The organism is Actinotignum timonense (assembly GCF_030216305.1).
Lineage (GTDB): Bacteria > Actinomycetota > Actinomycetes > Actinomycetales > Actinomycetaceae > Actinotignum > Actinotignum timonense_A.
Window position 1 is genome coordinate 115,344 of sequence record NZ_JASOKT010000003.1, and the last position, 57,671, is coordinate 173,014.

The following is a 57,671-nucleotide window of genomic DNA, read 5'->3' on the forward strand; positions in this document are numbered from 1 at the left end:
TGTGCGTGATCACGATCCGGACCTCTACCGTGCCCTGGCCTCCTTCGAGGGGCGGGTGCGCCAATACTGGCTGGTGGCCACGCTTTTCGGGTTGCTGGTCTCCACCCTCAATTATTTCGTAATGATGTGGCTGGGCATTCCGCTGGCGCTGGCCTGGGCGCTGTGGACCTTCGTCACCAATTACATTCCGAATATTGGTTTTATCCTCGGCGTGATCCCGCCGGCGCTTATGGGGCTGGTGGATAGCGGGCCGGCTACCGCGCTGTGGATTCTGGTGATTTTCACTTTCCTCAACGTCACGATTCAGGGCGTGCTGCAGCCGAAGATCGTGGGAGATGCGGTGGGCTTGTCCACCACCGTCACGTTCCTATCGCTGCTGTTCTGGGCGGTGGTGCTCGGGCCGCTCGGAACTATTCTTGCTGTTCCGCTCACCCTGTTTGTCAAGGCGATTTTCGTGGATTCGTCGTCGCGTTCGCGCTGGGTGGAGGCTTTCCTGGTGCCCGAATCGAATGCGAAAACCCGGGCGGAACGCGGCATTTACGATCTTGATGAGCCGGTGCGGGAGATCTACCGGGATTTCACCTCGCGGGATTCCGAGGTGCGGACCAAGATGCGTGACCTGCGGAAGATTTCGCGGCGTCGTAAGAAAGGGATCCGCGGGTAGCTGCGGCTCCGGCGCCGCGCAACTGCGCTTCGGCGCGGGGCGGCGCGGTTCGCCGCAGGGGCGGCGGGCCGCAAGCGCCGCGGGTAGCTTGGACCACGCGGGTTAGCCACGAGCGCGTGACCTGAGGCAGACTAGATACGCGGCGCGACCACGCGCCGGTAGGGAGTAACGATGGCTGGAACGCGAACGGGTCGGACACAGAAAGGGCGCGCACGCACGCAAGCGGGGCGCAACGCCGCTCCCGCGGGGCGCGCCGGCGCGCGTCAGACCGAGGCACGCCGGGGCGGAACGCGGCAGGGCGGAACGCGGCAGGGCGGAACGCGCCGCAAGCGCTCGATATGGAATTACCCGCGCCGCGGCAAAGGGCCGATTCACCGCTGGATTCCCTCGTGGCGTTTCGTGCTCGGGCTCTTCTTCACCCTGGGCTTCGGCGGGTTGGTTGCCCTGGTGACCCTCTACATTTTCCTGCCCGTGCCCAGCCCCGATGACGTTGCGACCGCGGAAAAAACCACTCTCTACTACCGCGATGGCAGCACCGAATTGGGCAGCATGTACGAGGTGAACCGCACTCCGGTCCCCCTGGAAACCCTGCCGGATTACGTGGGGAATGCGGTGGTTGCTTCCGAAGACCGCACGTTCTACTCCAATTCCGGGATTGACCTGGGTGGCATCGCGCGCGCCGTCGTTAATAATATTCGCGGCGGGGCGCGGCAGGGCGGCTCCACCCTCACCCAGCAGTACGTCGAAAATTACTACCTGGGCACCACCACCGATTACATCGGCAAGGTGAAAGAAGCCGTGCTCGCGGTCAAGGTGGACCGCAACTCCTCCAAACAGGACATTCTGGAAAACTACCTCAATACCATTTACTTCGGGCGCGGGGCCTACGGGATTGAAAGCGCGGCCCAGAACTACTTCGGGATTCCCGCCGCGCAACTGAGCCTGGACCAGGCCGCGCTGCTCACCGCGGTTATTCCGGCGCCTTCCGCCTGGGATCCGGCGGTGGATCCGGAGCGGGCCGCGCAGCGCTTCGACCGGGTTATTAACCGCATGCTTGAGGACGGCTATATCACCGCCGAGCAGGCCGCGGCCGCCACCATGCCCGCAACCATCGAGTACGTTGCCGCCAAACAATTCAGCGGCACGAACGGGTATCTTTTGGCCGCTGCCCAGCAGGAGCTTATCGCCACGGAGAAGTTTACCGAGGACAGCCTCAACCGGGGCGGCTATACGATTGTCACCACAATTGACCCGACCATGCAGCAGGCCGCGGTCGACGTCGTCAATGCGCTCCCCAAGGACCGCCCGGAGAATAATTACGTGGGCATGCTGTCCGCGGATCCTTCCACCGGCGGTATTTACGCGATGTACGCCGGCGCGGACTACCAGGAACGCCAGCGCAATACCGTCACGCAGGATCGCGCCCAGGCCGGATCAACCTTCAAACCCTTCGGCGCGCTCGCGGCCCTCAAGCAGGGCAAATCCATCGACGGCACCTACTACAATTCCCCCGCGGAACTAAAAATTGGCGATATCACCATCAGTAATTTCGACGACGCCAATATGGGCACGATCAATATGCGTACCGCTACCGCGAACTCGGTGAATACTTACTATGCGCAGCTCAACGAGGAAGTGGGGCCGCGCAATACCCGCGCCGCCGCGATTGAGGCCGGGATCCCGGAAACTACGCCGGGCCTGGATAATTCCCTCACGAATGTGCTCGGTTCGGCTTCGCCTACCAATAAGGAGCTCACCCAGGCCTTCGCCGGTTTCGCCAACCGCGGGGTGAGTGTGCCCCTGCATCTGGTCAGCGAGGTGCGCGACGCGCAGGGCACCGTGGTGTACCGCGCGGATACCGCCGGCAAGCGGGTGCTCGATCAGCGCGTTGCCGATAACCTCAACGAGCTGCTCCAGGAGCCCACCGGCCCGCGCGGGACCGCGGATCGGGCCGGGCGGCTCGGCTTCCAGGTGGCCGGGAAAACCGGCACCTCCACGGACCTGAAATCCGCGTGGTTCGTGGGCTACAACCCGAAGATTATTACCACGGTGAATATGTTCCAGATCGGGCCGAACGGTGAGGAAGAATCGCTGGGCGGCTGGGGTGCCTACCCGTGGGGTATCGGCGGAAACGGCTACCCGGTGGATATGTGGGTGGACTTCATGAAGGCCGTGACGGGCGAGATGGATCTGCCGAAGTTCCCCGAACCGGAACTAATTGGGGACAAGCGCCCCAGCTACCGCCCCACGCGCCCCGAACCGGTGGAAGAAGTAACGACGACGCCAGAACCGAGCGCGGAGCCTACCGAGCAGCCAGCGCCGGCCACCCAGGAGCCGGAGCCCGAACCGAGCGCAACAGTGCCCCCGGAGCTGCAGCCCACCCGGATGCCCGCCCCGCCCACGGAAACCATCCCGCTGCCCACCGAGCCGGCCGAACGCGAGCGCGTTCCCGGTGCTGTTGGTTAGGAGCGGGCTAGTGGGCTAGGTTGCTCCGCACTCTCGAAGTGTGAGCCACCCGCGTTTTAGACTGGATCCATGAAGATCTATCCCTTCTGGGCGCGGGAAAGCGCCCCGGTATCTACCACCTCGGGGCCGGCCACGGTGGCGCAATGGGGCTGGTCCGCGAACTCGGAAGAGGAAGCGCACAAAGTCGCGCGGGCGCGGCTGCATCGCCTTGTCGATCGCATTGCCGAACTCGGTCATTTTCCGCGCGAACGCCAAGCCCGCGCGGAATACTACCCGGGCACCCCGCTGCGCGAAGAAATCCTCGCCGTGCTCAGCGAAACGAACGGCACTCCCACCTGCGCTATCACCCGGAACCGCTACGGAGCCGAAGTCCTCAACACCGCCGATATCCTCATCGCGGACGTGGACGTTCCCGAATTAGAAGAAGCGGCCCGCGCGGGAGGCTCCCGTAAGCCCGGCTCCGGCAAGCCCGGTTTTTTCGCTCGACTTTTCGGTTTCGGCGCGAAGAAGCAGGAGCGGCCCGCCGGCTCCGCTTTCGATCCCGCACCGGCACCGGCCCGCACACCGGAACCCGCGTCGCCCGCCGCACCCGCACCGGCACCGGATCCTGCCTCCATCCCGGGGCTCATCACCGAAACGGCGCCGGTGCGCCAGTACATGATCGAAGCCGAGCTCATCGCCTTTGACCGCATCGAACACTTCGCGCGTCTCAATGCGGCCTGGCCGATTTTCGTTTACCGCACCTTCAAAGGCTTCCGCGTTATCGTGGCGGTCGAGGGCATCGCCGCGGACTCCGGGGAAGCGCAGATGATCCTCAACCAGCTCGGTTCCGACCCGCTCTATATGCGCCTGTGCCGGGTGTACGAATCCTACCGGGCGCGCCTCACCGCCAAACCCTGGCGAGTCGGGATGGCGGCGCCGACCGTGCGCTGGCCCGAGTACGATGCGTCGTCGGCGCTATGCGATCCGGTTGCGCGCGAGAAAATGCAACAGTGGTTGGCGCAGTACTACGACGCTCGCGCCGGCCACGCCACCACGCGCTTCCTTGCTGCGTTCGGGCCCGCTCCTACCGGGCGTGCCGCCCAGGTGGTGGAGCTGCACGCGCGCGTGACCGGAGCGGAGTCCGGCCTGCCGCTTGCCTAAGTTGGGCTCGTGCTGCCTGGCCTCTGCCACTTGCGTAAGACGGTGACCTAGAGCTGGAGGGTGCCCGCCCACTGGTTGGCGACGGTATCGAGGTAGCCGAGGTGGTCGTCGAAGAGGCCGGCGTACCTTTCGGTCATCTCCAGGGTGATGGTTCCCACCAGTTCCGTCCACGCGCGGATCACGGAGACGATGAGGCCGTCGGGCAGTTCGCCCAGTTCCGCGTCGAGGGAACCGAAGGTCATGCGGATCCGCCACAGGTCCACCCCGAGCGCGCGGGTTTCCGGGCCGGTCAGGGCTTTATTGCGCCCGCCTTTGGCGATGCGAGCCAATTCGAGGGGCACGCGCAGGGCGGCGGCCGTGGTCATTTCCGGATTGGAAAAATCAATGGCGCTGGCACCGTAAATAAGCGAGAAGCGATTCGGGTAATCGAGGGCCCAGGTGTGGGCGGCGCGCCAGGCCGCCACCCAGCGTTCCCGCCCCGATATTTTCTGGTCTGCTGCCCGGCGCATTGCCCCGGCCAGGTCACGGTAGGATTCGGCCGCCAGCGCGGTGAGGAGTTCTTCGCGGGAGCGCACGTGGCGGTAGGGAGCACCCGGGGAAAGCTCAAGGGAGCGAGCAATCGCGCGCATAGAAAGCTGTTCGGCACCGGCGCGGTCAAGCTGCGCGCGGGCCGCATCCAGCAGCTTTTCCCGCGTGGTGGGTGCTTCACCTTCACTCATAGCCCGCTCCTATGCTTGTGCCCGGTAGGCCGCCTCAATCGCGGTGGAGCGACCTGGGGAGCGACCTAGAGAAAGTCTACCGGCCACCTCCCGGTTTCGGCCGGGATTCTCACGGAAATACGGGCGAAAAGGCGTGGGCCGCTCCATATTTAACCATCTGGAAAACAGTGCCAGCACCGGCTAGACTGAGGGACTGACCTATCTGTTCGCGGGCGCAAGCATGCGAACGGGCGGGTCAACGCATAACCCTTCTGCCGCGGACGGACCGCGGCCGTTTAGACCAGAGGAGGTGGGTAGACATGCGTGAATACGAGATGATGATCATCCTTTCTCCGAACGTTGACGAACGTAATCTGTCGACCAACGTTCAGAAGCTGCTCCAGGTTGTCCCCAATGAGGGCGGCGAACTGGAAAAGGTCGATATTTGGGGCCGCCGGAAGCTTGCTTATGACATTAACAAGCACTCGGAAGGCATTTACGTCGTCGTCGATATGAAGGCGACTCCCGCAACCGCCAGCGAACTTGACCGCCAGCTCAGCCTCAATGAGGATGTGCTCCGCATCAAGCTCCTGCGTCGCGACGAAAAGTAAACGTACCACCAGCGTAAGAACCGAATCTGAGAAAACAACGGGGTAAAAGGAGCGATTATGGCAAACGAACCGGTCATTACGATCGTCGGCAACCTCACCGCCGATCCGGAAATGCGTTTCACGTCAGGTGGTGTGGCGGTCGCGAGCTTCACGGTTGCTTCCACCCCGCGCAAGCGCAATGCCCAAACTGACCAGTGGGAAGATGGCGAGCCAATGTTCGTGCGGTGCTCGGCGTGGCGTGACTACGCGGAGAATGTCGCCGAATCGCTGTCCAAGGGCATGCGCGTGCTGGTAACGGGCCGGCTCACGGTCAATCGTTACCAGACCCAGAACGGGGAACAGCGCGAAGGTCTGGAACTTCAGGTTGATGAAATTGGGCCCTCGCTGCGTTACGCGAAGGCTCAGGTTACGAAAACCAGCGGCGGCGGTAATTACAACCGCGGCAACCAGGGTGGCTACGGCCAGAACCCGGGCGGCCAGGGCGCGCCAGGCGGCCAGGGCGGGCAGGGCTCCTACGGGGGTCAGGCCAGCTACAACGCTCCGCAGGGCGGCTCGGCTTACGATCCGTGGAGCCAGCAGCCGCAAGCCCCGCAGGGCGGTTCCGCTTTCGACGATATGCCCCCGTTCTAAATTTTCATCTAGATTTGCGTTCTAGATTTTCGGGACTACGCACACACCCATAAGTGACATTTTGACTCGGGCAACCGCCCCGCACCGCACCGCGCACTGTAACGCGCGGTATTCGCGGGAATTGCGCTAGGCACGAGTCGCAGCAACATTAGGAGAAAACTATGGCGAAGGGACATCTTCGCAAGCCGTTGAAGCGGAAGACCGCTCCGGTGAAGGCCATCAAGGTCGGCAATATTGACTACAAGGACACCGCTACGCTGCGCAAGTTCATTTCGGACCGCGGCAAGATCCGCGCCCGCCGCGTGACCGGTGTCAACGTTCAGGAGCAGCGCAAGATCGCCAAGGCGATTAAGAACGCCCGTGAGATGGCTCTGCTTCCCTACTCGAGCAACGCTCGCTAAGGAGGCACATAATGAAGCTCATTCTTACGCACGACGTCGAACGCCTCGGCACCGCCGGTGATGTTGTCACCGTCAAGGACGGCTACGGCCGTAACTACCTGCTGCCGCGCGGCTACGCCACTCCGTGGACCAAGGGCGCCCAGAAGCAGATCGACCAGATGGCCGAAGCGCGCCGCAAGCGCTCCATCACCGATCTGGAAGCCGCGCACGCGCTGCGCGATGCCCTCAACGAAGCCGTGGTGCAGGTGAAGAAGGCCGCCGGTGAAAACGGCCGCCTCTTCGGCGCGGTGACCTCCAAGGACATCGCCGAAGCCGCCACCGAAACCGTGGGCAAGCCGGTGGACAAGCGTTGGATCACGCTTGCCTCCCCGATCAAGTCCCTGGGCAGCTACACCGCTAAGGTGCGGGTGCATGAGGATGTCACGGCATCCCTCCAGGTGGATGTGCTGCGCGCACCCAAGAAGTAATAGCTGATAGCTAGTTCATCAGCACGCGAAGGCGGGGGAGAACCTTTATGGTCTCCCCCGCCTTTGTGCTGCCCGCGTTAGCTGCGGGGGCGCCGCACTAGCTCCCCAGCTGCACCCACTTTTCCCCGCGTACCCGCAGGTACGTGGGCAGCGCGCGGGCGCTCATACACACCCCGGCATAGCCGATCCACAGCCAGATGAATCCCGTCTGCCCGGACGTCCATTCCAGCAGCCCGAGCACCATGGGCCCGTACAGGGCGAGGGGGATAAACATCATCCACGCGAGGGTTTTAAGATCGCCCGCGCCAATGAGCACGCCGTCGAGAATAAATGCCACCGAGGCGATGGGGAAAAATACCGCAATGACGAGGAGGCCCCAGAAAGCCAGCCAGCGCACGTCCCCCGCGGTGCTCATGATCCGCACGATCAGCGGTGAGGTGAGAACAGTAGCCGCGCCCAGCACCGCGCCGACGCTCATGCCGCGGCTCAGGCAGCGCCCGAGCACTGTTCGCAGGCGCGATTCGTCGCCGGCCCCGGAAGCTTGGCCCACGAGGATTTGCGCGGCCATGGCGAGGGCGTCCAGCCCGTAGGAGGCGAAATTCCAGATGGTCATGGTGATTTGGTTCGCGGCCAGCGCTTCAGTGCCGAGTTGGGTCGCCCCGGTTATTTGCAGCAGGATCAGCACGCGCAGCACCGCGGAACGCACGATGAGGGGAACGGAATCGTGGAGGGCGCGTAGCACCCCCACTCCACGCGGAGCGAGCGGCGCGTGGTGCTCGCGCGCATGATGTACGACGACGCCGGTAAGGACCACACCCATGACCGTTTGCGCCGCCGCCGTACCTATTCCGGCTCCCGCCAGGCCCAGCCCGGCCGGGTAGATGAAAACGAAGTTGAGGGGGATATTGACGAGTGCCCCGAGCACCGAAACTTTGAAGGGTGTGGTGGTGTTCCCGAGCCCGCGCAGGGTTCCGGTGGCGGCCAGGACGACGAGCATGCCGGGCAGTCCCGCGGCGGAAAAACGCAGGTAGCGTGCACCTTCGGTGATAACGACTCCCTCCGCGCCGAAAAGCGCGAGGATGTGGGGTGCCCAGATAGCCAAGATCGCACCGAGTAGCAAGCCCAGCGTTCCGGCCAACCACAGGCCGTCCATGCCCTGGGAGAGGGCGGCTTTCATGCGCCCGGCTCCCACGTAGCGGGCGGTGGCGGAGGTGGTGGCGTAGGCGAGGAAAATGCACAGCCCCACGAGGGTGGTGATGATGGTGGAAGCGAGGGCGAGGCCGGCGAGCGGCCCCGTGCCTAGGTGGCCCACCATCACGGTATCCGTGGCGACAAGGAGAGGCTCGGCCAGCAGGGAGCCGAGGGAGGGCAGGGCCAGGCGCGCGATCTCACGGTCAATGGCGTGCTTGGTAGTGGGGGTGTTGCGGTCTCCAGCGGGGCCGTCATGATGCTTCTCGGGTGTCGTCACGTCCGCTAGCTTAGCTGAGCCCGGGTGAGGTCGCCGGGCGCGGCGGTGCCAGGCAATGACGTCCGGCCCCGGCGGCCCGTAGCGGCCCCTCAACCCACGGCCACAACTACTTGAGGAAAGCCTCAACGTGAGTGACGTCACGTAGTTAAGATGTGGAGAACTTTCCCGCAGAATATCCACAGTTGTGGACAAACTTGGGGACGGGATGGCGGGGATTTCCCCCACTCCATCCACAGCTGTGGATGAATCTGGGCATAAATGGTAAACAATCCCCAAGCTATCCACAGCTTGTCCACCGGTTATGCACGGATCCACCGGCGTGTTTACACATCCGCACAGGAGAATTAACTTGAAATTCACCTCGTAAACGCGTTACGAAAGCCAGTGGAGATCCATCGCCGAGAAAGGGAAACTATGTCCGTCGTCAATAACGGTGCAAAGATGCAGGGGTCATCTTTCGAACGTACCCCTCCCCAAAACCTCTCGGCGGAACAATCTGTGTTGGGCGGGATGCTGCTCTCCAAAGATGCCATTGCTGATGTGGTGACCGTGCTGACCGCCGATGATTTTTACCATCCCTCAAATGCCACGGTCTTCACGGTTATCCTGGAGCTTTTCGGGCGCGGGGAGCCGGCCGATGCCATTACCGTGGGTGCGGAGCTGAAGAAACGCGGGGATCTTGAGCGGATCGGCGGGCTGCCGTATCTGCACACCCTGGTTGCCTCGGTGCCCACGGCTGCGAATGCCGGTTATTACGCGAATATTGTGCGTGAACAATCGCAGCTGCGCGGCTTGGTGGAAGTGGGTACTCGCATCGCCCAGCTCGGCTACACCACGGACGGTGCGGATGTTATGGGCCTCATTAATATGGCCCAATCGGAGGTGTTTTCCCTCGGGCAATCGCGCGAGGCCACGGATTACGCCACGATGGCGGAAATCGTTCCCGGGCTTTTGGATGAGCTGGAGAAGAACGCGGAACGTGCGGGCAAATTAGAGGGGGTGGCCACCGGGTTCATTGACCTGGACGCCAAGCTCAACGGCCTGCGTGCCGGCCAGATGATTATTGTGGCGGCCCGCCCGGGCGCTGGTAAGTCCACTCTGGCCATGGATTTTTGCCGGCAGGCAGCCATCCATGATCACCAACCGGTGGTCTACTTCTCCCTGGAAATGAACCGCACGGAACTGTCCATGCGTTTGCTCGCTGCCGAAGCGGGAGTTTTCCAAGATCGCATGATTAAAGGTGAGATGACGCAGCAGGATTGGGATAGGGTCGCTGGCGCCGTCGAACGTATTTCTACCGCGCCGCTTATTGTGGATGACTCGCCGAATCTCACCCTGCCGGAAATCCGCGCGAAATCGCGGCGTCTCAAGCAGCAGCACGATATTCAGATGATTGTGATCGACTACCTCCAGCTCTTGGCTTCGGCCGGGAAGGTTCCCGAATCGCGCCAGCAGGAAGTCTCAGAGTTTTCGCGTTCGATTAAGTTGCTCGCTAAGGAATTGGAAATTCCTATTATTGCGGTGGCGCAGCTCAACCGTGATTCGGAAAAGCGTAATGATAAGCGCCCCCAGGTGGCGGACCTGCGTGAATCGGGTTCGCTGGAGCAGGATGCCGACGTCGTCCTTCTTATCCACCGCGATGATATGTACCATCAGGATTCGGAGAAGGCCGGTCTGGCGGAAGTCATTATTGGCAAGCAGCGTTCCGGGCCTACCGGCACCGTGGAAGTGGCTTTCCAGGGTCATTACGCGCGTTTCGCGAACCTCGCGGACAATAACTAAACGCCAAAGAACTGCGGGGGTGGGCTGAACTGCGGGGGTGGGCTGAACCGCGGGGGTGCGCTGCCGATATGCAACGCACCCCCGCGCAAAAATACTATTTTCTACCGCCGGTACTTTACTGCCGGTAATTTACCGCCGGGCCCTACAGCCAGGCTCTAACGCCGGCGCTCTACCATCAGCACTCCGCCGTGGCTTTACGCCAACTCAAGGCTGTCCCGCACCGCGGCTAGCAGCCGGCAGACGCGCGCCTGCGGGAGCGGCTCGGAGGAGAGCTGGTTCTCCACGTAGGAGAAGGAGATGCCGGTGCTCGGGTCCGCGAAGGAAAGGCAGCCGCCGCGCCCGTTGTGCCCGAAGCTGCCGCGGGAGAGCATGGGTTCGCGCTGGCTGCCCAGCTGGAAGACCAGCCCGTAGCGGGAGGTCGAATCGCACAGCACTTCGTCGAAGCCTTCGGCGCGGGTGGCCGAGACCGCGGTAATAAGCTCGGCGTCGTAGCGCGCATAGCGCCCGTCGCAGAACATCGCGTAAAGGGTCGCCAAGGAGAGCGCATCGGCATGCCCGTTAATGGAGGGCATTTCCGCATCGAGGAAATGCGGGTCGGTGATGGCCGAATCGGTATCCTTCGGGGATTGGTAGGCGTAGGAGGTTGTGGAGTTCGGGTCGGCCTGGGCCTGGCGCAGCGCCCCGCCCCAGCCTTGGGTGCGCGGGCCCCAGAAATGCTTGGCGATGCGCGAGCGCTCGGATTCGGGGCAGCCGATCCACACGGAAAGATTGAGGGGCGCGCGGAAGTTTTCTTCCAGGTAGTGCTTGGGGGTGAGGCCGGAAACCCGCCGCACCAGCTCCCCGGCCAGATAGCCCATGGAGAGCGCGTGGTAGCCGTGTTTGGTGCCCGGCTCCCAGCGCGGGGCCTGGGCGGCGAGCTCAGAGGTAATAAGATCCCAATCGAAGAGCGCGCTCGCGGGCAGAATATGGTCAAAACCGGGCAGGCCGGCGGAGTGGCTGGCCAGCTGGCTCACCCGAATATCTTGCTTGCCATTGGCGGCAAATTCCGGCCAGTAATCTGCCACCCGCGCATCCGGATCAATGAGCCCGCGCGCCACGCAGTCCGCGAAGCAAATCCCGGTCAGGCCCTTCGTTTGCGAGAAAATAAGCTGCACCGCGTTATCCGGGTAGGGCGTACGCTCGTTAATAGGATCTTCAACGACGGCGCCATCGGCCACGCCGCCCCCGGTATTCGCACCGGCGGGCGGGTTCCAGCCCCCGTAAATATTGACCACGGGTTCGCCGTGCCAGAGCACCGCGATTTGCCCGCCGCGATCCTGGTTGGTGGCGATAGAGGCGGCGAAAGCGTCCACCACCCGTGCGAATTCCGGGGCGTAGGAGCCGCGGATGGAATCGCGCGCCTGCGTGAATGTTGTCATGGATTCCTCCTTGAGTGCGCCGAGGGTACGGACTCTCCCTCGGCAAGGTCCATATACGGGTGCGCGCTCGCTAGCTGCTCACGCATCCGGGAAAAGTAATACTCCTGAAATTCCAGCGCTTCAATCCACAGGCGTTGCGCACTGCGGGTGGCGCAGCGGTAGTGGCGTTCGCGCCCCAGGCGCGCCAGGTATCGGTCAATAAAATCGAGTTGTTCGGGCAGCGGCATGGCGTCCATATTGTGATACAGCAGGGTGTCGTGGATGCGGTAGACGCTGAAACGATCCACGTTATCGCAGTCCCCGACCGAGCGCGCGAGCACGCTGGCTGCTTCCGGATATTCGCGCTGGCCGCGATATTCGGGGGAATCTTCCGGATATTCGCTGCGGCCATCGGTATGCATGGCGATGCCTTGGCAGATCTCCACAACTTTCGGTTCCGGCATGCCCAGGCTTTCCAAAAAGGGGCGCACGAGCCGCGCACCGGCCCGCCCGTGATCTACCGGCCGCGCGGAATCAAATTTCCCGATGTCGTGCAAGAGGCAGGCAATTTCGAGGGTATCTACCGCCAGACCTTCGGACATCGCGACCCCGCGCCCGATGGCCGCGACCCGTAAACAGTGTTCATAGCGGTAGCGGCGGGCGCGCGCGCTGGCCGGGGCGCCTTCCAGGTGCTCGCGCAGGAACGCGAGGGCTGGGCGCAGGTACGGATTCGTTGTCACGTTTCTATTGTGGCACGCCACGCGGACTCCCTTCCGTACTTAAGTGTTACGACGACGCCGCTTACGCACCCGGCGCGCCACCACCCGCGCCAGGTAAATCCCCACCGCGCCTAATTCCCAGACGAGGGCTTTCGGGGTGGTGGCCGGCGCAAGGCTGGCCCCGCGCATGACGGGCGTGAACCCGAATTTCACCGCGAAGTACCTGGCCCGCGGTACGTGCTGCCAGGAGGTCACGATAACCGCGGCGATGGTGCCATCCGGGAGCAAGCCGGGAATCGGGTCCCGCCCGCGGAGCAGCGCGGCGCAATCTCCCATATTTTCTTCGGTGGTGCGCGAGTGGCTTTCCGCGATAAGTGCACCGCGCGGCACCCCGCGGGCGGCGAGCCATGCGGCCATGACTTGGGCTTCGCTGGGCACGCCGGGTGAGGCCCGCCCACCCGAGCAGATGAGGGCGGGGTGTGCCCCGCGTGAGCGCGCGTAGCGGTATTCGGCCAGGGCCCGCGCGAGGCGGCGTTTCAAACTCCCGCTGGGCAGGTAACCCAGGCGGGTGTGCACGATCCGGCCGCCCAGCACAATAATGACCGGGACGGCCGGATCGATGCCGGGCATGGCCTAGTCCTGATCCCGGTAAGCGCCCTGCCACACGGTGGCGAAGGGGGTATTGGCTTCCACGCGGGCCTTGATGCCGGCGGTCACCATATCCTTGGCGCGCTGCACGGCTTCGTGGATCTCCACGCCCTTGGCCAGTTCTGCGGTGATGGCGGCGGCCAGGGTGCAGCCGGCCCCCGAGACGCGTTCTTCACCGATCTTCGGGGCGCGGTAAACAGTGGCCTTTTCGCCATCCCAGAGCACATCCACGGCATCCGGGCCGGGGAAATCAATCCCGCCCTTGACCACCACGTTCTTCGGGCCGAGCTCACCGATACGCTTGGCGGCTTCGATGAGGTCCTCTTCGGTTTCCAGCGCATCCAGGCCCGAAAGGGTGCGGGCCTCAAAATTATTCGGGGTGGTGACGGTGGCGAAGGGGAGGATCTTGGTGCGTAGCGCATTATCGGTATCCAGCGCCTGGCCGGGTTCCTGACCCTTGCAGATAAGAACTGGATCGACCACCACATTGTCCCATTCCTGGGAAGCGAGCCCGGCGCGCACCGCCTCAATGGTATCCGGGTGGCCGAGCATACCGACCTTTGCGGTGCGAATATTCTGGGAGCGCAGCGCGGCTTCCATCTGGGCGCTAATCACTTCCGGAGGGACGGGCACGAAGCGATGGTTCCAGTTATTCTTCGGGTCGAAGGACACGATACACGTGAGCGTGCCCATGCCGTACACCCCGAGCTGCTGGAAGGTTTTCAAATCAACTTGGAATCCAGCACCGCCGGTAGCTTCAGACCCGGCGATGGTGTATGCAAAATACATTCCGCTCCTTTTCCTTACGGGTTCCTGGCACGGTGACGTTCACCTGATATTGCGCCCCGATCCACCGGGGCGTGACCTGCCTTTCACCACCTATATGCTAGCGAAGGGCTACGACATATTTTTTGGACGTTTTATGCGCTGGACACCAGCACCCCGGCATTAGCCCAGTTCAGTGCATGCGTCCGGGCCGCCGCACGGTTCAGACCATCCCGGTGCGGCCCAGTGCAGCCTAGCTCAACCACTATTCCCCGTTGCGCCGGAAGGTATCGGGATGGCGCCCGGTGCGCCCGGCTTCGAAACGATCCATATTGTCGATCTCCTCGGCTTCTTCTTTGAGGAGAGTGAAATCGAGGCAGGCCAGGTTTTCAGCCAGGTGCGCGGTGGAGGACGCCCCGGGGAAGATGATCCGCCCGCGCGAGAGGTGCCAGAGCAATACCAGTTGGGCAACGGTGCATCCTTTAGCGGCCGCCAGCTCGGCAAGCACGGCGTCGTCGTTCACAGCGCCGCGCGCCAGCGGCGCCCACGCTTCCACGCGAATCCCGGCGTCGGTGCAGTACTGCGTGACCTCGGCGTTCTGGAAATAGGGGTGCGCTTCGATTTGATTGACGGCGGGCTGGATCTGCGCGGCGAAACGCAGCGCCTCGAGGTGGTGACGCTCGAAATTGGACACGCCAATTGCGCGGGCGCGCCCGTCGGCCACGAATTCCTCCATGACCTGGTACGCCTCCACGTAATCGCCGCTGAGCATGGGCCAGTGGATGAGGAAAAGATCAACGTAATCGGTGCCGAGCTCCGCGAGCGAACGTGCGAATGTTTCCCGCACGGCGCGCGGGGCATGGTTGGGATTATCGAGTTTCGTGACGAGGAAAATATCCTCGCGATCCACGCCGGATTCCGCGATTGCCCGGCCCACCGCGGCTTCGTTGCCGTACATTTGCGCGGTGTCAATATGCCGGTAGCCCATGGCGAGCGCCTCGCGCACGGCCCGCCGCGCGGTGGCATCGTCCATGCGGTAGGTGCCGATGCCCAGTTGCGGAATCCAGTGGCCGGAATTGAGGGGAAGAAGCGGGATTGTTGCCATGGCTCTATTCTTGCAGAAGGTACGACGGCGCAGCTGTGGCACGTGCGAACGTGGCCATGCAGGTGGCTCTACAGTAGTTCCCAGGTAGCGTGTGGGTCACGCGGGGATTTGCCATTCCAGCGGAGCACACCAGCATCGCGCAACAGGTTGAGGCGGCGGAGCACGGTGGGGCGGGCAAGGTCCACAAGCTCGGTGATTTGCCCGGTTCCCAGCGGCTGTTGGGCCAGGCGCAGGGCGTCGAGAATCGCGCGGCCGCTCGGCCCGATCTGCCGCATGATTTCTTCCGGAATCGCGTTGCTGGCCAGCAGGGTGAGGTGTACGGCCTCGGATAATTGCACGTAAAGTGGTTCGGCCAGCCCGGCCCGGCGGGTTTCTTCGAAAATACGCCGGATGCCTTCGCCCAGCTCCTGAGTGATACCCATATCGAAGAAAACTCGGGCAATACGCGGATTGCGGGCCTTGCGGCCAATTTTTTCCGGATGGGAAATATCAACCAGACCGGGAAAACGCCCGGGGCTGGTGAATTCAATCCGGTTCGGAAAAATCTCCACTCGAATATGGTCGCCCGCGATGCCATAGGAGCGGTGGACCACGGCATTGACCAGGCCTTCCAGCCATGCCTCACGCGGAATAATCGGCACATCGGCAAATGTGCCCGCATCCGTGAGGCGGCGGTGCCCCGGCAGGAATTCTTCAATAATGCGGCTGGCTTCCGTAATTTGCTGCGGGAGGGAGCCGCCTATCCGAATATCTTTCCCGGCTTCTACGTTCTGGAAACGCCCGGCGCCGCGCTCGTTATCGGAATATTTGACCACCCGCACGTAGGCGTTCGGAAAAACCTGCTGCGGATTTTTTGCGAAAAGAAGGTAGCCGGCTACTCGCAGTTGACCATCACGATCAATGAGGTCGCGGGCGTGTAGCGCATTGGTTCCCGAGGATGAGCTGAGGAGGGCGCGGTAAGTTTCCAATTGTTCTTCGTCGAGATCATCCAGCTCTCCGCCGGGAACGGGAGCGCCATCAAAGCCAACGAAACCGCGATCCCATTCAAGTTCTTGGCGTTGCCGGAAAGTGAGTTTTCGTGTCTCGTCCCCGATTCGTTGGAAACAATCACCCTTATTAGTTTCGTGAACATCGCGGCTAGGAGGAACGCTCAGGAGCATTATTCGGCCGCCCTCGATAGCTATGTCATCAATAACAATCCGGACCCGCGGATTAGTAAAGTCGATGGCTACCTGCCGGATCGCATTAGCGGCTTTATCGGAAACCGGTGCCAGAGATCCGTTGTGGAGGCCGACGGCGATAACGCCGCCTTCCGCATTCGCCATGCCAACGATGGTTTCCGCAAGATCCTTCGGCTGAATGGCCCCGCTTTTTTGTTCGTACCATTGGTCTTCTGGCAAACGAAGGAGCTCTTCCACGGCTTCATGAACCGGAAGAGTGAGGAGGCTTTCCACGCTACGCTGCAGCATGCGTCTACTCTAACATTGTTAGAGTAGCTTTAGAGTAGCTTCGGGAGACCCCGAGAAAACGTTGCTATGGCGCTGATTTCTACTCTCACACCGGATGTTAGAGTACTTTAGAGTAGATGTGAGAGTAGCGCGAATAGTTACTGGGAAGCCGCCCGGCGCCGGATGGCTCAGAGCGAGTCGATGGCATTTTTGGCGGTGACCAAATCCGCGCCGGTGCGCTCGCGGTAAGCCTTGATGGCCTCGACCGTGCGCCCGATGGCGGCCAAAGCACGTTCTTCAGCGCTGACCCCGTAGTCAGCTGCGGCGTCGTCGCCCGAAACAGTGCCCAACCGCGCCCGCAACTGCGCGATAACCGCGTGCAGGCGTTTATTTTCCTTCCGTAAGCGCTCAATTTCCGCAGCTTGATCGAACCACTTACCCACAGTTCCTCCTCGAACGTGACGCCTTCGCATTAACCGTACGTATTTATTATTCTATCTTCGCGCCCGTCGCGGCCCCGCAGAAATGAGAGCTACCGTACAGCCGGCGAGAACGGCCCCTCGCTCGGGTAATCTTCACGGTATGAGCGCGGTTACCTATCGTTTTCAGGGTTATACATTCATCGAGCACCGCATCCAGGTGCCCCTTGATTACTTTGGTGCGTTCACTCAGCTGGCCCCGGACGATACCATCGCCCACGTTCCCGCTACCATCACGGTGTTCGCGCGGGAAATTGTGCGGGCCGGCCGCGAGGATGCGCCGCGGCTGGTGTATCTGGAAGGCGGGCCAGGCCACGCGGCACCGCGCCCGGCGGGGCTGAGCGGCTGGCAGGATCTGCTGCTCAACCACTATCGCCTCGTCCTGCTCGACGAACGCGGCACTGGAAATTCGTATCCGCTCGATTCGCTCACCATTACCGCGGCCGGCAGCCCCGCCGCCCAGGCCGCGCTGCTGTCCTGTTTCCGCCAGGATTCTATTGTGAACGACGCCGAACACCTGCGCCGCCACCTCCAAGGCGATGAACCGTGGAGCGTGCTGGGGCAAAGTTTCGGGGGTTTCGCCGCGGTATCCTATCTCTCCCACGCGCCCGCCGGGCTGCGCGAAGTCATGATCACCGGCGGGCTGCCCAGTTTGGATAGCGGCCCGCAAGCCGTATACCGGCAGACCTTCCCGCGCCTGGCCGCCCGGCATCGCGCCTATTTCGAACGCTACCCGAATGATGAAGACACCGCCTGGTATATCGCCACCCACCTGGCGGACGTGGAAGAAATCCTGCCCACCGGGGAGCGCCTCACCCCGGCGCGGTTCCGCCAGCTCGGCCAGCGCCTCGGCTTCACCTACGGCTTCGAGCAGCTCCACTACCTGCTCGAAGACCCGGTCTGGTCCTTCCGCGGGCAACGCCGGCTGCGCCCCGCCTTCCTCCAGCGGGTGGGCGAAGCGGTATCCGCCGCGCACGTCCCGCTCTATTTCGCGCTCCAGGAAGCCATTTATGCCCAATCGGGCACCGGCCCGCTGGCCTGGGCCGCGCACCGGGTGCGCGGGGAATTCCCCGAATTTGCTATCCCCGCGCTCGCGATGGGCGGGGTCGGTGAAACTGATCTGCGCAAGGAGGGGCTGGGCTTCCGCTTTTCCGGGGAAAGCGTTTTCCCCTGGCAATTCGAGCAGGATCCGGCGTTGCTCCCGCTGCGCGGGGCCGCCAATGAGCTGGCCTTCCGCACCTCCTGGCATGATCTGTATCGCCCGGATGTGCTGGGTGGTAACCAGGTGCCGGTGGCCGCGTGGATTTTCCGCGAGGATATGTACGTGCCGGCCGATCTTTCCCTGGAAACCGCCGGGTGCATCCGCGGCCTGACCGCGCTGGTCAGCGATGACTACCAGCACGATGCGCTGGGCCGCGATCCGCATACAGTGATTAACGCGCTGCTCGAGGCCGTGCACCGGGAGCGGTAGGCGGTAGCGCTGGTAGCGCCGGCAGCTACTCGGTAATCCCCACCCCGCCGGTTTCCCGATTCATCCGAATCGCAAAAGCGCGCGCTTCTTCCAGGTCGATGCCGTTGAGGAGGTGGGCGCGGGCGGCGGCGTCGTCCTCAGCGCGCAAACGCGGCACCGAGCGCTTCGATCCGTTCCTCCCCACAAAATCGCGGTAAAACTCGCGCAGAATATCCATATCCGCCTCGACGTCGCCGGAAAGGTAGAGGTGCTTCCACCACCCGTACGTTTTAGTGCGCGAATCGATAAAGCCGAGGGTAATGGGCAGGCGTCCGGCCAGGCCCATGCGGTAAAAACCGGATTTCCAGTACTGAACGTCCTTCCGGGTGCCTTCCGGGGCGAGCGCCACGCAGAATTCCTCGCTGCGTTCGGCCTGCTCCAGCAGCGACCCCACGATTCCGCTGGGATGGTTGCGATCCACCGAAATTCCGCCGACGGCGCGCACGATCGCCCCCAGCACCGGGGCCTGCACTAGCGAATTTTTGACCAAGAATTTCATGGAGCGCCCGTAGCTCCAAAACGCGACAATATCGTAAATACCATCCCAATTAGAGGAATGCGGGGCGCCGATGAGGATCGTTTTTGGCGCGATGGGTTCGTGCACAAAGGTCCAACGGGAGCAGGCGCGGAAAATGCGCGCGGCGGCGCTACGGAATGCCATGGGGGTCCTTTCGCGGAGGGTGGCGTCTGGCCGGTATTCTACCCGCTTCTTGCGCGGGGCTTTTAAGTACGACGGCGCAGCACCGGCCCGCGTGCCATCTGGCAGCGCGGGCGCGGTGGCCACGCGCTGGTACAGAAACCGCCCGCAGGATCGGCGCGGGCCACGCGCCGTGCCCTAGATAAAGAAACGGAATTCGGGCGAGCCGGGTTCGACCTTGTGAATATCAATCCCGGAGCGGTCCATGCGATCTAGCAGGTCAGCCAGGTTTTCCGGGTGTTGAATATCGATGCCCACCAGCGCCGGGCCGGTCTCGCGGTTGGTTTTCTTCGTGTATTCGAAGTACACGATGTCTTCGTCGGCCACGAGCACGCGGTCGAGGAATTCTTTGAGTGCGCCGGGTTTCTGGGCGAAGGTCACCAGGAAGTAGTGGCGCAGCCCCTCGTAGACCATGGAGCGTTCCAAAATATCGGCGTAGCGGGAGACGTCATTATTCCCACCCGAAATTACCGCGACGAGCGGGCGCGGTGTGGTGGCGGGAGCGGCGCCACTGCCGGAGAGTGCGGCATCGTCGTTCCCATTAACGCGGGTTTCGACCAGGGTGTTCAGGCGCCCCACCGCGGCCGGGGCGAGCGCGCCGGAGGGCTCGGCAATAATGCCGTCCACCTGGTAGAGCTCAAGCATTTCGGTACACAGCGCACCTTCGGGCACGGTGATGAAGCCGTCCACCAGGTCGCGCGCCGTGGCGTAGGTGAGGTCCCCCACGCGCGCCACCGCGGTGCCGTCCGCGAAATTATCAACGGAATCCAGCGTGACCGGCCCGCCCGCTGCCAGTGCGGCCTGCATAGACGCAGCGCCGGTGGGCTCCACCCCGATCACGCGGGTGTGCGGGTGGGTATTTTTCACCCAGATCGCGGTGCCGGCCAGCAGCCCGCCGCCGCCCACCGGCACCAGCACCGCTTCGGGTTCCAGCCCGCTTTGCTCCACGCACTGCTCAAAAGCTTCGGCGATCACGGTGCCCTGCCCGGCGATAATCGGGGCGGCGTCGAAAGGATGCACAAAGGTCGCACCGTGCTCAGAGGCGTAAGCCAAGGCGGCGCCGGCTGCGGCGTCGAACGTAGGCCCGCCAATAATCTGTTCCACCCACGCGCCCCCGATATCGCGGATCCGTTCGCGTTTCTGGCGCGGCGTGGTGGCGGGCAGGAAAATCTTGCCGTGAATCCGCAGGTGATTGCAGGCGTAAGCCACGCCCTGCGCGTGATTGCCGGCCGATGCGCACACCACGCCGGCGGCGCGTTCCTTCTCCCCGAGCGCGTGAATCGCGTTGTATGCCCCGCGGACTTTATAGCTGCGCCCGACCTGCGTATCCTCGCGTTTGAGGTAAACGGGCCGGCCGAGGGCGGCGCTGAGGCGCTCGGATAGCTGCAGCGGGGTGCGGCGTACCGTGCCCGCGAGGGTGCGGGCGGCTGCGGCGATGAGCTCGGGTGAAGGTAATTCAGTCATCCTCCTATTGTGCCGGGATGCGGGCGCGATGGCGTGGCTGTTTCACCACGTGGGTGCGCGCGTCTACGATGGAAGCATGATGGAACCCGGCCACGGCTCTGGCATCGACGCGGACGCCGATTTCGAATTCGAACGCAAATTCCTGGTGCGCGAACTGCCCGACGACGTCGCCGAGCACGCCTCCACCCAGGTCATCATCCAGGCATACACTTTCGCGCAGGACGGCTACGCGGTGCGGGTGCGGGTACGTTTCCCCGATGCTTTCGTACCTTTTGATGAGTTCGACGACGCCGCCGACTTCCGCGGTGGTTACGAACGGCGTGCGCTCGCGCGGATGCTGGGGGCGGGATGCCCGGCGAGCGCCTCGGTGGCGGTGAAATCGCCGGTGGTCAGTGCGGAACGCTACGAGAAAGAAATGGAAATTGATACCGATGTGGCCGTGCAGATTCTGCGGCGCTCGGTGGATCTGGTCCTCAAGAATCGTTTTTCCCTGTGGATCGATGAGGACGGCTGGGAATTCGATGCTTTTGGCGGGCAAAATGCGGGGCTCATTATTGCGGAAGTGGAGCGGCGCGCGCCGGTGGTGGACCTGAAAATTCCGGATTTTTGCGCCACCGAAGTTTCCGACGATCTGCGTTTCACCAATGACCATCTTTCCAAAGACCCGTGGATGCAATGGGGTGCGGCCTATATGGAGGAGCTGGACGCGCGCGGGCCACATTTCCTGGATTTGCGCGCGCCTCAGCAGCGCGAACCCGAGGGCGAGGGGGCGTGAGCGCGCTATTTCCTAAGCGGAAGTAGCATTGCTTATTTCAGTTCCGGTATGGCGTAGTGAAAACGGAGCCCGCGGGGCATGTATGCGTGGGCGCACGGCCGGAATATCGTTGAAATGCCGTTGAATGTGAGTAATGGCACGGCCGGGGGTGTCTCAAAAACGCAAGTATTGTTGCGCATGCGTTTAGACTTATACAAGTACTCACTCGTTGTTACATTAACGGACCTGTGTCGCCATATTGGCGTGCACACCACGGCATGTGTATCACTCAACCTGAGGTGAGCGGGTTGCTTGATCCTGCCGTTGAGGGGCGGCGTGCAAACGCCGCCCCTCTTTATTTTCCGCGAGGCTAATAAGGCTCTTGGTGTAAGTTCCGTTGCTGTCGAGATAACAATCCGCACTGTTCTCACGTGATATTTTTTCGCAGGCGAGCGCCCCGGCTTGTGGTTGTTACCGCGAGCTTATAGCGATCAGCGCGCGCAATAATGACAGAAAGTTCGAAGACCCGCCCCTGCGAATCGATGGAATGGCGGAGAATTCTCAAGGCCGGGGAACCAGCGGGCACCTGAAGTTGCTTGGCTTGGATGGCGTTTACCGTCGTCGCCTCGTACACCTCGTCCGCACGTTCCGGAAGCGTTCCAGAGTGGCGCGCAATCGCGGAATAAAGCGAATGCTCCAGCTCCTCTTCACTCAATTCCGGGCAGAGCTCCACCGGAATATAGGCGGTGGTGAGGAGCAGTGGCATATCATCGGCCAGGCGCACGCGTTCGATTTGCCAAACCGCGTTGCTCTCCTGCAATTCGAGCAGCTCGCTGACCCAGTCGGGTGCTTCCACTTGCTGGAAACTCACCACGTGGGACGACGGCGCCTTACCGAAACCAGCCATCTCAGCGGAAAAATTGAGGGCGGTATCCAAACCTGGCCTATCGTTACCCTTGGATACGAACGTTCCCTTACCGCGTTTGCGGATCACGCGCCCCGATTTCACCAAACCTTCGAAGCATTTACGTACCGTGGCTCGCGAAAGGCCAAAGGACTCGCATAGGGATTGCTCGGTCGGCAACGCGGTTCCCTCGGTGAGGAACCCGGTGGCGATCAGCTGCACGATCCGTTCCTGTAATTGCCGGTACAGCGGGTGATCAGACTCAGTATTCAGCGGCTGGCTGGCGATGGCAGTGAGGGTGTCCAAGGGTCTCCTAGCTTTGTACGGTACAAAGCTAACATTACCGCGAATTTCGTAGACAGGCGATGCTTTCGGGGTTATTTTAAAACATAAAGGTACGGTACGTACAGAACAATGCAGTTCAATACGTGTTACTACTGAAAGGAAAATAATGATTCCCGCACGCAAAGCCGCAGATATGACCCAGGCTGAATTGGCACGCTACATTGATCAGTCCGTGCTCAAGCCCGAATTCACCGATGATGATATTCGCAAATACACCCAGGAAGGCATTGATTTCGGGTGCAAGACGATCTGCATTAACCCGGCGTCCCTCCCGATTGTGGCTCCCATGGTCGAGGGAACCGATACCGGCCTGTGCGTGGTGGCGGACTTCCCTTTCGGGCTCGCCACAACTGAGGCGAAGGAAATGCTCACCGAGCATTACTGCTCGAAGTGGGATATTGAGGATCTGGATATTGTTGCCAATTACGGCTGGCTGCGCACCGGCCGTCTCGATGATGTTGTCAAGGATCTTGAACCCGTCGTCGCCGCGGCCCATAAGTGGAATACCAAGGTCAAGGTCATTATCGAAACGGATTCCCTGAATTTGGATCAGGTTGCGGAGGGAACGAAGGCGGCAATCCTCGCGGGTGCTGACTTCATTAAGACCTCCACCGGGTTCTTCACCGGCGCTGAAAACAAGGGCGCGACGGTGGAAGTCGTGAAAACCATGATCGAGGCCGCTGAGGGCAAGATTGCCGTCAAGGGAGCCGGATGCATTCGCACTCGCGAGCATTTCCTTGAGCTTATTGATCTTGGTATTGACCGCATGGGCGTTGGTTACCGCTCTACGCCGGTTGTTCTTGGTATTAACCCGCCGGCGGGTAAATAGATATGACAGCTCGACAAGGGAAGAAAAGTGACTCATGTAAGTACCACTCGTTTCCCTGAAGATTTCCTATGGGGAGGGGCCACGTCTGCTAGCCAGTGCGAAGGCGGCTGGAATGAGGACGGGCGTGGCCCCTCAATCGGGGATCATCTGAGTGTAGGAAGTAGAACAACGAAGCGGGAGTTTTCCCTCTCGCTTGATCCGCACAAGCATTATCCGAGCCATGTTGCGGCGGATCACTACCACCACTGGCGTGAAGATATTGCCCTCCTGGCCGAGATGGGATTTAACGTTTACCGTTTCTCCATTAGCTGGACGCGTATCTTCCCCCGGGGTGATGAAGAAACTCCCAATCAGGCAGGTTTAGATTTCTACCGCGCGCTGATTGACGAATGTATTGCGCGTGGAATGACCCCGATGGTCACGATCACGCAGTACGAACCGCCGCTGTATTTAGCGCAAAAATACGGAGGTTGGTCGAACCGGAAAACCATCGATTTTTATCTGAAGTTCTGCGAAACGATCATGCGTGAGTTTCGTGGAAAAGTGCGGTACTGGATTCCATTCGTCGAGGTGAATCTGACCCTGACCGCTTTTGGTGAGGCCACTTCGGCCGGAATCCTGCCGCCGGAGGGGCCGTTCCCGCGGGAAACGAATTCTCCCGAGCGTCTCCAGGCCCGATATCAGGCTATGCACCATATTTTCGTTGCCAACGCGAAAGTGGTGAAGCTTGCGTGGCAGATCGACCCGGAGAACCACGTGGGATGCATGCTTGCCGGCCCGGCGAGCTATCCCCTGACCTGCTCACCGGAAGATAATCTCGCGAATCTACAGTCCCTTCAGCGCGAGTGCTGGTTCTGTTCGGACGTGGCCGTGCGTGGGGAGTACCCCGGTTATATGAAACGCCATATGGTCGAGGAGGGTATTTCCATCACGATGGAGCCCGAGGACGCCGATCTGCTGCGTGCGGGAACTGTTGATTTTATTGGTTTCTCTTATTATTCCTCGAGCTGCATCAGCGCCGAAGGGCATGGCGGGGTTGAGGGTAATAATCTTGCTGGCGTTCCCAACCCGTATCTCAAGAAAAGCGAGTGGGGCTGGCTGGTGGATCCGATTGGGATCCGGATTGCCTGCAACCTGGTCTGGGATCGCTACCAACTTCCGATGTACATCGTTGAAAATGGGCTCGGCGCCGTCGACGTTGTGACAGAAGACGGGCGCATCGAAGACGATTACCGCATCGAATACCTGCGTGCACATATCGAGCAACTCAAAGAAGCGCTTGCCGATGGTGTGGACCTGCGCGGGTATATGACGTGGGGGTGCATTGATCTTATTGCTGAATCAACGGGGCAAATGAGTAAACGGTACGGCTTTGTTCACGTGGATTTCGACGACGCAGGCCACGGGAGCGGGAAACGGACTCGGAAGAAGAGCTTTTTCTGGTACCGCGATGTGATCCGCAGTCGCGGAGAAAATTTATAACACAAGAAAGGTGAGATGATGAGCAACGAAGCGATCATTGATCTGGCAAAGAAATTAGAGGCAAAGACGCCTCATGCCAATATTCCGGTTGGATACGACGGTTTCATTGACCGTATTACCCATGTTGTTGATAAACGGCTCGGGCCGGATGAGTACCAGCGGGTGGAAACGCTGACTGCATACGGGCAAAAATTTATTGATGCCGCCGGGCTGAGTATGAATATTGAGATGGTGCCTGTTACTACCAAGCTCGGGGGAGTGGCAACGATTCTGGCTAATTCGTTGGCGACCCTGGGTAATCGGGTGACGTATATGGGTGCGCTGGGCCTGGGGGGAGTGAATCCTGTTTTCCAGGATTTTGCGAATATGGCCGAGGAGGTTATTTCCTTCTCCGACCCCGGGGTTTCTGACGCACTGGAATTTACCGACGGCAAAGTGATTTCCAGCCAGCTGGAGCCGCTCAAGATGGTGAGCTGGGAGAACCTCCTTGAGGCGACGACGCTTGAGCACCTGGTGGAGGTCTTTGACCGCGCGGATCTTGTAGCTTTTGCTGATTGGACCTTGCTGATCAACGTCGGCAGTATCTGGGATGGGATTGCTGAGGAAGTTCTTCCCAAGATGAAGAACCGTGAGCGGCGGATGATGTTCTTCGATCTTTCCGATCCGACTAAGCGCACAACTGAGGACGTTCTCGGCGTTATGGCAACGATCCGTAAGTACGAGGAGTTCTTCGATACCACGCTCGGCCTCAATAAGAAGGAAGCCTACGAGGTCGCTAGTCGCTACGGGGCAGCGAAGGATGACTTCGCGGATCTTCACGAGCTTGCGTGTTTCCTGCGGGAAAAGGTTGGAATTAGCGAGATTGTTATTCATCCGGTTGATGGTGCGGTTCTCAGCAATGCCCGCGAGGATGTGGCTGTGGATGGACCGTATTGCGCCGATCCTACGCTCACGACGGGCGGCGGGGATAATTTCAACTCCGGGTTCCTCACTGGGCGCTCCCTTGGCCTCACCAGCGAAGAATCGCTGCTTCTCGGGGTAGCGAATTCCGGCTTCTATGTTCGGGCGGGCCGGAGCCCTGCTTTCGATGAGCTGAGGGAATTCCTGGTGCGGTGGGCACGGGGCGAGATTGATTAATCACGGGCTACCGAAAGGAGGACAGCCATGAGTGAGAAAAAGACTTTCGATAAAATCATTGACGCTGTTGCGGCGATTTTCTTGCCCGTCATTAATCTGCTGACTGCCGCGGGTATTCTCAAGGGTATTTTGGCTATTTGCGTGGCGGCCGGGTGGTTGAGTGATGCCTCGGATACCTACCGGATTCTTGCTGCTATGGGCGACGCCGTTTTCTATTTCTTGCCGGTCTTGTTGGCATTTACGTCGGCTAAGAAGTTCGGGGCTAATCCGTATACGGCTGTGGTGATTGCGGGTGTGCTTCTGTACCCGGATTTGAACCAGACGCTGGAATCCGGCACAACAATGTACTTCCTGGGCATCCCGGTCTTTAGCGCGATCTACCATTCCAGCGTTATCACGATTCTCATGACGGTCGGTTTGCTGGCCTTTGTTGAGAAGGGTCTGGACAGGATTTTCCCGGAGGTGATCCGCGGGTTCCTTACCCCGTTCATTTCGGTGATTCTGGTTGGGTTGGTCACGCTGATGGCTTTCGGGCCTATCGGCACGCTGATTAGTAACGGCCTGGCGGCCGGGTACGAGTTCCTATACGATCTTTCGCCGGCTGCCGCGGGTTTGGTTCTGGGTGCATGTTTCCAGCTTCTGGTTATTTTCGGTCTGCACTGGGGCATCATGCTGGTGTCGATGAATAATGTTGCTGCCCTGGGGCACGATACGGTGTTGGCTTTGTTCGGTCCTTCGATTTTCGCGCAGGCTGGTGCCGCCTTAGCGGTGTTGCTGCGCTCGAAGAACGGAAAGACCCGCACGGTGTGTGCTTCTTCGGTGATTTCAGCGTTGTTTGGAATTACCGAGCCGGCGTTGTTCGGCGTGAATCTTCCGCGGAAGACTCCCATGATTGCCGTGTGTATTGGCGGTGGCGTGGGTGGCGCTATTGCAGGTATTTCGGGTGCACAGGCTGGGGGCTTTGCGATTCCGTCGCTTGCCACGCTGCCGGTGTTCTTCGGTAACGGCTTCGTTCTGTTCGTTATTTCCTGCTTGGTTGGGTTCCTCGTTGCATTCATCTGCACGCTGTTCCTGCGTTTCGAGGCTGACCTGAAGATCGCGGAGGAAGATGAGGTGAAGGCAGCTAACTAAGCCATTCCCGCTTTCCGGGGCATTGCTACAAGGCATGTTCGGAAGAGTGGCTGGCGGTATCTCCCGTAGGTGGCGGGGCTTGTTCGGGTACTACCGAATGGGCCCCGCCACGGTTGTTCTTTGCTATGGCCCTCGGGTTAATAGAAAATTAGTTGCTAATGGCAGTCCGTCGTCAGCCCTGATCCAGGCCGGTACAGCGCACGAACTGGACCTGCCTAAGGGCGAGGAAGAGCGCCGTTGGCCGTATATGAAAACTTTCATTGTAACGCGTTCTTTGGAGGCAAACTTAGGATTTACCATTATTCTCCGTTCGTGCCATCATCATGTCGTAGTGATACTTGTGCGCGCCATTCGCCTCTTTGTAAAAAACATTCTTAAAAAGCTCTAACCAAAGATCGGTATTTTCCGATTCGGGTAGATAGTCGTCTGCCTCTATAATGGAATGTGACCCAGTGTTAGTCCAGGCAATAAGGGCCTTATGCATTACCTGTTCCTCGAGCGGGAGATCTTCTCCAAGGTAATTTAAGTTCTGCAGGCCAACAAGATCTACAAAGTACGTCTCTAGAATCCTACGAAGAACGTTGGGGAGCCAGGGTTTTACGCGATGTGGACTAGACTTTGCAATTGCCACTTCGTCCCAGAGCTCCTGGTAAGAGTTGCGGATAGGATTCCTTTTCTCGGGTCCCTGAATACGATTTGGGCTGGGTGAAAGTTTACGAATTCGATAAAAAGCTACATTTTTTGGATTTTGATTTCTATATTGTACACAAAGCTCATTATGAAAGCGTCTATTATGTGTGAGGATAATGAGCTGCTTCACGCGGTCATGCGTTCCTTCTTTAACTTGTTCGATAAGTCGTCTGATGAGCCAGGAAACAACGAACATAATCTCAGAGTCGAGGCTTGAAATAGGGTCATCAATTACGGCGACTATGTGGTCCGTTTCGTCATCCTGCTTAACGGAAAATAGGGAGTGGTAGAAATACAAGAATGTGATGAAGGTTCGCTCCCCTTCGCTTAATGATTCAATATCAACCAGATTGCCATTCGGTCGGACTAACTTGTAGCCATCCGAATTTCCGGAAGCAGAACAGAGTTTAAAACTCCGAAAACGTGCATCCTCGAGGAGACTGTTTATTAGGTCGATTGTGCGCTGACTTGAGGTTGAACGCGAGTGAAGATCCTTTAAATTGTTGCTTATCTCGGTAAGGTCGGAGTCTAATCTATTAATCTTCCCGGAGAGCCCTGCAAGCTTTTTATTTAGCCTTTCCTCCGAATGATTAAACGAGTCGATTAGATCCTTGAGGCGTTCATTCACGAAGAATTTCCAGGATTGCGTTTGGATTCTTTCCCATTCTTTTTCCGAATTCTGCCACCGGTCATTTAAATTACTAATATCGAGATTGGCCTCAGTTACGAGTCGATCCAGCGCATCGTATTTATCAGTGATCATTGCCGGGGCGATTGGCGTTGAAGGGCTTGCAAGTTTTTGTGTGAGGCTGCTTTGCAATTGGCGTATTGCGCTTTTTATATTCTCGAAAACTAAAGTAACGTGATCGACCGGTGCGAAACGAGCTAGTTTTCCAACATGTTCCCTTTCGTAAGCCGTAATTTCCTGATGTGCGGAATCTAAAATTGGCCTGAAGCTTTGAATGGCGGCGATAGCGTTTCGGTAAGTGGCGTCGAATAGGCTCTCAATCTTAGATTTTAATTCTTCTGAAACTTCTTGTTGGCAGAATGGGCAAATGTTATTGGTATTGTGTTGATCATTAAGGTAGTCAATTCCCTCCCTAACCCAATCGGAATTTGAGAGGGAATTAACCAATGCAGATAGCGGAACGTCAGCGCTCCCGACGATCGGTTTACTGAGCAATGAATAGAAGCCTTGTGCATTCCGAAAGGCCGAGGGAGGGCCCGGGAAGGTGCTAATGGCACTTTCAGTTTCGCTCATTTGGTTTAGGTCGTTTGCCATTTTTTCGAGACTGTCAAAGGTTCCGTCTTGAGGGTTATAAGGTTCGGACGCTACACGCAGAGCTTCTTCGAGGCATTTCCTTTTATTTCCTTTTGTTTTCGGCATTTTTTGCCTTAAAACATCGGGGATTGAATCGAGCCGTTCCCAAATTTTTTCTTGCAGGGCCTTCTTTTCGGTCTCTAATTCATCAGCGGTGTTGGTGTGGTCGGCTTTATAATTCGCTAATTTTTCGTTTAGTTCATTTTGCTTTTCCGTGAGGTCGTCAATTTTCTTGAGGGTTTCAGCGCTGTCTTCGCCGAGAAGAAATACACCAGGTTCTTCACCTTCCGGTCTCGCAAAGACGGATCGAGCGTAATTCCTATTATATACGCGAATTGTATCAGGATCACCTTCCCAGTGGACTGCTTGGTTACCTTCAGGCGATAAAGTTGTCAAAAACTCACTTATTGTTGTTTTGCCCGAGCCGTTTGGTCCATAGATATGGTTAATAGCTTCGAGGTTGTTGAGTCCGGCATCGACGGCGAAACAGGGGAAACCTTCAAGGATGATGTTTTTAATCATGATTCTCCTAGCCTACAGATGGGGTGAGGATCGTTTATTGGGCGGTTGGTTGTTTGAGTGCCGTGCTGTTATTTGCAACGATATGAAAAACAGTTCCGAAGTGAATATTCAAATGAAAAATAGAAAGGAATTTCATTTTGGTTAGGCTCCTTATGAGAGGGCTCGGTCGATAGCTAGACGTATAAAACTCTCGCTCCCCTTGTCATAGCGGTACCGGGTGTTTTCCCCGTTTTGAATAAGTTCGACGGCGGTGGCGATGGCTTCGCGCGGGACGATGAACCATTCGCTTGGGTCGTAGTTTTTACCCTCGCTATCGATTTGCGAGAGCGATACTTTTACGTCCGCGAAGATCTGGTGGAGCAGGTGCTCAAGTTTCGCGGCGTTCACATCGTAGGTCACGTACGTGTCCACGATTTCGACGGGCGCCATGAGGTATGTAGGTGATTGTTCCGCGCCGGCGATGCGCTTTTCTACCGGTCCGCGCGAGAACCCAATCTTGTGGAGGTTGCGCAGGCTGGAGATCTGCGGATCTGTGGAGAGCGAGCGAAGCACGTAGATTCACCCGGTTGGAGTTTCGTCCGGGGAAGCTTCGCTGGCAATTTCACTAGATGCCTCAACGTCCGCAGAGGGCTCGGCGTAGGCAAGATCGTAAGCAATATCGGCGGGTTGGGTGATGATCCGGCCGTCTTCTTCAGCCATTCGTCCCGCGAGGGATTGGCGGTAGAGATCGGATTCTGTTCCGTTTTCAAAAATAACCCGAAGACGCTGCCTGGTAATCGTTTTGCCGGCACTGGTGACAGTTTTTTCGTCCTCGCCTTCGGAGTCGACGTATCCCATAACACCGTTCAGGACGAAATACAGTCCGTCCCGAATCACGTTGATTCCCGTTTCTATGCTCTTATAAGGCTTCTGCTCCACAACCCCGGCTGATAGCTGTGCATGCTTCGCTTTGAAAAGCGGCTCAAACTTCTCAAACTCTTTTGCTTTCACGCGCTTCGCCACGTAGTCCGGCGCTGCATTAGTCCGCGGCGGCGCAGCGGGGAGCCGGGACACATCGGTGATCCCGTATCCGTCGTCCAGGAGGTTGAACTCATCGGAGGCCAGAACATCGTCGATGCTCTGCGGGGCTTCTTCGCGGGTGAGTAGCCCGAATTCAGTGTCGAGGTCCTTGAGCTTTTCTAGCTTTTCGGGATCGGCACGGATTCCTTCCAGGCGCGCCCCGAGCTTGCGTTCTCCGATAGCGCGGGTGTGCGGATCAGGTTCGCGCCCTTCTTTGGCGCGGAAGTCCACGATTTCCAGGAAGGCGCGTTCTAGCCGGTCTTCGCTGGTGAAACGCCGCGGGGCCGGAGGGGCGTCAAGCAACCCTTCGGTATCGGAGGCGAGGATCTTCGCGAATTCTGCTTCAAAATCGAAATCAGCCACTAGTTCTCATCCTCCTGGGAAGCATCGGCGCTCGCGGTACGTGCCGGCACCGGCACATCTTCGGCGTGCTTGCCGCCGCTGCGCATTGCTGCGGGTTCGCTCTGCTCCACCCCAGCCTCAGCTTCAGCCGCAGCTTCTGCGGCCGCTTCTGCCGCCGCTTTCTCAGCATCATGCTTTGCTTTTTCACGTTGCAGGATGAGCAGGCCTTCGGCGTACAGTTTCTCGGTGGGGTCGTCGCTGCGCACGTCCGGGCGGCGGCCATTGACCTTGACCCAGTCGGTGATTGCGGGCCACATCTCCATTGCTTCTTCGGGCTTCAGGGTGATGCGGGTAGCGGCAATGGCATCTTGGATGATGCGCAGCACCGGGCTGGAGACCTGCTTGGACATCACTTCGAAGGCCTTCTGGAAGGGGTTGATGGATTCGATGAGGTCGATGTTGATCTCATCAATATCCACGAACTTGTTCCCCGCTTCCACGAAACGCCGGTCGCCCACGGTCCGCACTTCGCCAGATTTGATCACGGAGGAGACCACCACTTGCTGGCGGATTTGCTCGACTTCTTTCTCAGTGATGTCCGGGTAGGTTTGGCGAATGATGCGCGGGATAAGCACCTTGTTGATCACTTCGGGTTCCGCAGCCCCGGCCGCGGCCCGCGCCACCTGATCATCTTGCAAAATATTGGCCTTCAGGTCATCGATACCGGTGGCGATAATCTCCTTGGCGCGCTTGGTAGACGGTTCCACCAGGCCCTTGACTTCCAGGGTGCCGGGATCTGGGGTTTCGTCCGTGTTGCGCTTGGCCCGGAAGTTGTAGTTCGGGGCAAGTACCTGCTCCATGAGCAGTGCCGCGGTGATGCCTTTCAGCACGTTATTAACGGAGAGCGTCACTTCGTTTTGGGTGGCATCCGGTTCGGCCAACAGGTTGGTGAATTGCGCGTGGCTTTTCCCGGGACTATCGCGGGTGACGCGCCCGATAATCTGGATGAGTTCGGTATGCGAGGCGCGGTAACCAACCGTGAGGGCGTGTTCCGCGAAAGGCCAGTCGAAACCTTCTTTTGCCATGCCGAGCGCGATGATGATGTCAGCAGCGTCGCGATTCTTCGCGGCCACATCGGTCAAATACACCAGGGTCTTAGCGCGCGCTTTCTCATCACTATCATCCACAAGATCGGCCACACGCAGCACGGCACCGGTATCACGCCGCCGCACGAAGATCATGCAGTCGTCCCCGGGGAAACGCGGCTCTACCTGCGCAACCTCTTCGGGCGAAAGCACCTCGCCAATAATATCGAGGATCTTCCCGACTTCTTCGTACTTATCCTTGGTGGATTCCCCGGAGTTCACGGAGGGGATATGCAGAATAGTTTTCTTGTCGAGGTCCAGCACTTCCGCGATGGCGTCGGTGTAACGACCCTGGTAGAAGTGGTGGCCAATCCCCAGCGTTTTCAGGTACTGGTAGCCGTTGAGCTGGTCGTAATAGTTGAAGGTGACGGGCGTGAATTTCGCTTCGTCTTTCGGATCCAGCACGGGCACGGAGTCCCCGCGGAAGTAGGAGCCGGTCATGGCGATGATATGCGCGTCGGATTGCTCCATAATGGCGTGCAGCACGGAGCCGAGCCTGTTGTTGTCTAGGTCCGCGGAGACGTGATGGAATTCGTCAATCGCGATCACGCAGCCGTTGAAATCCTCGGGTTTGGCCTGTTCAAAGGCGAAACGCAGGGTGGCATGCGTGCAGACGAGCGTGGCGTCCGGCCCTTCCAGGAAACGCAGGAATGCGGCGACTTTCGATTCGTTGCTGCCGGGTGTGCACAGGTTGTTCGCGGCTTTGACGTCCCAATCCGCAAAGAAGCCGTAGGTAGTGAGGTCGGTGGGCGCGAAGGACGCACCGATGGAGCGTTCGGGTACCGCCACGATGACCTTGCGCCGGCCCTGGTTGAAGAGCTTATCAAGCGCAATAAACATGAGCGCACGCGATTTCCCGGAAGCGGGCGGCGCCTTGATGAGCAGGTACTGGGAGGCGCGCTGTTCATAGGCACGAGCCTGCATTTCCCGCATCCCGAGCTCATCAGTGGCAACCGATTTCCCGGTTTGCGCATAGGTCACGTCGACAACGTTTTCGGTGGCCACGGCTATTTCCCTTCTGCTTCGATCATCTGTTGATACTTCGCGAACAGCACCGCGAGGCGTTCCTCATCGGATGCGAACGGGGTGCTCTTGTAAAGTCTATCGACCGCTTCGTCAATTTTTTCGTGCGCTTCGCGGAGGTTGCGTGGCATGAGGTCCGGGTCGTAGAGTTCCGCGAGTGTTTTTTCGCAGTGGTATTCGCGTACATCGAGTACGCGTAGCGCACGTTTCGTGAGTTCTTCTTTCGACGACGCCGACAACTCTGGCACGGGGAAAGTGTTATAAACCAAGGTATTCGAGTAACGTAGCCGGGTTTCTAATCTGCCGCCAACTGCTCGCAGCCAGGCCATGTGCATCTTCGAGGTCAGCAAGGCGAACAGCCAAGGTTCAGCATCATAAACAGCGAATGCCAGGTTTGAAATCACTGTGTTCGCATCGAGGTACCCGACGGGAACGTACTCACGCCGTTCGGAAGAAACACTTGGAACGATAATCGAATCCGTGGGCTTATAGGACCGTTGCTTAAATCTGTGTGGTTGCTCAGCAAATTCCACTGTGCTGGGAGCTTTGCTCTGCAGCCGTTCAGCTCGGACACGTTCGAGCCGTTTCGCAATGGCGGGAATGTGCTGTGTCTCGGCGACGCAATCGTCATCTATCCACAAACAAAATCTGTCGTTTCCACGGATATATTCGGCACTTCCTACATAGTGCTTGATGAATTTTTCGGATTCAGGATAGTTGGTGAGGAGCTTTTCTACGTCCGCGGGTTCGAGAATCAAATGCCCGCCATCAGTTGGTTTAGAGCCGTATGCCATGGGTGGAAATCCGGATGAGAGTGGCTGCCGATGCTTAGTAATAATGACATCGTCACCTTCAGCGAGGTAGGCATTAATATGCTTGACCGGTTTCTCAATCCCGTCACTAAATAGGCGTTTGGGAGCATTCGAAGCATTCCGGAGGCTGAGAACGATGACGGTCACCCCAGCATTGTGAGAGGCGTTATTACTCCACTTGAACGACGTGTAGGCATAGCTGATTTCGATGCCGCCGGTAAGAACAAAGGGGAAGAGGAGACCGACGTGATCGCCCTGGGTAATGGAGTTGGTACTCACGAAAGCCAGTTGAGCGGCAGTGCCTCGAATGTAATCAGCACCCTTGAGGAACCAAAGTGAGATGTAGTCAAGGTTCTTCGAGTACTTTTGTTCATCGAAATAGAGGGCCAGATCCTCCTTCTGGCTGGCCGACTGCATGCTGGATCCTACATAGGGTGGGTTTCCGATTAAATAAATTTCGTCGGTGCCGTTGTTGGGGCAGACCTCGTTCCAGTCGATGCGGGTGGCATTGCCGTGCACAATGTGCCCGGTTTCCTTGAGGGGGATCAGCGAAATATCTAGGCCGAACTTGGCTTTGAACTCCTGGTTCATCTGGTGTTTGGCGATCCAGAGGGACAGGATGGCCATCTCCACGGAGATGTCGTCAATTTCGATGCCGTAGAAGTTCTCGATATTGATAACCGAGGAACCAAAGCCCAGGGTGGCAGCGCCGAGCTTTTCTTCCTCACCCATGCCGAGCAGGCCCCAGCGGCCCGCCGAAGAAAGAGAATCGATGCGATCCAGGATGGCATGCTCAAGCTTGCGCAATTCCTTATATGCGATAACTAAAAAGTTGCCGCTGCCGCTGGCCGGATCAAAAAGCTTGATTTGTGAAATTCTTGCGAGGAGTTTCTTGAGCCGCGGTACCGATTCGCAGGCTTTGTCGTATTCGTTCCAGAGTTCATCCAGGAAGAGCGGCTTGATTGTTTTGAGGATATTGGGGACCGAAGTGTAGTGCTGGCCCAGGTTGGCGCGCTGGTCCTTATCCACCACCGCTTGGAACATGGAGCCGAAAATATCCGGGTTGATTTCTGACCAATCCAGGGTGCCGAGCTCCAGGAGTGAATCGCGCGCGTGCTTGGTGAATTGGGGGACTGTCAAAGAGGCGGCGTCGTCGTTATTAATGCGGAAAAGGCGACCGTTGACGTAGGGGAAGCTCTGCAAGTAGACGGGTTTATCGGACGCGTTGGGGGTGTCAAGCGCGTGGAAAAGTGCGGTGAGGAATGCGGCGGTGTCGGAGCCGTCGCGCTGGGTGTGCGAGCCGACCGCGCTGGTGAACTGGCCTTTTGTGAAGATGCCGGTGTCCTCCGCGAAGAAGCAGAAGAGGAGGCGGGTGAAGAAGATGTTGAGGCTGTGGGGAGATTTGTCCTCATGGAAGAGGTTGGGGTTGGCGGCGAGGAGTTCGTCGTACACCTTGCTCATGTGTTCGGCGGCGCGGCGGTCCGCGTGGGTATCCGAGGAGAAGTGCTGTTTCTCCATATTCGCCCAGGGGAGGAAGAAGGTGAAATCGCTGGCGAGTTTGGCGAGGGGGATGCTGAGGGAATCGCCGGTTTTGGTGTCAATTGCGGCGAGGGATTCGTAATTCGTGGCGATGACGAAGCGGGTATTGAAACGGAGCGCGGCATCGCTGGTTTTCATTTCCTGTGCGGTGGCTATGAGGTCGCGGCTGGTTTCGGCCAGGTAGATCTTGTTTTTCCATACGATATCGCGATCCGGGTTCGCCGCGACGTTGAGCGAGCTGGCGGTGGTGGAACGCAGGCGGGTGACGCTGGATTTGGAGATGCCGTACGCGAGGAGGAGGTCGAAGAAGAAATCGCGGGTGAAGGGCGCACGGGAGGTGAGTTTCTTGACGTTCTCCTCAATACTCTGGAGAGTGATGGCCACGGCCGGCTCCTTTCGCGGACGGGCCCGGGCGCGGCGCGGGTGCTGCGGCTCGGGCGGTACGTTCCTATCTTAGAGGGGGCTTGCGACAGAAAATCGGTCATCTATGTCATGTACGCTGGGATGGAGACTCGCTGTGGGGTCGTGCGCAAAGGTATTACATCTATGGTTATAATAGAACCATGAGTAGTAATAGCTTCGGTCGGGATCCCTTTGACGAGGTTTACAGTCTTGCTCGCGGTGTTTTTGATGAACTCAACGAGGTTCTTAGTAACGGTATGGCGGCAGCGTTCGCGAATATGGGGATTCGATTAGCTGGATTATCTCGCAAAGAGCATCCGCATACTTTTGGGCTAATAATTCGAAGTGAACTTCGCGACTACTTGGAGCGCTCTCAGTGGCTCGAAGGATGGCAGATTCGGGGCAAGTCGCAGTGCTTAGAAGAGCTGTTACTCGTGAAGCCTGAATGGGGCGTTGAAGTTCGGATGTTGAAAGAACGCTCAAACGATTCGACCTTGGCTACCGAAAAGTATCTTGGTAACCAACGGGAGAAATGCAATTCCGCAGAGGTTCAAGTTGCGATAGGTTTACCTATCGATCTTGAACCTCTGCCACCCGAAAATCCTTATAAATTCATCTTCTACTGGGATTATCTGGATCAAAATGGTCAAATCGAAGGTTGTAAATGCCGCTTGGTAATGATTACAGGTCCTGGAGAAAATCGGATTCCGATACGTACATGGGTATCAATCCCTATTTCTACGGGAATTGCAGTGAGTGAAGAAGAAAAGTGGCAGTACGCCAGCGAAGACAATGGCTACGACTATTATGGGAGGCAGCCAAACGATAGTCCGGCAAACGGAGAATTGGAGTGCGGCCAATAGTGGACGGCTGGGTTAGAGCCGAGAGGCTTCGAGCTCTGAAAGATATCACGGGAGTGAGTCAGCAGGATCTTAGTGACCTGCTGGGCGTGAGCCAATCCTTTATCTCCAAGGTGCTCCGGAAAGAAAACATGCTTTCAGAGGAGCACGCGGTGCGGGCAGCGCAGAGCTTCCACGTGCCACTATCCTTCTTTGCGGTAGACGATTCAAAGTTTGCCAACGCAACCGCGACTTTCCGTAAATCTAGTACCGCCACGGTCACCGCTGAGCGCAAGGTCAATCAGCTCGCGCGAGAAGTCAACCGCGCCTGGGATGCGCTCTCGCGAGAATCTGGGTACCTCGATTTCCCCAGTACCGATTTGCTTGCCGCAGGCTTGGGTGTGGAACAGGCCGCTGAACAAACTCGCAGGGTTCTCGGACTCAGTGCCACGGAGCCGATTCAGAATGTCACTCATATCCTCGGGCTTCTTGGGGTTGCTGTGGTGTACCCTTTACTGGAGGATGCCGAAGACGCCGGGCACCTCGCGATTTCTCTGCCCAGTAGGGAAAATACTCGCCCTGCGATCAGTATTGTGCATCGTACGGAGGGTGCGCGCCAGCGCCTCACGCTCGCTCACGAACTTGGTCACCTTCTATTCGATCAGGGCCTTAGTCAGCCGATTCCTTCTACTCGCGCTCCGCAAGAACGCCGTGCCTACGATTTCGCGGGGGCACTTTTGCTTCCGGAGTCCGTGGCGCGGGCGCGTATTAATGAAACGACACCGCTACGTGGCTTGCTGGATATCCGGCGAGTATACGGAATCAGTGTGGCGGCCACAGCCGTGCGTGCCCAGCGCCTGGGGATCATTACCCAGCACCGTTTCCGGAGTCTGCAGATTCAGCTGGCTAACGCCGGCTGGCGCAAACGCGAGCCGGTGATTGTCCCTCCGGAAAAGCCTTCCTTGTTCAGGCAAGCGGCGGAGCGAGTATTCGGCAAGAAAGCCCTGGCTTTTAAGATGTCCGAAGCATTGGGGCTCAAACCGGAATGGGTCAACTCTTGGCTGCATCTTGATTCCGATGCCGATACCGCCACTGTGGACAAGTTCGGTGACGGTGGCGAATCGCAGGTTATCCAGCTGCGCCGGAGATAAGCTGAGTGAAAAGAGGATCAGCCCACACCAAGAAAACTTGGGCGGGCTGAACTATTGGCTTGACCGTAGCACGCAAGTCTGTGTGCGTTCAAGAGTGAATTACTTCGTGTTTGCATCTCCGGCGGGGATGTGCGAGCCGCGCCCATTTAGGAGCCTTTACGGATTTTGCGGAGTTCGCGCATCGCTACTTCGACATCCTCGGGAGTCTGGTCATAAAGACCCAGCTCGTACGTAATATCCGAGATGTCGTCCAACGCTTCCTTTGCCACCTGCCGCTGCTTTTCGCAATAGTTCAGAACATCCGAGAGCCAGAGCCGGCGATGGGTGGTAATTTTGCGGAACGGTATAGCGCCTTCTTCGCATAGCTTGACTACGGTTGGGCGGGTCATATTCAACAGATCGGCAGCTTCCTGAGTGGAGATTTCCCTATCTCCATCCGGTTCCTCCTGCACGACTATCGTCTCCAGATCTGCCTGAGCATTTTTCTGATCATCTGAAGTCGTCACGGCACACCTCCTTTTGTTTCTTTCGTTTCTGCTGTAACTGGCCTTGCCCGGGCGGGTGGGTAGGAAAGACTGTCTCTGTAAGCGACGGCCGAAAAGTAGCCCACTCGTCGACCGTGCATGGAATCCTATGACTTCTAAAGCGGAAGGTATTTGAGCACTTCCGTGGAGAAGCGCAGACGGAAAGTCTTTGAGGTTGAACGTGACGATCACATCTGATTCGCTTCGTAGAGCGCCCTCAATAATATGTGCATCACCGAGATCAGGTAGATCGCCATAATTCCCTATCGAGTCACCAAGAATCTCGACTCGCGCTACTGGAAAGGCATGATTCATTTGGTGCAGCAGACGGGCGGAATACTCAATAGTTGCTGGTATGGGAATTCCGCGTTCCCTCCGCAACCGCGAGACAGTCCTGATCAATTCTATTTCTACTCCGGGTGACCAAGAGACACGATATATTCCGATGAAGGCGATCTCAAAGAGAACGTCTCGCAGGAGCGAGGGGACGATCGCGCAAGCATCGAGAAACGCCGCGCGCATTAGTTGCCACTGCCCATCTCCCGGATTGCCTGGGCGATGACTTCGGGGTCTTCGTCGTAATCGCCCATGGCGTAGGAATCCGCCATGAGAGCATCAAGGGCTTCGCGAGTTTGCTGCCGCTGCTTCTCGCGGTAATTCAGAACATCCGAGAGCCAGAGCCGGCGATGGGTGGTGATTTTCCGGAACGGTATTGCACCTTCTTCGCATAGCTTCACTACGGTTGGGCGGGTCATATTCAACAGATCGGCAGCTTCCTGAGTGGAGATTTCCCTATCCCCATTAGGTTCCTCCTGCACAGCCATCGAAATCTGCGCGCGCAGCAGCGGCGGAATTTCGATAGTGACGCCGTCAAAGGTCAATCCAACCCTGCGTGACTTAGCGAGAAGCCGGCGGATTCGATCCATGATCTCCGGATCAATCTGCGCGATTTTGTCATCATGTGAAACAGTGGTCACATCACACCTCCTTTTCGTTTCTTTCGTTTCCAGTGTAGTGGGCCTCGCGTGGGGAGGGAAGACTGTATTTCTGCGAAGCCGCACCGGCACGCGCGCAAAAAGGAAACCCGCATCAGCCCCGGGGAGATTCCCCGCATCGCGCCCACCTTGGCCAAGCCGCTACGATAGGGCACATGGCTCAAGTTCCGGTGTCCGCTATTCATCCTGTTGCCCCTGACCACCTGGGCGCCGTCGCCCTTTTTAGTGCGCCGATTGACGTGCGCGCGGCGTTGGAACGCGTGGAAGTGGACGGCCAGGCCCTCGATGTCCACCTGGATGAGCTCCCCGGCGGGCAGGTCTTCAATTTTCTGGCCAGTGGTGTGACGGTGTTGCTCACGCCCGTGTCCGGGCCGGCCGCGCTGGAGGGCGCCACCCCGCCGCACGCTTTCCACATTATGATGACGTTTTTCTCCGATATGGCGCGCTCCGGGGAGGACATGCCCGACCCGGTGAGTGACGAGTTCGCGGCGCGTCGTCGTACCTCCATGCACACGCTGCACCGGGTGTACACGGCCGTGATCCGCTCGCTCATGGGCGAGGAAGCCGCGGTGGGCATGGCGCGCCCCGAGCTGGGCATCATCTACCCCGCCGATGTGGTGACCGGTTACCGGATCGACGCCGCAGACCCGTTCCTACTGTGGATTTACGTGCCGATGCGCGCCGGCGAGGTAGTATCCGGGCGCACCGTGGGCCTGCCGCTTTTCGGGCACCTCGACCTCGAGGTGAAGGACAGTCACCGCCCGCGCGAGGCCGTGTACGAACTGCTCGCGAACACCGCCGGATATATTATTTCCGACGGCGCAACCCTCATGCCAGGGCAAACTCTGGGCACCGCCGCTGATGAGTCCATCGCCATTGCCCAGAGCCGCGACGGCGACACCCCCACGCTGCGGTTGGTGTACTAATGCCAGCCCAATGGCTGTAGCGGCGGACGTTTCCAGACGGTGGGTAGGCGGAACTCCAGCTTCCACTGGCCGCTATCCGGCCCGGTAGTGGCACGAACCATCCAATAATCGATGGCTTTGTACCCGAGTTTGAGCCCTTCATTCATGGTGAATCCCAGTTTTGAATCGGGGCAGAAATAGGAATTCCGATTCGTGTAGCCGATGGTCTCGTAATCATCGTTCCACTTATCTTCAGGAGAACTATCCGCGAAGGCCCGAATATCTCCGCTCCCATCATCGATATATACGTGTTGGATGCACCCGTCCCGTTTCTCGTGGGGATTTTTACCAACGAAGGTAAAGGAGAACGTGGTATCCCAGTCACTCTCCTTCTTGTAGTGGTTGAGAATGTCCTCGGGGTTAACGTCCAGGCGCCACCACAAGTCCTTTTCCGCATTGCTGGTATTAGGATCCAGGGACAAGGCGTGCATCATGGCAGAGACAATGACGGATACTTTTGCGCCCGTTTCGAAGTCATATTTATCGCGAGGTGGGAAATCAGCTTCCAGGGTGGTGTCAGCCGTTTCTAGGGTGACGATGTCATTCTCCGCGTCAAAGGTGAGACGAATCGTGTCCACAAGCTACCCCTTTCTTAGTAAATCCAATCCCCGCTCTGGGTGAAGATGAAATCGTCACCGGGGTACTTGCTGAGCTTCACGCAGCCGATAATGAACTCCACCAGCGCCCAAATGCCGATAGTGAGCCAGTTAAAGAGAATCATGCAGATTCCGATACCTACCTGCCCGCGCAGGAAACGGTGGACGCCGAAGCCGCCCAGGAAGAAAGCAAGGAGCACGTAAACGATCTTATTGACCGTGCGGAATTGCGGCTCTTGGTAGTAAGCGGGCGGGGCTGTGGGATACGCCTCCGGAGCGGTGGGGTACGGCTGTCCCGGCCCCTGATACGGCTGCCCCGGAAGTGGATACTGCTGGTTCTGTTGCGGTCCCCGCTGCGGGTACGGTTCGAAAGCGCTCATTGATCCAATCTTTCCTTGCGCCCGGTATGTCACGAGCTCCTGCCGAAAAGTATAGCCGGCGGGCCCGTGAGCTGGATTGCTGTGCATGAGAGTGGATGCCAAGACTCTCAACGGTCCGAAGATAATACCGAGATACTTGCGAAGGTGATAACGAAATGGTTGCAATAGTGATAGCGAAAGACTTGCAGAAGTGACAAAGTGGCGAGGAGTCACTACGCTCAAAACATGGCTTATATTCGGCGTGCGGTCGATACAATGCTGCAACAAGACCTGGCAATCATGGGTGGCGTGGTGATTGAAGGTGTGCGTGGCTGCGGTAAAACCGAAACGGGCATATTCCACGCTAAGTCCGAATTTCGCGTGGACCAGGCATCTAACCAGCGCCTGGCGGAACTCAATCCTCAGGGAGTTCTGGAAGGCAATGTTCCCAGGCTTATTGATGAGTGGCAGCTCGCCCCGATCCTCTGGAACGAGATCCGCCATGAAATCGACGCGCGGCGTGCTCCGGGCCAGTTTATTTTATCGGGCTCGGCCACTCCGGCAGATTCGATTACCCGCCACACCGGCGCCGGCAGGCTCTCTCGGGTACGCATGCGCCCCATGGCCCTCGGTGAAGCGTATCCGCGGGAAGACCGCATCACCCTGAGCGAGCTACGCACCGCCGTACAGGTTCGCCACGTCCCCGGGGCCCTTAGCTACCCCGAACTCGCTACCGAAGCGGTGCGAGGCGGCTGGCCCTTCCTTGTTTCCTCGCAAAATCCTGCCTTTATCCGATTCGTCCAAAACTACGTGGACAATATCGCGCATGCGGACCTCGCGCAGGTGGACGCCCGCTTCGACCCGGAACGGGTGCGGCGCCTACTGCGCTCCCTCGCTCGCAATATCGCAAGTGAAACCCCGGCTACCACCCTCTCCCAAGACATTTCCGCGGACGGCGGCCAGCTCTCCCCGCAAAGCGTACGAAGCTACCTCGATGCACTCACCCGGATTTTCATCGTCGAGGAACTCCCGCCCTGGAGCGGCTCCTTGCGCTCAAAGACCCGACTCCGCAAACAGGCGAAACTGCATTTCTGCGATCCATCTCTGGCGCTCGCGGCCCTCCGCGCAACCCCGGAAGAACTCGCAAATGATCCCGAATATTTCGGTCAAATCTTCGAATCAATGGCGGTCCGGGACATCCGCACCTATGCAGAACAGATTGGTGCCACCTGTTTTGGTTACCGAGATAATACCGGCCTAGAAGTAGATATTCTGCTGGAGTTCAGCGATGGACACTGGGCCGGCATCGAAGTGAAACTCGGCGAATCGGATCGCGCTGTGGGCGCGGGGGAGCGCAATTTACTCCGGCTGCGCGATGCCCGTATGGTGAAGGCCCCCGATTTCCTCGCGGTGGTGACCGGCGGCCGCACCGCATTCACGTTGCCAAGTGGTGTTCACGTTCTTCCCTTGAGCACCATGGGTCCTCTAGTGCAGTGATGCTATCTCCCAAAGATCGCAGAAAAATCCCCTCACCAATTCTTTGGCGAGGGGAATGCGCTACCCGAGGACCGGGTGCTGACTGTAGTAGCTTTGCAACGACTCCTTGGAAATGAGGCGGTCTCCAATTTCTATGGGTGAAAGCCCTTCCCGCATATTCTTCCAGGGGTCCTCGCTATGGGTGCGAGCCGAAAGCTGATTGCCGCTGAGCTGGGCAAGGCGATCAACTACCTCGTTCACGATTTGCGCTTCATCGGCCGTGATCGTGCTATCCAGTTCGCCCTTGCGGATAATGAACTTTCCGCGGTGCTGGTTGAAGAGCGCGGGGCTAACCGGGCCACCTCGCCATGCTTGGAAATCCTCCGGGAAAAGAGGATACCCGCGCGTGGCGAGGCAGTGAGCTTGACTGTAAAAAGCGAGCTTCTGCATTTTCATGGTGGTCATATCCCCGCAGCGCTGCAAAATATATCCGGCCACATGTGTAATAGATGCCATTCGAGTGCCCTCCTTCCTTCTGAATCCTAGTGGAAGTGGTCTTGCGCGGGAATATCTGGATACGCATGCCCATGTGCGCGCATCCCGCTATAATCATGACCGTCCGTGCGGTGGCAGAGCCGGACACCATAACCATATTTTCTCGACACGCATGGAAAGGTCACGATGAGCTCGCAGTCCACCGCGCCGCACGGCGCCAGCACGCATCCTGATTCACACCCCGCCACTCCTGCCCCCGCGCTCGCGGACGGCCTGGTCACCCCGAATAACGTCAGCCCGAACACCACCGGCACCGCCGCCACCACCCCGGGCGCTACCGGCACCGCCGCACGCTTCGCGGACGTCGCCCGTTCCCATCTCTTTGTGTACGTGGCGGTTTTCTTCGTCTCCTTCCTCCTCATTTCCAATATCGGCGCCACGAAGCTCATCACTCTGAATATTGGTGGTCTTGATCTTTATTTCGACGGCGGCGCGATGCTCTTCCCGCTCACCTACATCATCGGTGACCTTCTTTCGGAGGTTTACGGTTTCAAAGTCGCCTCCCGCACGATCATCCTCGCTTTCGGGGTGCAGATCCTGGCCTCCTGCTGTTTCTGGCTGGTGCAGATCGCCCCGCCCGCCCCGGATTACGCCAACCAGGAAGCTTTCGAAGCGGTGCTCGGCGTGGTGCCGCGCTTCGTGGCGGCCTCCGTTTTCGGTTTCCTCTTCGGCCAGCTCTCCAACTCATACGTGCTGGTCTGGATCAAGCGCCGCTTCGGGGAACGCGCCCTGTGGGTGCGCCTCATTTCCTCCACCATCGTGGGCGAATTGCTGGATACCATTATTTTCTGCTTCGTGGCCTGGGGCGCGGATATCGCGGCCGGCAACGTCGAATTCTGGTCCATCGTCAACCTCTCCCTGGTGGGGTGGCTCTATAAAGTCGGTATCGAAGTGGTGTTCCTCCCGCTGACCTACGCCGTGGTTGGTGTGGTGAAACGCCACGAAGGCTTACGATAGGCAGCGGGCCGGTGGCGGCGTCGTCGTACTAAAAACAACGCGAGCGCGCGGCACGGCGCCCGGGCATAACGCGCGTGCCGCACACAAGAACCGCACCGCAACAGAAAGGTGAGAGCGTGACAACAGGATTTACGATCGGGACGCGCCTGGACGCGCGCGTGGGTGACCTCACCGGGCGGCCGCTGGGACGCACCGGCGTGATTCACACCCCGCACGGCGATATCGCGACCCCGGCGTTCATTCCCGTGGGCACGAAAGCGACCGTCAAAACGCTCACGCCCGAGCAGGTGCGCGGTATCGGCGCGCAGGCCGTGCTCGCGAACGCCTACCACCTCTACCTGCAACCCGGCCCGGAGATCCTGGATGCCGCCGGCGGCCTATCCGCTTTCATGAACTGGAACGGGCCCACCTACACGGATTCGGGTGGGTTCCAGGTGCTCTCGCTCGGCTCCGGCTTCAAAAAAGTACTCAGCAACGAGTACGCCGGGAAAAACGCCGGGCGCGCGGATACCGAACTCGCGCGCGATAAAGAGCGCCTCGCGAATGTGGACGACGACGGCGTATGGTTCCGTTCCCACCTCAACGGCTCGCGCCACCGGTTCACCCCGGAGGTGTCCATGGGGATTCAGCACCAGCTCGGCGCCGATATTATGTTCGCCTTCGACGAGCTCACCACCCTCCTCAATTCCCGCGCCTACCAGGAGAAAAGCCTGGAGCGCACCCGCCGCTGGGCCGAGCGTTGCCTGGCCGAACACCGCCGCCTCACCATCGAACGCGCCGGCAAGCCCTACCAGCAGCTCTTCGGCGTGATCCAGGGCGCGCAATACGAGGATCTGCGCCGGAAAGCCGCGCGGGACCTCGGTTCGATGTGCGTGGACGGGCAGGAATTCGACGGCTTCGGGATCGGCGGGGCCCTGGAAAAGGAGAAGCTCGGGACCATCTGCGCCTGGGTGAGCGAGGAGCTGCCCGAAACGAAAGCCCGCCACCTCCTCGGGATTTCCGAGCCAGATGATTTCTTCGCCGCTATCGAAGCCGGCGCGGATACTTTCGATTGCGTCAATCCCTCCCGGGTGGCGCGCAATGCCGCGATCTACTCCCCAGACGGGCGTTTCAACGTGACCCGCGCCCAGTTCCGCACCGATTTCGGGCCGCTGGTGCCCGACTGCGAATGCTACACCTGCCAGAACTATTCGCGCGCCTACCTCAATCACCTCTTCAAGGCGAAGGAAGCGCTGGCGGCCACGCTCGCCACCATCCACAACGAGTACTTCACCGTGCACCTCGTGGATACCATCCGCGCGGCCATCGAATCTGGCGATTACGCGGCCTGCAAAGAAGAAACGCTCGGGCGCTTCTACCGCGGGCAGTGGGGGCGGGCGTAGCGGGGGCACTTATAGCGGGTGGCGCGTAAAGGCGCGGCGCACGTTCCGCGTGCACACGTAAACAGCCCCACGCGGTCCGCCGCACGCCCGCGGCCCCGCGCCTAGAACGCGCGGTGCGCCGCGTCGCTCAGCTTCTGGAAGGTCTCCGGATCGGGGAATCCAGACACCTCGTAGCGCGGCGGCCACACATTTTCGAGCGGCTGGAAGCCTTCGGGCCACACATCGCGGGCCACGTCCAGGCGAATGGTGATATTGGCGGCTTCCGGATCGGCATCGTCAAGATAGTTAATGAAATCCGCGACCGCCGGGATGGACCCGTAGTGGTCCGAGCGGCGCCACTGCGTGAGGCTCACCGCGCCTTCGTCCAGGTCATGCACCTCGTAGAGGGCCACGTGGCCCATCTTTTCCGGCCAGCGCGAAAGGAATTCCTGCTGGTGATCGTACATGCGCCCGCGGAAGGTGGCGCGCAGATTCGCCAGCGGCGCGTAGGCCGGGTGATCCGGCATAGGAATCCATTCCATCCAGCCGTCCGCGGCCACGGTGTGGGGGAGCGGGTAGATAGCGTCGTCGATATCGTAATCCTGGAGCAAACGGTTGAAGAGCGCGGGAAGCTCCGGATCATCAGCCAGCACCACAAAGAGGCGCGAACGCGAAGCCGGCACGAACAGCGGCAGCGCGCCGTTGTATTGCTTGCTGATCGAGTACGCCACCTGCTGGACCAGATCCACATCCGCGAACCACGAACTCTGGTAATTATTCGGTTCGGTAAAAGCCAGCACCCGCGCGCCCGCGTACATCATGACCACCAGCTCCAGAGCCGCGTAGCCCGATTGCGCATTCAGGCCGCGCAGCGATTCCACGGCGTGCCCAAACAGCGGACCCACATCATCCGTTCCCGGAATGAGATCCAGATCCGAGAAATACAGCGGAATGATGTTATCCGGGGTATCGCGCGCCAGCCCCACGCCCACGAAATCCGTGAGCGGCAGGTAGATAAAGGAATCATCCTCGCGCCGGTTGACGCGCGTGAAATAATCCGCGGCGCGCACAATCGGCATAATCGGCCCCTCGGCGTCACCCTGCTCCTCCGCGAGCTCATCGAGCGCGGGGTCGCGGTGCGGAAACCCCGGGTCGCTCGGATCCATGGTCCCGAAGAACTGCGCGAAGATTTCCCGCCAGGACAGGTTTTTCTGGCCGCGGCCCGGAGGGGTGCCGGGCATCTCGGGCGCGCTGCTTCCCGCGGCCGCACCGGTTCCGGTAGCTGCGCCGCCCGCGTTCGCGCCGTTTCGGGCCGACGACGCCGCCCCCGGCTGGGCGGACCCGGCCGCACCTTCGGTGACCTGCGGGGTGGTGGCCCCGGATACGCCAATAGTGATGAGGCGGTTGAGAAGTGCGCGCCGGCTGTCTTCGGGAGCATCCGGATCGATCATCTCAAAGGGGCGGAAGCGGAAGGTGCGTCCGTCCGGGAGCAGGACATCCAGCCACGGCCCGTCGGCATTGACCAGCGCGCCGGCGAGTTCGGGATGAGCGGTGGCGACCTCGAGGGCCCAATTCATGAGCGACATACCTCTATTCTGGCAGAAAGTGGCGCAGGCCGCTTGCCGGGCGCGGTATCCTTGCAAGCAGAGATGTGACTCATGGAACCAGGTCGAGGAGGAGCCATGCCGTCCTATTCTTATCCCGGTGATGGGCTGCTGGCCTGCGTGCCCGGCCTGGCGGTGTTCACGCCCGCCCTACCTGCCGATCCAGCCGCGGTGTGGGAAGCGATGCGCGCCGGTCACGATTTCCCCACTCTTCTCACGCATCTGTGGTCCGCGCTGGGCGCGGATTTTGCGCTGTTCTACGCCGACGGCCCGCTGCTGCGGGTAGCCGCGCACGGCCTCATTGTTCGCGACGTCACCGGCCGCGCGGTCGCGGACGGCAGTAACGCCCTCACCTGGCAAGAAGCCGCCACCACCCAGGACACCACGGTGACGGTGGGGAACGTTGGCGCTGCGGGCGCTGCGGGTGCGGAAAGCACGGCATTCGGTAGGAACGACGGCGCGGCCTGGGGCGCCGGTACCCCCGGGAACGACGGCGCAGCTCCCGCACCTGGCCCGGCCCTCCCGTTAGAGCGCGGCATGGCCCGCGCCGGTGGCGCTCGCATTAGCCTCAGCCCGGTTCTCAGCGGCCGGCCTGCGGCTGCGGTTGAGCGCCCGGCAGCTCTGCCCGTTGATCGCCCGGAAGCTTCGGCTGCCCACCCGGCGGTTCCGGAACTTCCGGCACCGCCACTTCCACCGGCGGCGCCGGTGCCTTCAGCGGTGCCAGCAGCGCCGGCGGTGGAGAGCGCCCCGGTGCCCAGCTACGCCGCGGCTACCGAAGCCTACCCGGTGCAGGCCACCGAACCCTATCCTTCCTCCGGCATTCCCGCCCCGCTTCCGGCGGTCGAATTACGTTTCTCTTTCGGGGAGACGGTGGTGCTGGGCGGGGTGAGCCCGGCTCTCAAAAATATTATTATGGGGCGCCGCCCGCTCCTCGATGCCGCGGCCGCGGGCTCGGATCCGGCAGCTACCCAACTCCTCCCGGTTCCTTCCCCGCGTCAGGAGATCTCCCGCACCCATTGCGAAGTTCTGGTGGAGGCGGGCGGTGCATTCCTGCGGGATTGCCATTCCAATAACGGCACCTACCTCAAGCACGGGGACGGCCCGCTGCGCCGCATCGAACCTGATCACGCGGTCGGCCTGGAAGATGGGGACCTGGTAGATATGGGTGACGCCGCCAGCTTCACGGTTCATTACCGCAGCTAGCGCCGCCGCGCCTTATCCTCAGCGGCACGCCGGGCTACCTGGGAATACGAACACCCGGGCTGCCCGCCGCGCCACGCAGGCTGACTCGCCCGCTCGGCTACTTCCGATACAGCGTTTTACGCTGGTAATGCGGTTCGCTGGTGACATTCACGCCCAGGGAACGGAAAATACCATCATCCACGGAGCCGAGGATCGTAGTGGTATGCACATCGCAATTCTGCAGATCCTTCAGCTTGCTCAGCGCCGCCGCCGCGGTGGGATCCGAAGCCGCGGAAACCGAGAGCGCGATAAGCACTTCATCGGTGTGCAGGCGCGGATTACGCGAACCCAAGTGCTCCGTCTTGAGGGTCTGGATCGGGGCGATGGCCTCCGGGGCCAGCAGCTTGACCGAATCATCAATCCCGGCCAGCACCTTGAGAGCATTAAGCAAAACAGCGGCGGAACAACCCAGCAGCTCCGAAGTCTTCCCGGTCACGATTCTGCCATCGGGAAGCTGGAGCGCGGCGGCCGGCCCACCCGTGGCCTCGGCCTTGCGCAGCGCCGGGGGCACCACCGGCCGGTCGGTGCCGGTCACCCCGAGCTTGGCCATGATGAGGGCGATCCGTTCGGAACATACCGGCTCAGATTCGCTGCGCTTCTCATCAACAAGCGCACGGTAATACCGGCGAATAACTTCCTGGCGGGCGGCTTCGCGGCAAACGTCGTCGTCGGAAATACAATATCCCACCATGTTAACGCCCATATCCGTGGGGGATTTGTACGGCGTTTCCCCGGAAAGTTCGCGCAGCAGCAGGCTGAGCAGCGGGAACACCTCGACGTCGCGATTGTAATTAATCGTTTGCACGCCGTAGGCGACCAGGTGGAAGGGGTCGATCATATTGACGTCGTCCAGATCGGCCGTTGCCGCTTCATAAGCGAGATTCACGGGATGATCCAGCGGAATATTCCACACCGGGAAAGTCTCAAACTTCGCGTAATTGGAGGTGATGGAACGCTGGTGGTCGTGGTAGAGCTGCGAAAGGCAGGTGGCGAGCTTGCCGGAACCCGGGCCGGGCGCCGTCACCACAATAAGATCGCGCTGCGTTTCCACGTATTCGTTCTTTCCGAAACCGTCCTCGGAAACGATGAGCGCGGTATTGGAGGGGTAGCCCGGGATGCGGCGATGGCGCGCCACATTGAGACCCAATTTAATAAGACGGCGGCGGAAATCACGCGCCTCGTGGTTATCTTCCTCGTACTGGGTGAGCACCACGGAATTGACCATGAAGCCGGCTTCGCGGAATACGTCCACGAGGCGCAGCACCTCATCCTCATAAGAAATGCCCAGGTCGGCGCGGTGCTTCGCCTTGAGATCGCGCGCGTTAGCGGCAACCACAATCTCCAGCTCATCCTTCAATTCGGCCAGCATCGCAATTTTGTTATCCGGGGTGAAACCGGGCAGCACCCGCGAGGCGTGGAAATCATCAAAAAGCTTGCCGCCCATCTCCAGGTAGAGCTTCCCGCCGATCTTTTCGCGGCGCTCCCGAATTTTCTGGGACTGGAGCTTAATGTATTTTTCCCGATCAAATCCGATGCTCTGCAATGAGGGGATATGGGGGGAAGGGGAAGGGGTTTCTGTAGTAGGGATGGAGTTACGCGCGTTTTTATCAGCCACGCCGGATCGCCTCTCTCGGTCACCTCAGCAGTACCGACAAAGTGTAGCGCCTCGCGCCGGATTTCGCATCGAGCGGGCGGGCGTGTGCGGGAGCGCGGGGCATTCGGGCTGGCGGTGAGGGCGCGAATGCTACGGGCAGGCAAAACCGGGCGTGGTTAAACCGTTGCGCTCATCGATTGAGTCCGCAACAATAGGGGGCGACGCTGGGAGGAGATATGCCAAAGATTTCTGCACCAACGGTCCGCGAGCATCGGGAAATGATGATAGCCCGGCTCGTGGATGCGGCGGAAAAGATTCTCAAAGACGAGCCGGGCAAACCGCTCTCGGCCGGGGCGGTGGCTGCGGCTGCGGGTATCGCGCGCAACTCCATTTACCGCTATGTCGGGTCGGTTGAAGACCTGCGGCTGCTGGTGCTCGAACGGAATGTGCCCAGGTGGCGGGCCAAGGTGATGGGCCAGGTGGATATGAATGCCGAACCGCGCGAACGCCTCGCGCAGCTGGTGGTGGCGTGCATCCGCCAGTCCGGCCAGCGCGACTCGCATAAATGGCTCATGGGTCTCATGCGTGCGGCACGCGGGAAAGGTTCGGAGAAGGCCACGGCGCATACCAAAATGGGCGTGGATAAAGCCCACGGTTTCTTCACTGACGCCCTCAAAATGTGCTGGAAAGATACCGGTATCGCGCATCCTGATATTTGGACCTCATTCAGCCGCGCCCTCATTTCCGACGCATTTCGCCAGGTGGAAACCGGCGCGTCGCTCGAGGATGTATGCCGGATTGCCCGTCACACTATTCTTGCTATGTCCGCCGGGCATACAGATGACGAACTCGAGAAAGAACCACACGCATGACACACGCGCGCATCGCGATCAACGGCTACGGCAATCTAGGCCGCGGGGTGGAACAGGCCCTCAGTCTCGCCCCCGACCTGGAGCTGGTGGGGGTCTTCACCCGCCGCGAAGGCGTGATGACCGCCTCCGGCCCGGCATTCCCCGCCGCCGAACTCACCGATCCGCAGCTGCGTGACCGCTGGACCGGCAAAATCGACGTCGTTATTAACTGCGGCGGCTCGAAATCGGACCTCGATACGCAAACGCCGCTGGTTGCCTCCGGTTTTAACGTGGTGGATTCTTTTGATACACACGCGCGGATTCCTGCGCATTTCGAACAGGTCGACGACGCCGCCCGCGCGGCCGGCACCCTCGCTCTCATTTCCGCTGGTTGGGACCCGGGCCTGTTTTCGCTTCAGCGGTTGTTGGCCGAGGCGGTTTTGCCGGCCGGGCACGCGGAAACTTTTTGGGGGCCGGGGCTGTCCCAGGGGCATTCGGATGCGGTGCGGCGGGTGCCGGGCGTGAAAAACGCGGTGCAGTACACCGTTCCCAAGGAGCAGGTGCGGGCTGCGGCCCTGGCCGGGCAAACGGAAGGCCAGCTCAGCGCGGGCGATAAGCATCGCCGGATCGTTTACGTGGTCTTGGAGAGCGGTGCGGATCCGGAGGCAGTGCGCCAGGCCATCGTGACGATGCCGAATTACTTTGCCGAATACGAAACTGAAGTCCACGTGATTTCCGAGGAGGAGTTCGCCGCGGAGCACACCGGGATGGCGCACGGCGGCGATGTGATTCGGCACGGAACCACTTCGCCGGGGACTTCGCACGCCCTGCATTTCAACCTCGCGCTGGATTCCAATCCGGAATTCACCGGGGCGGTGCTGGTGGCCTGCGCCCGCGCGGTGGCGCGGATGCACGCGCGCGGGGAACGCGGGGCGGTTACCCTCTTCGATGTTCCGCCGGCTTTGCTTCACCCGGCCAGCGCAGCGCAGCTGCGCGCGGATTTGCTGTAGGGAGGGTTCCCGGTGATTATCCTCGCGACCTGCTATGCCTTGGGGTATGTTCAGCGGGTGAAAAAAGCTCAGAAACCGGAATAGGAGCTGTTCCTCGATGATCTCGAGGATGATCGCGAACTCGGGATCCGCTAGATTAAATTCGCGGAGGCCAGCCATTCCTCTAGCGCGCTATCTGTAGCGGCCTCGTGGATATTCTCACCGCGCACGGAGAAGGGCACGCCGGTGGTTGCCTCCGGGGCCAGGTTCGTGAACGTCGATTCGATTTCCACCTTCGGCGAGCCGGACCAGGTGGTGAACGGCAGCACTAGCTGGTCCGTGAGCCCGGCGGACTTCAGGTAGGTCTGCACCACCGGGGGGACCTGCTCGCACCAGACGGGGAAACCGACAAGCACGACGTCGTACCCGCTCGCGCTGGGCGCCGGGGCCGTAAGCTCCGGGTAAATGCCCTCCGCAAGTTCGCGGGTGGACTGGGCGTGCGTCTCATTCGGATCCGCGGGATAGGGGTGCGCGGGGACAATCTCAAAAGTATCCGCACCCAGGCGCGCTGCGATTTTTTCCGCCAGCACCTTGGTGTTCCCGATCTCGAGGTTACGCACCTCGCCGTCCCAGAAATTCAGGCCGGCACGCGAGAAGAAAGCTACGAGACAGCGCGGGCGGCGCGCATCCGCCGGCGTTTCCTGCTGAGCCGCACGAATTTCTGACATCGGAATTTCCTTCCCGCGAAGCGAGCCCTCCGCACTGAGAATTGTGACCTGAACATCATCCATTCTGCCACCGAGCCCGGGCTACCAGCGGGTCTTTATACCCGGGGCGTCCACGCTTAATTCCTGAATTGTTTCTCAATTATTCGCGTTCCAGCCCCTTCTGATTCACTTGCCAGCCCCCTCTGATTCACCCGCCCGCCCGCGTTATTCACCTGCCAGCGCCCTAATCATTGGCGCGCCCGCGCGCCAGCACCACCCGAGTTTCCAGCGGTGTGACCACCAGAATGCTCACCAAGCACATGGCCAAACCAAGAACCGTAATGATCCCGAGTTTCGTGAAAGCAGCGGTATCCAAGCGGGCACCCCACGAGTAATTCGTCATAAGAGACATACCAACCCCGAGCGCGGTGGTCAGCGCCGTCGTTACTACCAGGGGAATAAAAGTTTGCAGGATCCGAATCCGCGTGAAAACGGCCGTGGGGAAACCGAGGAAACGCAAGGACTGCGTCTGCTGCGCCGATTCGAAAACGAGGGAGGCGTGATTCGTGAGACTGGACAGCGCCACCACCGCGAAACCGAAACCGAGGGTGACCATCACGCCCGTGCCGATATCGGCGGAGACCAAGCGAATCGCCACCGAATCCGAACCGCTGCGCTCGGGAAGCGTGGAGGTGTAGCCACCGATGAAACACAGCAGCGCGAGGGTGGAGACACTACGCCACACCGCGCGCGGATCGTTGAGAATCCGCCGCGCCGCCATGAGCAACGACGCGCGGCGCGAACGCGTGAGCGGATAGGCCAGCGCCTGAATGATAAAGGAAGCCGCCACCGAAAGCGCGAACAGGAAGACCAGCAGCACGCCCGCCATCATGACGATTTGCACGATGGGCGTAGAACCCCCACGCGCATTCGCCACCAGCACATACATAATTCCGGCGACGACGAGCACCCCCAGGCGCCACGCCCGCAGCGCACGCGGAGTTTCGCGGCGCGCCACCCCCAGGGGTGAAATCGATACCCGCATCAGCCCGCCGAGCGCCGATACCAAGGTCACCACGAAGAGCAGCGCAATAACCGCGGCGATAAAGGGAACCGGCAGCAGCATCTGGGCCGGATTAATGGGCAGCCCGAGGAAGCTCAGCGCGCGCCAGCCCGGCAGCGTCACCAGGTAAAGCACCGTGCCCAGGGCGGTGCCCAGCAGCCATTGCACCACCGTTTCGCACAGCGAGATCGCAATCGTTTGGCTGCGGGTGGTGCCAACCAGGCGCAGGGAGGCCAGGCGCTGGGAGCGATCCTGCGCACCCAGCCGCGCAGCCCCGGAAGCCAGGGAAGAAATGGGGATAACTAGGAGCGCCCCGGCGAAAAGTGCCAGGCCAAGGTACATTTCTGTCAGGCCGGCGCCCATGGTCTCACTCAGGGCTTCGAGGTGGGCGGCCATGGCCAGGCTCGGATGGAAATTCCAGTTATAGAACATGAAGATGCCGCCGGCGATGGTGAGGGCCATGGTGGCCGCCAGCGTGAAACTGAGGACCGCGAGGATATCTAGCCAGGCGTTACCGGTGCGGGCGTGCAGCCGCGCCAGAGTGAGGCGGGGCGCGAAGGAGAGGACTTTCATTGCAGCTCGCCCCCGTTCGCGGTGGTGGTGCCGGGCCTCGGTGCGCCGGGGCGCGCCGTGCCGGGTTGTGCGGATCCGGACGTGGCCACGTTAGCCGAATCGGCGTGAATAACGCCGTCGCGAATCTCCACGAGGCGTTCGCACCAGGCGGCCACGTTCGGGTCGTGGGTAACAATAATGAGGGTGGCCCCGCTCATTTTCGCGGCGGTGGTCAGGATCTGGGTGACTTCATGGCCGGTGGCCTGATCGAGGGCACCGGTGGGTTCATCAGCGAAAACTACCGCCGGCTGGCCCGCCAAGGCACGCGCAATGGCCACACGCTGGAGCTGCCCGCCGGACATTTCGCCAGGCCTACGGTGGCGTTCGGGTTCCACCCCGAGGCGCGCCAGCCACATATCCGCCGCGGCCAGCGCCTCCCGCCGGGGCTTGCCCTGGAGCAGCAGCGGCACCGCCACGTTTTCGCGGGCCGGTAGCTCGGGAACCAGCTGACCATCCTGGAAAACAAAACCGAAATTCTCCAGGCGCATTTTCGAGCGCTGTCCATCGGACATATCCGAAATCGGCTCGTTGCCCAGGAGCACCGTGCCGGTGGTGGGCGCGATAATCCCGGCCAGGCAGTGCAGCAGTGTGGACTTACCCGAACCGGAAGGCCCCATAATCGCCACCGACTGCCCGCCCGGAATACGTAGCGAGACCTGGCGCAGCGCCGCCACGCTCCCAAAATTCTTCGTGAGATTATTCGCCACCAGGTCCGGGGCGAGATTCTGTGCTGTGTTCATGGCTCTAGTCAACTTCCGATTGGCCGGCGGCGGCAGGGCTCGTACTCCACACTTATGGTAGAGCTAGGTCTACCATTCCCGGATTTGCGCGTGGTGGCGGGCGGTGCCCGGCTACCATGGCGGTATGACAACGCAGAGCGCCATGCACGTAGATAACACCCGCGTGGTGGCCGAACAACTCCGCCGCGCCACGATGCGCGGGGTGCTCGCCGGTGGCCTCGGCACCATCGCCCTGGTATTCGTGGCGGTGGCGGGGCTCTCGCTGCTCGGCGGATTCAGCCCGATTCCTATCATCATCGGACTGTCCGGACTGCTGGCCCTGGGTGGGGCCGCATGGATAGTGTGGCGCGGGAACGGACGGGCGCTCGCGGACGTGGCCCCGGCGTCGTCGACCTGGATGGCGCAGCCATCCGATCATCGCGACGTGGTGCACGCGCAACGCTCCATTGCCGCGGCTTTTGAAATCGAACGGCGCCGCATCGAACGCGATCTGCACGACGGCGCCCAGCAGTACCTGGTCGCAACCTCGATGGACGTGGGTGAGGCGGCGTTTCTGCTGGAAGGTGACGCGAACGGCGTTGTGAGCTCGGCGGATCTGGCGGCCGCGCGCGAACGCATGGCATCCGCGCAGGACCGCGCGGAACTCGCCCTTACCTCACTGCGGCGCACCGTGGCCGGAATCCACCCGAAGGTGCTCTCTGACCTGGGGCTGGAGGCGGCGGTGCGCGACCTGGTGGTTTCCGCGCCGGTGCCAGCCACCCTGCGGGTGCCGCGCCCGCTGCCCGAAATCCCCGAAGGCGTGATCGCCGCCGCGTATTTCACGGTGGCCGAAGCGCTGACGAACGTGGCGAAACACGCGCCCGCCGCCACCGCGACCGTGCTGCTTATTGCCGACGATGACCTCCATCTCAGCATTACCGATACCGGCCCGGGCGGCGTTATCCCGGGCAGCGGCCTGCGCGGGATCGGCGAGCGGCTCGCGGCTTTCGGCGGCAGCCTGCGCATTTCCAGCCCGGTGGGCGGGCCCACGGAAATTCGCGCGCGCATCCCGCTGCTGCTCCACCGCGGCGAATGGGGGAGCGGGGCCGGGGTGGCGAGGGCTACGGACGTGCCCGCGACGGTCGCGGCGCCGGACGTTGCGCCGGAAACCGAAAATATGAGAACGGAGGGGACGGATGCGTCTGGTCGTTGCTGATGATTCCGCGCTATTTCGCGAGGGGCTGTGCGGGCTGCTGGAGCGGCGCGGGCACACGATTGTGGCCACCGCCGCCACCGCGCCGGAGCTGAGCGAGACGGTGCGCGTGGCCGCCGCCCGCGGGGAGGTCCCCGACCTGGTCATTACCGATGTGCGCATGCCGCCCACCATGAGCGACGACGGCCTGCGCGCCGCCGTGGACCTGCGCCGCGAATTCCCGGCCCTGGGCATTATGGTGCTTTCCCAATACGTGGCGCCGGCCTACGCGCGCGAGCTTTTCCACCCGGCCGCGGGTGCGAGCGGGGCGGGCCTAAGCGCGGGTGCGAGCGCCGGCGGGAACGGCGCCGCGGTCACGCATGCTTCCGGGAACGAGGATGACGCGCCCGGTGGCCTGGGGTATTTGCTCAAAGATCGCGTGGCGCGGGTAGCGGATTTCGTGCGGTCCCTGGAAATTGTGGGGGTGGGCGGCGTGGTCGTGGATCCGGATGTTGCGGCCCAATTAATGGCGACGACGCCGTCACTTCTCACGGAGCTCACCTCCCGCGAACGTGAAATCCTGGAGCTCATGGCGCGTGGATATGCCAATTCAGCAATCGCCGCCGAGCTCTACCTCACCGGGGCAACCGTCTCCAAACACGTGGCAAATATTTTCCTCAAGCTGGGGATGCAGCCCGGGGAAGAAAACCGCCGGGTGCGGGCGGTGCTGGCCTATCTGACGGAAACCTCGCGCGCGGGCTGAGGCGGGTGGTGCGCCTACGCTCAGTGGGCGGGGTGCGCCGTTCGCGCAGGCTGCGGTTCGGGCTGAAAATTGTGTCGGAGGCCCGTGGGAGAATGGGAGCATGACCTCGGATCCCTGCGCTCGCCTGCTCGCTGCCCCGCCCTCGCTGCCGGTAGCAGCCCACCTCGATGAGGTGCGCGCCGCGCTGCCGCTCGCGGTGGTGAGCGCGCCGCCGGGAACCGGGAAAACCACGCTCATTCCGCCGCTGGTGGCCAGCGCGCTCGCGGAAGGCGTGCGTGGAGGAACCGATGCGGGCGGTACTCAGCCCGGGCGGGTCCTCGTGATTCAGCCGCGCCGGGTGGCCGCGCGGGCTGCGGCCCGGCGCCTGGCTGAACTTTTCGCGGAACCGGTAGGTGCTACCGCCGGCTATAGCGTGCGCGGGGATTCCCAGGTGAGCCGGGAAACCCGCATCGAAATGATCACCCCCGGTATCGCGGTGCGCCGCCTGCAAAGCGACCCGGAATTGCGCGGTGTCGGCGCGCTTATTTTCGACGAAGTACACGAACGTCACCTCGATGC

At 60.2% G+C, this 57,671-nt stretch carries 53 protein-coding genes (2 of these 53 cut by a window edge); 26 read left to right on the forward strand and 27 right to left on the reverse strand.

Annotation, left to right across the window (positions count from 1 at the left end):
• The 3 genes from QP305_RS03205 to QP305_RS03215 all read left to right on the forward strand — a co-directional run.
• Positions 1-664: the 3' portion of an AI-2E family transporter gene (locus QP305_RS03205; RefSeq protein ID WP_284903955.1), read on the forward strand. The gene continues 746 nt to the left of window position 1, outside the view; only the last 664 of its 1,410 coding nucleotides appear in the window; its start codon lies off the left edge, out of view; its stop codon occupies positions 662-664.
• A 171-nt stretch (positions 665-835) separates the two neighbouring features.
• Positions 836-3,130 carry a transglycosylase domain-containing protein gene (locus QP305_RS03210; protein WP_284903956.1) on the forward strand — a complete coding sequence of 765 codons (2,295 nt, stop codon included), beginning with the start codon at positions 836-838 and terminating at the stop codon, positions 3,128-3,130.
• A 69-nt stretch (positions 3,131-3,199) separates the two neighbouring features.
• Positions 3,200-4,273, forward strand: a complete 1,074-nt coding sequence (locus QP305_RS03215) for a hypothetical protein (protein WP_284903957.1) — start codon at positions 3,200-3,202, stop codon at positions 4,271-4,273.
• A 47-nt stretch (positions 4,274-4,320) separates the two neighbouring features.
• Here the strand turns inward: QP305_RS03215 and QP305_RS03220 are convergent, their stop codons facing one another.
• Positions 4,321-4,992, reverse strand: coding sequence for a TetR/AcrR family transcriptional regulator (locus tag QP305_RS03220; protein ID WP_087070175.1), 672 nt, complete (start codon positions 4,990-4,992; stop codon positions 4,321-4,323).
• Between the two features lie 299 nt (positions 4,993-5,291).
• Between QP305_RS03220 and rpsF the strand changes: the two genes are divergently transcribed.
• From rpsF to rplI, 4 genes are all read left to right on the forward strand, one after another.
• Positions 5,292-5,582, forward strand: a complete 291-nt coding sequence (gene rpsF, locus QP305_RS03225; protein ID WP_026428896.1) for a 30S ribosomal protein S6 — start codon at positions 5,292-5,294, stop codon at positions 5,580-5,582.
• A 57-nt stretch (positions 5,583-5,639) separates the two neighbouring features.
• Entirely contained in the window at positions 5,640-6,212 is a 573-nt protein-coding gene (locus QP305_RS03230) for a single-stranded DNA-binding protein (protein ID WP_087070176.1), read from the forward strand.
• A 161-nt stretch (positions 6,213-6,373) separates the two neighbouring features.
• Complete coding sequence (rpsR, locus tag QP305_RS03235; protein WP_016442031.1) at positions 6,374-6,613, forward strand: 30S ribosomal protein S18; 240 nt, start codon at positions 6,374-6,376, stop codon at positions 6,611-6,613.
• Positions 6,614-6,624: 11 nt separating this feature from the next.
• Complete coding sequence (rplI, locus tag QP305_RS03240; protein ID WP_016442030.1) at positions 6,625-7,080, forward strand: 50S ribosomal protein L9; 456 nt, start codon at positions 6,625-6,627, stop codon at positions 7,078-7,080.
• 97 nt (positions 7,081-7,177) lie between these two features.
• Here rplI and QP305_RS03245 read toward each other — a convergent pair whose 3' ends face one another.
• The gene (locus tag QP305_RS03245; protein ID WP_284903958.1) at positions 7,178-8,548 is read right to left on the reverse strand and encodes an MATE family efflux transporter; all 1,371 of its coding nucleotides are present in this window, start codon (positions 8,546-8,548) and stop codon (positions 7,178-7,180) included.
• A 414-nt stretch (positions 8,549-8,962) separates the two neighbouring features.
• Between QP305_RS03245 and dnaB the strand changes: the two genes are divergently transcribed.
• Positions 8,963-10,330: a replicative DNA helicase gene (dnaB, locus tag QP305_RS03250; RefSeq protein ID WP_026428893.1), complete on the forward strand. Its 1,368-nt coding sequence runs from the start codon at positions 8,963-8,965 to the stop codon at positions 10,328-10,330.
• A 194-nt stretch (positions 10,331-10,524) separates the two neighbouring features.
• On the opposite strand, the gene QP305_RS03255 is transcribed toward dnaB, so the two are convergent.
• The 7 genes from QP305_RS03255 to QP305_RS03285 form a co-directional block, all read right to left on the reverse strand.
• Positions 10,525-11,748, reverse strand: a complete 1,224-nt coding sequence (locus tag QP305_RS03255) for a serine hydrolase domain-containing protein (RefSeq protein WP_284903960.1) — start codon at positions 11,746-11,748, stop codon at positions 10,525-10,527.
• Positions 11,745-12,467 carry an HD domain-containing protein gene (locus QP305_RS03260; protein ID WP_284903962.1) on the reverse strand — a complete coding sequence of 241 codons (723 nt, stop codon included), beginning with the start codon at positions 12,465-12,467 and terminating at the stop codon, positions 11,745-11,747. The genes QP305_RS03255 and QP305_RS03260 overlap by 4 nt, the downstream gene beginning before the upstream one ends.
• Positions 12,468-12,506: 39 nt before the next feature.
• Positions 12,507-13,076, reverse strand: coding sequence for a YdcF family protein (locus tag QP305_RS03265; protein WP_284903963.1), 570 nt, complete (start codon positions 13,074-13,076; stop codon positions 12,507-12,509).
• Between the two features lie 3 nt (positions 13,077-13,079).
• Positions 13,080-13,883, reverse strand: a complete 804-nt coding sequence (thiD, locus tag QP305_RS03270) for a bifunctional hydroxymethylpyrimidine kinase/phosphomethylpyrimidine kinase (protein WP_284889908.1) — start codon at positions 13,881-13,883, stop codon at positions 13,080-13,082.
• Positions 13,884-14,124: 241 nt separating this feature from the next.
• On the reverse strand, positions 14,125-14,964 hold the full coding sequence (locus QP305_RS03275; protein WP_284903965.1) for an aldo/keto reductase: 840 nt from the start codon (positions 14,962-14,964) through the stop codon (positions 14,125-14,127).
• A 68-nt stretch (positions 14,965-15,032) separates the two neighbouring features.
• A complete protein-coding gene (locus QP305_RS03280) occupies positions 15,033-16,433 on the reverse strand; it encodes an ATP-binding protein (protein ID WP_284903968.1) in 1,401 nt (466 codons plus the stop codon).
• 167 nt (positions 16,434-16,600) lie between these two features.
• Positions 16,601-16,855: a 50S ribosomal protein L7/L12 gene (locus tag QP305_RS03285; RefSeq protein ID WP_284903969.1), complete on the reverse strand. Its 255-nt coding sequence runs from the start codon at positions 16,853-16,855 to the stop codon at positions 16,601-16,603.
• 139 nt (positions 16,856-16,994) lie between these two features.
• On the opposite strand from QP305_RS03285, the gene QP305_RS03290 reads away from it, so the two are divergent.
• Positions 16,995-18,362 (forward strand): alpha/beta fold hydrolase, encoded by a 1,368-nt coding sequence (locus QP305_RS03290; RefSeq protein WP_284903971.1) that lies wholly within the window; start codon positions 16,995-16,997, stop codon positions 18,360-18,362.
• 25 nt (positions 18,363-18,387) lie between these two features.
• On the opposite strand, the gene QP305_RS03295 is transcribed toward QP305_RS03290, so the two are convergent.
• Positions 18,388-19,062: a 1-acyl-sn-glycerol-3-phosphate acyltransferase gene (locus QP305_RS03295; RefSeq protein ID WP_284903973.1), complete on the reverse strand. Its 675-nt coding sequence runs from the start codon at positions 19,060-19,062 to the stop codon at positions 18,388-18,390.
• Positions 19,063-19,236: 174 nt separating this feature from the next.
• Positions 19,237-20,562, reverse strand: a complete 1,326-nt coding sequence (gene ilvA, locus QP305_RS03300) for a threonine ammonia-lyase IlvA (RefSeq protein WP_284903974.1) — start codon at positions 20,560-20,562, stop codon at positions 19,237-19,239.
• A 76-nt stretch (positions 20,563-20,638) separates the two neighbouring features.
• Between ilvA and QP305_RS03305 the strand changes: the two genes are divergently transcribed.
• A complete protein-coding gene (locus tag QP305_RS03305) occupies positions 20,639-21,337 on the forward strand; it encodes an adenylate cyclase (RefSeq protein ID WP_284903975.1) in 699 nt (232 codons plus the stop codon).
• Positions 21,338-21,743: 406 nt separating this feature from the next.
• Here the strand turns inward: QP305_RS03305 and QP305_RS03310 are convergent, their stop codons facing one another.
• Complete coding sequence (locus QP305_RS03310; RefSeq protein ID WP_284903977.1) at positions 21,744-22,526, reverse strand: GntR family transcriptional regulator; 783 nt, start codon at positions 22,524-22,526, stop codon at positions 21,744-21,746.
• 145 nt (positions 22,527-22,671) lie between these two features.
• On the opposite strand from QP305_RS03310, the gene deoC reads away from it, so the two are divergent.
• From deoC to QP305_RS03330, 4 genes are read left to right on the forward strand one after another with little or no spacing between them, the layout of a single operon-like run.
• Positions 22,672-23,394, forward strand: coding sequence for a deoxyribose-phosphate aldolase (gene deoC, locus QP305_RS03315; RefSeq protein WP_284903978.1), 723 nt, complete (start codon positions 22,672-22,674; stop codon positions 23,392-23,394).
• Between the two features lie 27 nt (positions 23,395-23,421).
• A complete protein-coding gene (locus QP305_RS03320) occupies positions 23,422-24,876 on the forward strand; it encodes a glycoside hydrolase family 1 protein (protein WP_284903980.1) in 1,455 nt (484 codons plus the stop codon).
• Between the two features lie 15 nt (positions 24,877-24,891).
• Positions 24,892-26,013 (forward strand): PfkB family carbohydrate kinase, encoded by a 1,122-nt coding sequence (locus QP305_RS03325; protein ID WP_284903981.1) that lies wholly within the window; start codon positions 24,892-24,894, stop codon positions 26,011-26,013.
• Between the two features lie 27 nt (positions 26,014-26,040).
• Positions 26,041-27,144: a PTS transporter subunit EIIC gene (locus QP305_RS03330; protein WP_284903982.1), complete on the forward strand. Its 1,104-nt coding sequence runs from the start codon at positions 26,041-26,043 to the stop codon at positions 27,142-27,144.
• Between the two features lie 286 nt (positions 27,145-27,430).
• Here QP305_RS03330 and QP305_RS03335 read toward each other — a convergent pair whose 3' ends face one another.
• The 5 genes from QP305_RS03335 to QP305_RS03355 form a co-directional block, all read right to left on the reverse strand.
• Positions 27,431-29,677, reverse strand: coding sequence for an AAA family ATPase (locus QP305_RS03335; protein ID WP_284903983.1), 2,247 nt, complete (start codon positions 29,675-29,677; stop codon positions 27,431-27,433).
• 150 nt (positions 29,678-29,827) lie between these two features.
• Positions 29,828-30,229, reverse strand: coding sequence for a GIY-YIG nuclease family protein (locus QP305_RS03340; protein WP_284903984.1), 402 nt, complete (start codon positions 30,227-30,229; stop codon positions 29,828-29,830).
• 6 nt (positions 30,230-30,235) lie between these two features.
• Positions 30,236-31,099 (reverse strand): hypothetical protein, encoded by an 864-nt coding sequence (locus QP305_RS03345; protein WP_284903985.1) that lies wholly within the window; start codon positions 31,097-31,099, stop codon positions 30,236-30,238.
• Positions 31,099-33,228, reverse strand: a complete 2,130-nt coding sequence (locus QP305_RS03350; protein ID WP_284903987.1) for a DEAD/DEAH box helicase — start codon at positions 33,226-33,228, stop codon at positions 31,099-31,101. The genes QP305_RS03345 and QP305_RS03350 overlap by 1 nt, the downstream gene beginning before the upstream one ends.
• Before the next feature lie 2 nt (positions 33,229-33,230).
• On the reverse strand, positions 33,231-35,981 hold the full coding sequence (locus tag QP305_RS03355; RefSeq protein ID WP_284903989.1) for a DNA methyltransferase: 2,751 nt from the start codon (positions 35,979-35,981) through the stop codon (positions 33,231-33,233).
• A gap of 179 nt (positions 35,982-36,160) precedes the next feature.
• On the opposite strand from QP305_RS03355, the gene QP305_RS03360 reads away from it, so the two are divergent.
• Both QP305_RS03360 and QP305_RS03365 read left to right on the forward strand, forming a co-directional pair.
• Complete coding sequence (locus QP305_RS03360) at positions 36,161-36,862, forward strand: hypothetical protein (protein ID WP_284903990.1); 702 nt, start codon at positions 36,161-36,163, stop codon at positions 36,860-36,862.
• A 53-nt stretch (positions 36,863-36,915) separates the two neighbouring features.
• Positions 36,916-37,989, forward strand: a complete 1,074-nt coding sequence (locus tag QP305_RS03365) for an XRE family transcriptional regulator (protein ID WP_350309594.1) — start codon at positions 36,916-36,918, stop codon at positions 37,987-37,989.
• Positions 37,990-38,135: 146 nt separating this feature from the next.
• Here QP305_RS03365 and QP305_RS03370 read toward each other — a convergent pair whose 3' ends face one another.
• Both QP305_RS03370 and QP305_RS03375 read right to left on the reverse strand, forming a co-directional pair.
• Positions 38,136-38,495, reverse strand: coding sequence for an excisionase family DNA-binding protein (locus tag QP305_RS03370; RefSeq protein WP_284903993.1), 360 nt, complete (start codon positions 38,493-38,495; stop codon positions 38,136-38,138).
• 539 nt (positions 38,496-39,034) lie between these two features.
• Positions 39,035-39,490, reverse strand: a complete 456-nt coding sequence (locus QP305_RS03375) for a helix-turn-helix domain-containing protein (protein ID WP_284903995.1) — start codon at positions 39,488-39,490, stop codon at positions 39,035-39,037.
• Between the two features lie 173 nt (positions 39,491-39,663).
• Between QP305_RS03375 and QP305_RS03380 the strand changes: the two genes are divergently transcribed.
• Complete coding sequence (locus tag QP305_RS03380) at positions 39,664-40,434, forward strand: DUF4261 domain-containing protein (RefSeq protein WP_284903997.1); 771 nt, start codon at positions 39,664-39,666, stop codon at positions 40,432-40,434.
• On the opposite strand, the gene QP305_RS03385 is transcribed toward QP305_RS03380, so the two are convergent.
• The gene (locus QP305_RS03385; RefSeq protein WP_284903999.1) at positions 40,431-41,051 is read right to left on the reverse strand and encodes a hypothetical protein; all 621 of its coding nucleotides are present in this window, start codon (positions 41,049-41,051) and stop codon (positions 40,431-40,433) included. The two genes, QP305_RS03380 and QP305_RS03385, sit on opposite strands and share 4 nt — an antisense overlap.
• Before the next feature lie 14 nt (positions 41,052-41,065).
• Positions 41,066-41,449 carry a TM2 domain-containing protein gene (locus tag QP305_RS03390; protein WP_016442007.1) on the reverse strand — a complete coding sequence of 128 codons (384 nt, stop codon included), beginning with the start codon at positions 41,447-41,449 and terminating at the stop codon, positions 41,066-41,068.
• A 225-nt stretch (positions 41,450-41,674) separates the two neighbouring features.
• Here QP305_RS03390 and QP305_RS03395 point away from each other — a divergent pair, with 225 nt between their 5' ends.
• A complete protein-coding gene (locus tag QP305_RS03395; protein WP_284904000.1) occupies positions 41,675-42,925 on the forward strand; it encodes an ATP-binding protein in 1,251 nt (416 codons plus the stop codon).
• A 60-nt stretch (positions 42,926-42,985) separates the two neighbouring features.
• Here QP305_RS03395 and QP305_RS03400 read toward each other — a convergent pair whose 3' ends face one another.
• Complete coding sequence (locus tag QP305_RS03400; protein WP_016442005.1) at positions 42,986-43,420, reverse strand: Panacea domain-containing protein; 435 nt, start codon at positions 43,418-43,420, stop codon at positions 42,986-42,988.
• Between the two features lie 165 nt (positions 43,421-43,585).
• Here QP305_RS03400 and QP305_RS03405 point away from each other — a divergent pair, with 165 nt between their 5' ends.
• Positions 43,586-44,416: a queuosine precursor transporter gene (locus tag QP305_RS03405; RefSeq protein WP_284904002.1), complete on the forward strand. Its 831-nt coding sequence runs from the start codon at positions 43,586-43,588 to the stop codon at positions 44,414-44,416.
• Between the two features lie 146 nt (positions 44,417-44,562).
• Positions 44,563-45,798: a tRNA guanosine(34) transglycosylase Tgt gene (gene tgt, locus QP305_RS03410; RefSeq protein ID WP_284889982.1), complete on the forward strand. Its 1,236-nt coding sequence runs from the start codon at positions 44,563-44,565 to the stop codon at positions 45,796-45,798.
• A 101-nt stretch (positions 45,799-45,899) separates the two neighbouring features.
• Here tgt and QP305_RS03415 read toward each other — a convergent pair whose 3' ends face one another.
• On the reverse strand, positions 45,900-47,363 hold the full coding sequence (locus tag QP305_RS03415; protein ID WP_284904004.1) for a hypothetical protein: 1,464 nt from the start codon (positions 47,361-47,363) through the stop codon (positions 45,900-45,902).
• Between the two features lie 96 nt (positions 47,364-47,459).
• On the opposite strand from QP305_RS03415, the gene QP305_RS03420 reads away from it, so the two are divergent.
• A complete protein-coding gene (locus tag QP305_RS03420; protein WP_284904005.1) occupies positions 47,460-48,584 on the forward strand; it encodes an FHA domain-containing protein in 1,125 nt (374 codons plus the stop codon).
• 97 nt (positions 48,585-48,681) lie between these two features.
• Here the strand turns inward: QP305_RS03420 and QP305_RS03425 are convergent, their stop codons facing one another.
• Positions 48,682-50,166 (reverse strand): DUF1846 domain-containing protein, encoded by a 1,485-nt coding sequence (locus QP305_RS03425; protein WP_159455036.1) that lies wholly within the window; start codon positions 50,164-50,166, stop codon positions 48,682-48,684.
• A 287-nt stretch (positions 50,167-50,453) separates the two neighbouring features.
• Between QP305_RS03425 and QP305_RS03430 the strand changes: the two genes are divergently transcribed.
• Positions 50,454-51,089 carry a TetR/AcrR family transcriptional regulator gene (locus tag QP305_RS03430; RefSeq protein ID WP_284904006.1) on the forward strand — a complete coding sequence of 212 codons (636 nt, stop codon included), beginning with the start codon at positions 50,454-50,456 and terminating at the stop codon, positions 51,087-51,089.
• A complete protein-coding gene (locus tag QP305_RS03435; RefSeq protein ID WP_284904008.1) occupies positions 51,086-52,078 on the forward strand; it encodes a diaminopimelate dehydrogenase in 993 nt (330 codons plus the stop codon). Before QP305_RS03430 ends, QP305_RS03435 begins: the two co-directional genes overlap by 4 nt.
• Before the next feature lie 131 nt (positions 52,079-52,209).
• On the opposite strand, the gene QP305_RS03440 is transcribed toward QP305_RS03435, so the two are convergent.
• From QP305_RS03440 to QP305_RS03450, 3 genes are all read right to left on the reverse strand, one after another.
• Positions 52,210-52,785 (reverse strand): flavodoxin, encoded by a 576-nt coding sequence (locus QP305_RS03440; RefSeq protein ID WP_284904010.1) that lies wholly within the window; start codon positions 52,783-52,785, stop codon positions 52,210-52,212.
• A gap of 223 nt (positions 52,786-53,008) precedes the next feature.
• Positions 53,009-54,400 carry an FtsX-like permease family protein gene (locus QP305_RS03445; RefSeq protein WP_284904012.1) on the reverse strand — a complete coding sequence of 464 codons (1,392 nt, stop codon included), beginning with the start codon at positions 54,398-54,400 and terminating at the stop codon, positions 53,009-53,011.
• Entirely contained in the window at positions 54,397-55,179 is a 783-nt protein-coding gene (locus QP305_RS03450) for an ABC transporter ATP-binding protein (protein WP_284904014.1), read from the reverse strand. The genes QP305_RS03445 and QP305_RS03450 overlap by 4 nt, the downstream gene beginning before the upstream one ends.
• 124 nt (positions 55,180-55,303) lie before the next feature.
• Here QP305_RS03450 and QP305_RS03455 point away from each other — a divergent pair, with 124 nt between their 5' ends.
• The 3 genes from QP305_RS03455 to QP305_RS03465 all read left to right on the forward strand — a co-directional run.
• The gene (locus tag QP305_RS03455; RefSeq protein WP_284904017.1) at positions 55,304-56,374 is read left to right on the forward strand and encodes a sensor histidine kinase; all 1,071 of its coding nucleotides are present in this window, start codon (positions 55,304-55,306) and stop codon (positions 56,372-56,374) included.
• On the forward strand, positions 56,355-57,113 hold the full coding sequence (locus QP305_RS03460) for a response regulator transcription factor (protein ID WP_284904019.1): 759 nt from the start codon (positions 56,355-56,357) through the stop codon (positions 57,111-57,113). The genes QP305_RS03455 and QP305_RS03460 overlap by 20 nt, the downstream gene beginning before the upstream one ends.
• 100 nt (positions 57,114-57,213) lie before the next feature.
• Positions 57,214-57,671: the 5' end (the start) of an ATP-dependent RNA helicase gene (locus QP305_RS03465; RefSeq protein ID WP_284904021.1), read on the forward strand. 2,344 nt of this gene lie beyond the right edge of the window; only the first 458 of its 2,802 coding nucleotides appear in the window; its start codon is at positions 57,214-57,216; the stop codon falls past the right edge of the window.

Coding starts and splice junctions, on each gene's coding strand:
- QP305_RS03210 (WP_284903956.1), top strand. CDS start 836: ATGGCTGGAACGCGAACGGGTCGGACACAGAAAGGGCGCGCACGCACG.
- QP305_RS03215 (WP_284903957.1), top strand. CDS start 3,200: ATGAAGATCTATCCCTTCTGGGCGCGGGAAAGCGCCCCGGTATCTACC.
- QP305_RS03220 (WP_087070175.1), bottom strand. CDS start 4,992: ATGAGTGAAGGTGAAGCACCCACCACGCGGGAAAAGCTGCTGGATGCG.
- rpsF (WP_026428896.1), top strand. CDS start 5,292: ATGCGTGAATACGAGATGATGATCATCCTTTCTCCGAACGTTGACGAA.
- QP305_RS03230 (WP_087070176.1), top strand. CDS start 5,640: ATGGCAAACGAACCGGTCATTACGATCGTCGGCAACCTCACCGCCGAT.
- rpsR (WP_016442031.1), top strand. CDS start 6,374: ATGGCGAAGGGACATCTTCGCAAGCCGTTGAAGCGGAAGACCGCTCCG.
- rplI (WP_016442030.1), top strand. CDS start 6,625: ATGAAGCTCATTCTTACGCACGACGTCGAACGCCTCGGCACCGCCGGT.
- dnaB (WP_026428893.1), top strand. CDS start 8,963: ATGTCCGTCGTCAATAACGGTGCAAAGATGCAGGGGTCATCTTTCGAA.
- QP305_RS03255 (WP_284903960.1), bottom strand. CDS start 11,748: ATGACAACATTCACGCAGGCGCGCGATTCCATCCGCGGCTCCTACGCC.
- QP305_RS03265 (WP_284903963.1), bottom strand. CDS start 13,076: ATGCCCGGCATCGATCCGGCCGTCCCGGTCATTATTGTGCTGGGCGGC.
- thiD (WP_284889908.1), bottom strand. CDS start 13,883: ATGTATTTTGCATACACCATCGCCGGGTCTGAAGCTACCGGCGGTGCT.
- QP305_RS03275 (WP_284903965.1), bottom strand. CDS start 14,964: ATGGCAACAATCCCGCTTCTTCCCCTCAATTCCGGCCACTGGATTCCG.
- QP305_RS03280 (WP_284903968.1), bottom strand. CDS start 16,433: ATGCTGCAGCGTAGCGTGGAAAGCCTCCTCACTCTTCCGGTTCATGAA.
- QP305_RS03290 (WP_284903971.1), top strand. CDS start 16,995: ATGAGCGCGGTTACCTATCGTTTTCAGGGTTATACATTCATCGAGCAC.
- QP305_RS03295 (WP_284903973.1), bottom strand. CDS start 19,062: ATGGCATTCCGTAGCGCCGCCGCGCGCATTTTCCGCGCCTGCTCCCGT.
- ilvA (WP_284903974.1), bottom strand. CDS start 20,562: ATGACTGAATTACCTTCACCCGAGCTCATCGCCGCAGCCGCCCGCACC.
- QP305_RS03305 (WP_284903975.1), top strand. CDS start 20,639: ATGATGGAACCCGGCCACGGCTCTGGCATCGACGCGGACGCCGATTTC.
- deoC (WP_284903978.1), top strand. CDS start 22,672: ATGATTCCCGCACGCAAAGCCGCAGATATGACCCAGGCTGAATTGGCA.
- QP305_RS03325 (WP_284903981.1), top strand. CDS start 24,892: ATGATGAGCAACGAAGCGATCATTGATCTGGCAAAGAAATTAGAGGCA.
- QP305_RS03330 (WP_284903982.1), top strand. CDS start 26,041: ATGAGTGAGAAAAAGACTTTCGATAAAATCATTGACGCTGTTGCGGCG.
- QP305_RS03335 (WP_284903983.1), bottom strand. CDS start 29,677: ATGATTAAAAACATCATCCTTGAAGGTTTCCCCTGTTTCGCCGTCGAT.
- QP305_RS03360 (WP_284903990.1), top strand. CDS start 36,161: ATGAGTAGTAATAGCTTCGGTCGGGATCCCTTTGACGAGGTTTACAGT.
- QP305_RS03380 (WP_284903997.1), top strand. CDS start 39,664: ATGGCTCAAGTTCCGGTGTCCGCTATTCATCCTGTTGCCCCTGACCAC.
- QP305_RS03390 (WP_016442007.1), bottom strand. CDS start 41,449: ATGAGCGCTTTCGAACCGTACCCGCAGCGGGGACCGCAACAGAACCAG.
- QP305_RS03395 (WP_284904000.1), top strand. CDS start 41,675: ATGGCTTATATTCGGCGTGCGGTCGATACAATGCTGCAACAAGACCTG.
- QP305_RS03400 (WP_016442005.1), bottom strand. CDS start 43,420: ATGGCATCTATTACACATGTGGCCGGATATATTTTGCAGCGCTGCGGG.
- QP305_RS03405 (WP_284904002.1), top strand. CDS start 43,586: ATGAGCTCGCAGTCCACCGCGCCGCACGGCGCCAGCACGCATCCTGAT.
- QP305_RS03415 (WP_284904004.1), bottom strand. CDS start 47,363: ATGTCGCTCATGAATTGGGCCCTCGAGGTCGCCACCGCTCATCCCGAA.
- QP305_RS03420 (WP_284904005.1), top strand. CDS start 47,460: ATGCCGTCCTATTCTTATCCCGGTGATGGGCTGCTGGCCTGCGTGCCC.
- QP305_RS03430 (WP_284904006.1), top strand. CDS start 50,454: ATGCCAAAGATTTCTGCACCAACGGTCCGCGAGCATCGGGAAATGATG.
- QP305_RS03435 (WP_284904008.1), top strand. CDS start 51,086: ATGACACACGCGCGCATCGCGATCAACGGCTACGGCAATCTAGGCCGC.
- QP305_RS03440 (WP_284904010.1), bottom strand. CDS start 52,785: ATGTCAGAAATTCGTGCGGCTCAGCAGGAAACGCCGGCGGATGCGCGC.
- QP305_RS03445 (WP_284904012.1), bottom strand. CDS start 54,400: ATGAAAGTCCTCTCCTTCGCGCCCCGCCTCACTCTGGCGCGGCTGCAC.
- QP305_RS03450 (WP_284904014.1), bottom strand. CDS start 55,179: ATGAACACAGCACAGAATCTCGCCCCGGACCTGGTGGCGAATAATCTC.
- QP305_RS03455 (WP_284904017.1), top strand. CDS start 55,304: ATGACAACGCAGAGCGCCATGCACGTAGATAACACCCGCGTGGTGGCC.
- QP305_RS03460 (WP_284904019.1), top strand. CDS start 56,355: ATGCGTCTGGTCGTTGCTGATGATTCCGCGCTATTTCGCGAGGGGCTG.